A 44,750-nucleotide genomic window follows, 5' to 3' on the forward strand; every position below is an offset into this window, starting at 1 on the left:
ACGACAGGTCCGCTGCGGTAGCCTCCCCCGCCTCCCCCGCCACCCCCGCCTCCCCCGCAGTCCCGGCCGCCCGCGCGGGCGCGACCCCCACCCCCACCGCCAGCACCGCAGCCCACACCGCGAGACCTCGCATCCAGCGCATGCCACCACTCCTCGATTCCTCGATCGGAAACCGCCCGGGTACGAAGGGCCGGGTACGAAGGGGATGTATCCCACGCACGGCGTCCGGCAGGCGCCCTCCAACAGGTGACAGCATCCGGCCGTGCCAAGCTGCCGACATGCTCATCCTCCGGTCCGCCGCCCTGTTCGTCGTCGCCGCGCTCCTCGAGATCGGCGGCGCCTGGCTGGTCTGGCAGGGCGTACGCGAGCACCGGGGCCGGCTGTGGGCGGCCGGCGGTGTCCTCGCCCTCGGCGCGTACGGCTTCGTCGCCACCTTCCAGCCCGACGCCCACTTCGGTCGCGTCCTCGCCGCGTACGGCGGCGTCTTCGTGGCCGGCTCCCTGCTCTGGGGCGCGGTCGCCGACGGCTACCGCCCCGACCGCTGGGACGTGACCGGCGCCCTGGTCTGCCTCGCCGGGATGGCCGTGATCATGTGGGCCCCGAGGAACGGCGGCTGACCCCGATACCCTGGGCGCAAGCCGGTCGTATGAACGAACACCCCCCGTGCACGAGGAGCAGCCCATGGCCACCGCCGCACCGTCCGCCGCCTCCCGCATCGCCGTCGTCACCGGTGCGAGCAGCGGAATCGGCGCCGCCACCGCCCGGCAGCTCGCCGCGGCCGGCTACCGGGTCGTCCTGACCGCCCGCCGCAAGGACCGCGTCGAGGCGCTGGCCGAGGAGATCACGCGGGCGGGCGGCTCCGCGACGGCCTACCCGCTGGACGTCACGGACCGCGCGGCGGTCGACGAGTTCGCCGGCGCCTTCAAGACGATCGGCGTCCTGGTCAACAACGCGGGCGGCGCGCTCGGCGCCGACCCGGTCGCCACCGGCGACCCGGCCGACTGGCGCACGATGTACGAGACGAACGTCCTCGGCACCCTCAACGTCACCCAGGCCCTGCTCCCCAAACTGGTGGCGAGCGGCGACGGAACGGTCGTGGTGGTGTCCTCGACCGCCGGTCACGGGACGTACGAGGGCGGCGGCGGCTATGTCGCCGCCAAGCACGGCGCCCACGTCCTCGCCGAGACCCTCCGCCTGGAGATCGTCGGCCTGCCGGTCCGCGTCATCGAGATCGCCCCCGGCATGGTCAGGACCGACGAGTTCGCCCTCACCCGCTTCGGCGGCGACGCGGACCGGGCCGCCAAGGTCTACGAGGGCGTCGCCGAACCCCTCACCGCCTCCGACGTGGCCGAGACGATCACCTGGGCGGTCACCCGCCCCAGCCACGTCAACGTCGACCTGCTCGTCCTGCGCCCCCGCGCCCAGGCGTCCAACACGAAGGTCCACCGAGAGCTGTGACGGCCGAGGAGGGGACCGCGGACCAGAACCCGGACGCTCAGGAACGGCTCTCGCCGGAACAGCTCTCGCCACAGCTCTCGCCGGAGCAGCGCCGCCTCGCCCAGGAGACGAAGGACGAGCGCCACATGTGGGTCTTCCTGGCCTACTTCCTCTTCGGCATCCACATCGTGGCGTTCGTGATGATCTACGCGGTACGTCACGCGAAGTGAGCGCCGCCGCGCCATAGGGTTTCCACGTGGACAGACACATACCGTTCGAGACGCTGCACAACTTCCGTGACCTGGGCGGATATCCGACCAGCGGCGGCCGACGGGTCCGCGCGGGCCGGCTGTTCCGCGCGGACTCCCTCGGCAAGCTGCGACCGGACACCCCGGACTGGGACCGCTTCCTCGCCCTCGGCGTCCGCACGGTGATCGACCTGCGCCACCCCTGGGAGATCGAGGCGAGGGGCCGGGTACCGGAGGGCGACTCCTTCGCCTACCGCAACCTCAGCATCGAGCACCGCCCCTACGACCAGGCCGCGTTGACCCCGGACGTGGACCCGGGCCCGTACCTCTGCGCCCGCTTCATGGAGGTGGCGGAGGACGGCACGAAGGAGATCGCGGCGGCCCTGGAGCTGGTGGCCGAGGCGCGGGAGGGGCTGGTCTTCCACTGCGCTTCGGGCAAGGACCGCACCGGGCAGCTGGCGGCCCTGGTCCTGGGTCTGCTGGGCGTCCCGGACGAGGTGATCATCGAGGACTTCTCCCTGACGGAACTGGCGACCCCGGCCCTGCTCGCCGACTGGCGCGCGCGAAACGACGGCCGCTCCCCGGCCTGGCCGGCCTTCGGCCGGGCCCCCGAGTCGGTGATGCGCCTGTTCCTGGAGGCGCTGCGGGCCCGTTACGGCTCGGTGGAGGCGTATGTGACGCAGGCTCTCGGCATGGACGCGGAGACCTTGTCGGCGACTCTCCGCGCCCGCCTCCTGGAACCGGCCCCCACCACCTGGCCGGAGCTGACCCACCGCAGGGCGGAGCCCGTCGACGCCCCCCTCCTGGTCCGCCTGCGCGACACCGCGGCCCTGTGGCAACTGGCCCGGGGCATCGAGCAGTGGCAGCCCGGCGAGAAGACGGCGGCCCACTTCGTCGACCGCATGCGCGAGGGCGAGGTCTGGCTGACGTACGCGGACGGCGCGGTCGCGGGCGCCTTCGAGCTCTGGTGGGACGACCCGGCCGCCTGGGGCCCCCGCCCGCCCGAGGCCGGCTACGTCCACCGCCTGATGACGACCCCGCACACCGCGCCACCGGGTACGGGCCGCAGGATGCTGGCGCACGCCGAGTCCCGCATCACCGCGGCCGGCCGCCCCTACGCCCGCCTCGACTGCCTCTCCACCAACCCCCGCCTGCGCGCGTACTACGAGTCCGCGGGCTACACGGTCGTCGGCGAACAGCGCGCGAAGGAGGGCGGCACGGGAAGCCCGTACGCGGTGACCCTGCTGGAGAAGCGGCTCGGGTGAGAAGACGCCGGACGGGGCCCGAGCCGATACCGGCTCGGGCCCCGTCCCGGCAGGCTTCCTCCGCCGACCGGCGGTGTCAGCCCTTCACGCAGACGACCTGCTTCAGCTTCGCCACGACCTCCACCAAGTCCCGCTGCTGATCGATGACCTGCTCGATCGGCTTGTAGGCGGCCGGGATCTCGTCCACGACGCCGGAGTCCTTACGGCACTCCACGCCCCGCGTCTGCTCCTCCAGGTCCTGGGTCGAGAAGCGGCGCTTGGCCGCGTTGCGGCTCATCCGCCGACCTGCGCCGTGCGAGGCCGAGTTGAAGGCCTTCTCGTTGCCGAGACCCTTCACGATGTACGAGCCGGTGCCCATCGAGCCCGGGATGATGCCGTACTCGCCGGAACCGGCCCGGATCGCGCCCTTGCGGGTGACCAGCAGATCCATCCCGTCGTAGCGCTCCTCGGCGACGTAGTTGTGGTGCGCGCTGATCTCCTGCTCGAAGGCCGGCTTCGCCTTCTTGAACTCCTTGCGGATCACGTCCTTCAGGAGCGCCATCATGAGCGTGCGGTTGTACTTCGCGTACTCCTGGGCCCAGAACAAATCGTTGCGGTACGCCGCCATCTGCGGGGTGTCCGCGACGAAGACGGCGAGATCGCGGTCGACCAGACCCTGGTTGTGCGGGAGTTTCTGCGCCACCCCGATATGGAACTCGGCGAGTTCCTTGCCGATGTTCCGGGAACCGGAGTGCAGCATCAGCCACACCGAACCGGACGTATCAACGCAAACCTCACAAAAATGGTTGCCGCCGCCCAGCGTCCCCATCTGCTTCACGGCCCGCTCCTGACGGAACTTCACCGCCTCCGCGACCCCGTCGAACCGCGCCCAGAAGTCGTTCCACCCGCCGGTGGCCGTCGGCCCGTGGAACCGCTCCGGGTCGACCGGCGTGTCGTGCATCCCCCGGCCCACCGGGATCGCCTGCTCGATCTTCGAACGGAGCCGGGAGAGGTCGCCGGGCAGGTCGTTCGCCGTGAGCGAGGTCCGGACCGCGGACATTCCGCACCCGATGTCGACCCCCACCGCCGCGGGGCAGACGGCGCCCCGCATGGCGATGACCGAGCCGACCGTCGCACCCTTGCCGTAGTGGACGTCCGGCATGACCGCCAGTCCCTTGATCCACGGCAGGGTCGCCACGTTCCGCAGCTGCTGGAGCGCCCCGTCCTCGACCGACGCCGGGTCGGCCCACATACGGATGGGTACCTTCGCGCCCGGCAGTTCCACGTACGACATGTCGTCCTCATTCCCCCGGATTAAATACAAAAGCCTCAGATCGCAAAACTGGTGCCAAGGTCAACGAAAAGGACAGCGAACCGGCATCCACAGCTCCACGTGCGATACACATTGTCTCCAGGGGCCGCCCCCGTCCGGCAAGCGAATAACCAGCGGGGACACCGGGCCACCCACATCACCTGAACTGTCGAGAGGAGCCGACCGTGCAGCGGAAGGCATACGTACCCGGCGTCGTCGCGCTCCTCGCGGCTCTGCTGGCCGGCTGCACCGGCGGTTCGGACGAAGGCGGCTCGACGGACAACTCCAACCCGGGCGAGGCGGGGACGGCCAGCGCCGTCGCGCAGCCCGGCAAGTACGACAACCTCCCCGAGGCCTGCGGTGTGGTGAGCCGGTCCACCCTCGACTCGCTCCTCCCCGGCATCAAGCAGCTCGCCGACGAGACGCAGCGCGACACGGCCTACGCGGGTGAGGCGACCCAGACGTTCGACACCGACCGCAAGGTGGGCTGCCGTTGGAAGGTGGAGTCGACGGACGCCACCGACCATCTCCTCGTCGACTTCGAGCGGGTCGTCTCGTACGACAACGCCGTGAGCGACGACAACCAGGCCGAGGCCCTCTTCGCGCAGAAGGTGACCGCGGCCGACCTTCCCGCCCCCACCGCCTCCGCCACCGGCGCGGCGACCGGCTCCCCTTCCGCGAGTCCGAGCACCTCACCCTCGACGACGACCTCCCCCTCCGCGGGCGCCTCCGCGTCGGCCTCGCCGTCGGCCTCCTCCACGGTCGCCCCCGCCGACCTCCAGCCCCGTCTCCTGGAGGACGTGGGCGACGAGGCGTTCATCGACGACGCGCTCAGCAGCTCCGGTTCGACGGCCAAGCAGCGCACGGTGACTGTGGCGTTCCGCACGTCCAACGTGATGGTGACCATCCAGTACGAGGAGCAGCCGGCGACCGTCGGCGCGGTGCCGGACAGCGAGGAAATGCAGGACAAGGCCCGGAAACTGGCCGCGCAGCTCGCCGACTCACTGGCCGGCTGAGGGCACTTCGGCCCGGTTCGGGCCCCGCCCGCAAAGCCCTCGAAGCGGAACCGCACAGCTTCCTCACCGACTACGGTGGCCCCTCGGACCCGATCCGACCGCAGGAACCACGAGCGTCATGAGTGAAGGAACCATGCAGCGACGAGCCCAGCGAGACGGCCAGTTTGAACAGCGCGAGCAGCGTGCCGAGCGAGTGAACCGTGCCGGAGGGCTGAACCGCCTCCTGGCCGCGGCGGTCGCCGTCCCGGTGATGCTGATGGCCGCGGGCTGCTCCTCGGACTCCGGCTCGGGCGACGACGCGAAGGACGCCGCCGCCTCCACCGGTGCCGGTTCCGGTTCCGGCGCCGACTCCGCGGCGAGCGCCGCGCCGACCGTGCAGGCGGCGGCGTACAAGACGCTGCCCGAGGCGTGTGCGGTGGTGTCGAAGAAGACGCTGACGGAGCTGGTGCCGAAGGGGGCGGCCAAGGGCAAGGAGGGGACGTCCAGCGACACCGCGGCACGGGCCAGCTGTTCCTGGTCCAGCCTGGCCAACAACGGCGTGAAGGGCTCGCAGTTCCGCTGGCTGAACGTCTCGCTGCTGCGCTTCGAGTCGGACGCGACGACCGGTGACGGCGAGTCGCAGGCGAAGACGTACTACGCGAAGCAGGTCAAGGACGCCCAGGCGGTGTCGGGCGCGAAGAACGTGAAGTCGGCGCCGGTGGCGGCGACGGGTGACGAGGCGACCTCGGTGCGCTACGACCTGAAGAAGTCGGAAGGCGCCTTCAAGCAGCAGACGGTCGTGGTGCGCGTCGAGAACGTCGTGCTCACGCTGGACTACAACGGTGCCGGTCTGGCGGGCGACAAGGCGCCGAGCGCGGAGGCCCTGACGAAGTCGGCGGAGAAGGCGTCCAAGGAGGCGGTGGCCGCCGTGCGCTCGGCCAACGGCGAGGGCGGCAGCGGCGGTTCGGACACCTCGGCCACCAGCCCGTCCCCGTCCGCGTCGGCCTCCGCCGGCTCCAAGGCGACGCCCTCCAAGTCGTCGTCGGCGACCCCGAAGGCGACGGCCTCCAAGGCGGCCGCGGCGGCTCCGAAGGCGTCCGCTTCCGCGAAGAGCTGACGGACCGGCAACACGTGCGCCGCACACATGTGCCACCCTGTTGCGCGCAAGAACACGCAAGGGGAGGGGAGTACGGGTGTCCGCGCCAATACAGCTGACCCGGACGCACCGCGTTCTCATCGGCGTGGTCGTGACCGGCGCCGTGATCATCGCCGGGATCGGCTTCGCCGGTTCGTACGCGGCCGTCCGGGAACTGGCCCTCGAGAAGGGCTTCGGCAACTTCTCGTATGTGTTCCCGATCGGCATCGACGCGGGTATCTGCGTCCTGCTGGCCCTGGATCTGCTGCTGACCTGGATCCGCATCCCCTTCCCGCTGCTGCGGCAGACGGCGTGGCTGCTGACGGCGGCGACGATCGCCTTCAACGGCGCGGCGGCCTGGCCGGACCCGCTGGGCACGGGTATGCACGCGGTGATCCCGATCCTGTTCGTGGTGTCCGTCGAGGCGGCCCGGCACGCGATCGGCCGGATCGCGGACATCACGGCGGACAAGCACATGGAGGGCGTGCGCCTCACCCGCTGGCTGCTCTCCCCGCTGCCCACCTTCCTGCTCTGGCGCCGTATGAAGCTGTGGGAGCTGCGCTCCTACGAGCAGGTGATCAAGCTGGAGCAGGAACGTCTCGTCTACCAGGCGAGGCTGCGTTCGCGCTTCGGCCGTGCCTGGCGCCGCAAGGCCCCGGTGGAGTCGCTGATGCCGCTGCGGCTGGCCCGGTACGGCGTCCCGCTGGCGGAGACCGCCCCGGCGGGTCTGGCGGCGGCGGGCATCGAGCCGGCCGTGCTGCCCCCGGCGCCGGTCGCCGCGGCCGCGCCGCAGCAGGAGCTGACGGCGGCCGCCCCGGTCGACGCGGGCGTCCGTGCCGTCGAGGCCGCTCCCGCGCCCCGGCAGGCCCAGCAGTCACCGCAGGGCCGGCCGGTCGGCTACGCGCCCGTCCCCGTGCCCACGGAGGAGGAGCAGAGCCCGTGGTTCCAGGCGCCGCACGAGGTGGCGTACCAGGGGGGCTACGACCCCACGTACGACCCCTCGGAGCAGTACGCCCAGTGGTACGAGGAGCAGCAGCAGGCCGAGCAGTACCAGGACCAGTACCAGGAGGAGCCTCCGGCGCAGGAGCCCTCTCCGGAGGAGACCGGTTCGTTCCCCATCCCGGTGGGTCCGGGCCGCAGCCGCGAGCTCGGTGAGGGCGGCGGCACGCCCGCGGTCGAGCCGGACGAGGAGTCGTACTACCAGGTCTTCAAGCAGTCGATAAACGGCAGCTACCCGACTCCGAGCCAGTTCGGCGACAACGTCGAGGCGACCTACGGCGTACCCGTCGGGGACGCGGAGGCCAAGCGCATGGTCATGCGCTTCCAGAACCGTCACGCGGCGGAACTGGAGGAGGACCACATCGCCTGATGCGCGGGTGATTGCGGGCGGGGCCGCCGGGTGCTGACACCGGGCGCCCCCTCCGTCGTGGACGTGCCGCCTACTCCCCGAGCAGGGCCCGCACCCGCTCCTGGCCCACGGCCAGCAGCAGGGTGGGCAGCCTCGGGCCGGTGTCGCGCCCCACCAGCAGGTGGTAGAGCAGGGCGAAGAACGTCCGCTGGGCGGTCTTGATCTCGGGCGGGAGTTCCTTGGGGCCGGCGTCGGCGGAGAACCCGGCCTGGACCTTGGGAACGCCGTAGACGAGGTGGGTGAGCCCGTCCAGCGACCAGTGGCCGGCGAGTCCGTCGAGCAGGAGCCGCAGGGACTGCTGGGATGCCTCGTCGAGGGACTTCAGCAGCTCGGCGTCGGCTTCGGCGCGGACGATGGTGCGCTGGTCGGCGGGGACATGGGTGTTGATCCAGGCCTCGGCCTTGTCGTACCGGGGCCGGGCCTCGTCGAGGGAGCCGAGCGGGTTCTCCGGGTCGAGGTCGGAGAGGATCCGCAGGGCCTGGTCCCGGTGTCCGGCCGTGATGTCGGCGACGGAGGCCAGCGTGCGGTACGGCAGCGGCCGGACGGTGCGCGGCAGCTCACCGGCGGCCGTGCCCACGGCGCGGGAGTGCGCGGCGATGTCGGCCGGGAGCGCCGAGCCTTCGGCGACCTTGGCGTCCAGCTTGTCCCACTCGTCGTAGAGCCGCTGGATCTCCTGGTCGAAGGCGATCTTGAAGGACTGGTTGGGGCGGCGGCGGGCGTAGAGCCAGCGCAGCAGCTGCGGCTCCATGATCTTCAGCGCGTCGGCGGCGGTGGGGACACCGCCCTTCGAGGACGACATCTTCGCCATGCCACTGATGCCGACGAAGGCGTACATGGGGCCGATGGGCTGCTTGCCGCCGAAGATGCCGACGATCTGGCCGCCGACCTGGAAGCTGGACCCGGGGGACGAGTGGTCGACGCCGCTCGGCTCGAAGACGACGCCCTCGTACGCCCAGCGCATCGGCCAGTCGACCTTCCAGACCAGCTTGCCGCGGTTGAACTCGTTCAGCCGGACGGTCTCGGCGAATCCGCAGGCGGCGCAGGCGTAGGACAGCTCGGTGGTGTCGTCGACGTACGAGGTGACCGTGGTGAGGTCCTTCTCGCAGTTGCCGCAGTAGGGCTTGTACGGGAAGTAGCCGGCCGAGCCGGACGAGCCGTCGTCCTCGTTCGCCGCGCCCGACCCCTCCGCCGCCTCGAGCTCGGCCTCGTCGAGCGGCTTCTGCTGCTGCTTCTTCGCGGGGGCCTTCTTGGTGCGGTACTGGTCGAGGATCGCGTCGATGTCGCCGCGGTGCCTGATCGCGTGCAGGATCTGCTCGCGGTAGACACCGGAGGTGTACTGCGCGGTCTGGCTGATGCCGTCGAACTCCACGCCGAGCTCGGCCAGCGACTCGACCATCGCGGCCTTGAAGTGCTCGGCCCAGTTCGGGTGGGTCGAGCCCTGCGGCGCCGGGACGGAGGTCAGCGGCTTGCCGATGTGCTCGGCCCAGGAGTCGTCGATCCCGTCGATGCCCTGCGGCACCTTGCGGTAGCGGTCGTAGTCGTCCCACGAGATCAGGTGGCGGACCTGGTGGCCGCGGCGGCGGATCTCGTCGGCGACCAGGTGCGGGGTCATGACCTCGCGGAGGTTGCCCAGGTGGATGGGTCCGGAGGGGGAGAGTCCGGACGCGACGACCACGGGTTTGCCGGGGGCCCGACGCTCCGACTCCTCGATGACCTCATCCGCGAAACGGGAGACCCAGTCGGTGGTCTCGGTGCTCAGAGCCACGATCGGCACGTCCTCTTGTTCTGAAGGCTTCCGGGTTTGAAGTGCGTTCCATTGTCCCAGACGGCCCCGCGCCCGGGAAAACGGCTTTACCCCCCATGGGATACTGACTGCGTCTATCCATCCCCACGAGGAGAACGGCACCCACTCCTATGGCCCCGGTCACGTCCCTCAGTCACTCCGTCGAACAGCACCTCACGTCCGCTCTCTCGGCCACCCTGCCGGAGGCCGCCGGCGCGGACCCGCTGCTGCGACGAAGCGACCGGGCCGACTTCCAGGCCAACGGCATCCTGGCGCTGGCCAAGAAGGCGAAGGCGAACCCGCGGGAGCTGGCGACGCAGGTCGTGTCGCAGGTCGTCACGGGTGACCTGATCGAGGAGATCGAGGTCTCGGGCCCCGGCTTCCTGAACGTGACGGTCACCGACGGCGCGATCATCCGCAACCTCGCCGCGCGGTACGCGGACGCGGACCGCCTCGGCGTGCCGCACTCCGACGCGCCGGGCACGACGGTCATCGACTACGCCCAGCCGAACGTGGCGAAGGAGATGCACGTCGGTCATCTGCGGTCGGCGGTCATCGGCGACGCGACGGTGCAGATCCTGGAGTTCACCGGCGAGAGCGTGGTCCGCCGGCACCACATCGGCGACTGGGGTACCCAGTTCGGCATGCTCATCCAGTATCTGGACGAGCACCCGCACGAGCTGGACCACAAGGATTCCCAGGTGAGCGGCGAGGAGGCGATGTCGAACCTCGACCGCCTCTACAAGGCCGCGCGCAGGCTGTTCGACGCGGACGAGGAGTTCAAGACCCGGGCCCGGCGCCGGGTGGTGGACCTCCAGGCGGGCGACCCGCACACGCTCGCGACCTGGCAGAAGTTCGTCGACGAGTCGAAGATCTACTTCTTCTCGGTCTTCGAGAAGCTGGACATGGAGATCCGGGACGAGGACATCGTCGGCGAGTCGGGTTACAACGACATGCTGGCGGAGACCTGCCGTCTCCTGGAGGAGTCCGGGGTCGCGGTCCGCTCCGAGGGCGCCCTCTGTGTCTTCTTCGAGGACGTCAAGGGCCCGGACGGCAACCCGGTCCCGCTGATCGTCCAGAAGTCGGACGGCGGCTACGGCTACGCGGCGACCGACCTGTCGGCGATCCGTGACCGTGTCTTCCACATCAAGGCGAGCACGCTGCTGTACGTGGTGGACGCCCGTCAGTCGCTGCACTTCAAGATGGTGTTCGAGACGGCGCGCAGGGCGGGCTGGCTGAACGAGGACGTCAAGGCGCACCAGTTGGCGTTCGGCACGGTCCTCGGCAAGGACGGCAAGCCGTTCAAGACCCGTGAGGGCGAGACGGTCAAGCTGGTCGACCTCCTCGACGAGGCCGTCGAGCGGGCCACCACCGTGGTCCGGGAGAAGGCCGTGAAGGTCGGCCTGTCCGAGCCGGAGATCGTGGAGAACGGCCGGTACGTGGGGGTCGGCGCGGTGAAGTACGCCGACCTGTCGACGTCCGCCGTGCGGGACTACAAGTTCGACCTGGACCAGATGGTCTCGCTGAACGGCGACACGTCCGTCTACCTCCAGTACGCGTACGCGCGTATCCAGTCGATCCTGCGCAAGGCCGGCGAGGCCCGCCCGGTCGCTCACCCGGAGCTGGAACTGGCCCCGGCGGAGCGGGCGTTGGGCCTGCACCTGGACCAGTTCGGCGAGACGGTGCACGAGGTCGCGGCGGCGTACGAGCCGCACAAGCTGGCGGCGTACCTGTACCAGCTCGCCTCGCACCTGACGACGTTCTACGACCAGTGCCACGTGCTGTCCCCGGACAACTCGCCGGAGGTCGTCGAGAACCGCCTGTTCCTGGTGGACCTCACGGCCCGCACCCTCCACCTGGGCATGGCCCTGCTGGGCATCAGGACGCCGGACAAGCTCTGACGCGATCGCCGCCGGGGCCGGCGCCCCGGCCGGGGTGCCGGCCCCGGCGGCACCCGCCCGCGAGCGCCCAATGTCAGTGGCTGCCCATACAGTCACCGGCATGGCGACTCTTCCCAACCCGCTGCCCGGGCTCACGACCGACCCGAGCGGCCGCTCCCTCGGGCTGCAACTCCCGCCCGGGAGACTGATCGACGCGACCGACGACGGTCCGTGGCACGAGCCGTTGCTGTGGCACGCGGAGAAGGCGGCCTCGCCCGGCACCTGGCAGGCCATGGGCGGCCAGGCCGCCCGCGCGGGGCTGCTTCCGGTCCTCGTCGACCTGGGCGGCTCCCAGGGCGGGCCCGCGGAGTGGGAGCTGATGCCGGGCGAGATGTCGTACCCGGGGGATCACGACGCCGACGAGGTCCTCGCGGAGTACTGGGAGGACGCCGCGGAGGAGGAACTGCCCGAAGGGATCGAGCCGTTCGGCCCCGACTGGCCCGGCCTCGCGCCCGCCGCCTCCCCGACCGCGACCCCGGACACCCGCGCGGCCCAGATCGCGGACTCGCTGACGGACGGCACCCGGGCGTGGTTGAAGGAGCCGCACCTCGCCATGGTCTGCGCGCGGCGGTCCGCCGACATCCCGGCGGCGATCGGCTGGACCGGCCCGTTGAACCACGAGAACGACGTGGCACGTCTGTGCGCGGTGCTGCGCTCCTGGGAGGACCGCTTCGGGATACGGGTGGTGGCGCTCGGCTTCGACACGCTGGTCGTGTCGGTCGCGGCTCCGCCGGCCACCCTGGCCGAGGCCGAGAGGGTGGCGGCGGAGCACTTCGCGTTCTGCCCGGACACCACCGCCGAGAACGGCCCGGACACCCTGCGCTCCTACGCCGGGGAACTGGTCGACGAGCCCGTCTGGTCCTTCTGGTGGGACTGACCGCCGCACCGGGCCGGGTTCCGCTCCGCGTCAGTCCGCGGAGGCGGAGGCGCGACAGACGGGGCTGAACGGCTGGTCCGGCAGGAGTTCGCGCCAACGCCGAGGCGTCACCGGGCCGATGCGAGCGCACAGGTCGGCGGTCACCTGGACCGGATCGGTCTTCCATACCCGTACCGTCGCGTCGTTTCCGGCGGTCGCGAGCGTGTGCCCGTCGGGGCTGAAGGCCACACCCCGCGTCTGGTCGGTGTGCCCTTGGAGGACGGCCGACGGGCTGTGGCGGGCGACGTCCCACAGGCGGGCGGTGCCGTCGTCACCGGTGGTGGCCAGCGTGTGCCCGTCCGGACTGAAGGCCACACCCCAGGTCGCCCCGGTGTGCCCCTTGAGGGTGGCCACCAGACGGCGACCGGGCACGTCCCACAGGCGGGCGGCGCCGTCGTCACCGGTGGTGGCCAGCGTGTGCCCGTCCGGACTGAAGGCCACACCCCAGACGACCCCGGTGTGGCCTTTGAACGTGGCCAGCAGCCGATGGCTGGAAACGTCCCACAACCGGGCTGTCTCATCACCGCCGGAGCTGGCCAGGGTCTGCCCGTCAGGACTGAAGGCCACGGCCCAGACGGTTGCACCGCGGTTGGCGATGACCGCCGTCAGCCTGCCGCCTTTCACGTCCCAGAGCTTCACGGAGCCGTCGGCAGGGCTGGCCCCGGCGAGGGTGCGGCCGTCCGGGCTGAAGGCCACCGCGGCCATCGCCGTGCCGCCGCCGTGCAGCGTGGCCACCGTCTTGCCGGTGGCCACGTTCCAGAGCAGGACATCGCCGCTGCGTACGCTGGAGACCGCGACGAGACGGCCGTCAGGGCTGAAGGCGACACCGTGGGCACCCGCCGTCCCGCTCCGCAGGACGCGGAGGGGACGATGGATCCGGCCCCGCGCGGGCCACAGACGCAGGGCGCCGTCCGTATGAGTGCTCGCGAGGAACCGCCCGTCCGGGCTGAAGGCGACCATCTGCACCGAAGTGGCCGGATAGGTGATCAGGGCGGGCCCGTCCAGGGCCCACAGCACGGCGGTGCGATCATCGCTGGCGGTCGCGAGGGTGCGGCCGTCGGGGCTGAACGCGACGGCCCCGACGATGTTGGTGTGGCCGGTGAGGGTGACCGTGTTCAGGCCCGTCGCAGGATCCCACAGGCGGGCGGTGCGGTCGCCGGCACCGGTCGCGAGGGTCCGCCCGTCGGGGCTGAACGCCACGTCCAGCAACCCGCTGGTGTGTCCTTCGAGGACATTGGCCATCCTGCGCCTCTTCCAGTCCCACACCTGGACGTTGCCGTCCCCGCTCGCGGTGGCGAGTGTGCCGCCCTCGGGGTTGAACGCGACCGAGGTGACCGTATCGCCGTGGGAGGTGAGGGTGGTCGTGCTCCTGCCGGTCTCCGCGTCCCAGAGGCGGACGGTCCGGTCGGTGCCGCCGGTGGCCAGAGTCCCCCCGTCGGGGCTGAACGCCACCGCGTGCACGGTCCCGGAGTGCCCCGTCAGGGATACCCGGACCGTGCGGGTCCCGATGTCCCACAGCCGCGCCGTCCCGTTCTCGCCTGCCGAGGCGACGGTGTGCCCGTCCGGGCTGAAGGCGACGTCCAGGACGGCGCCGCCCCCGGGGGCGGCAAGGATCTCCCACCTCTGTTCCGGCATCTTCCAGAGCCGGACCGTCCCGTCGGCACAGCCGACGGCGAGCGTACGGCCGTCCGGAGCGAAGGCCAGGCTGCCGATTCCGCCGGTTGCGGACGCGACGACGGTCGACCTGCCGCGTGGCCCGTGAGCGTCGGACATGTCGATCCCGTCGCCGGTCCCGGCCGTGGCGACCGAACGGCCGTCAGGGCTGAAGGCCACCGCGTACAGGGGCCCCGGGTGGCCGGCGATCCTGGCCTTGAAGCGCTGGCTCTGGCTGCTCAGCAGCGCGTTGCGCCCCTCCGCCGACTCGGGCGAGGTCTCGTGGGCCGCGATCGCGCTCAGCATGGACGCCTCGGGGTGTCCCGGCGCCAGGAGCGCCGACTGGGAGGCGAGTTGGCGGGTGACCGCGATGCGGCGCTGCTCCTGCGCGTCGGCCCGCTGGTGGAACGCCACGACGGCGGCGGTCGACGCGACCAGGGCGAGCGAACACAGTGCGGCGGTCAGCGCGCGGCGAACGCGGGCGGCGCGCTTGCGTTGCTGGGTGGAGGCCTTCAGGAAGGCCGACGCGGTGACGCCGACCGAACCAGGTCCGTGAGCGTCCACCCAGGCACAGGCGCTCTCGAGGCGGATGCCCCGGTGGAGCATGGCCCTGTCCCGCCCCGCGGCCTGCCAGACGGTTGCCGCCTCCTCGAGGTCCTGCCGGACCAGTTGACCGGCCCGGTCGTCCTCGATCCAGCGCCGCAGTCGCGGCCAGGCGTACAGCAGCGCCTCGTGGGTGATCTCCACGGTGTCGCCCTGCCGGGTGAGGAGGCGGCCGCCGGTGAAGGCGTCGATCACCTGCGCGGTCGGTGACGTCTCCCCCTCCTGGCCCAGGAGTTCCGCGCACGGCAGCCGCCGACGGGTGTGCTCGCCACCGTCGCCGATCTTGGTCAGCCGCAGGAAGGCCGCCTGGGCTGCCGGCTCCTCCTCGTCGCCGAGCGTTCCGAACAGGCGCTCCGCGTCGGCGGCGACGGCATCATGGATGCCGCCCGTGACGGCGTAGCCGTCCACGGTCAGGGTGTTTCCGCAGCGCTCCAGCCAGGTGGCCCGCAATGCGTGAGCCAGCAGCGGGAGACGTCCGGCCTCGTACGCACCCGCCGCCGCGGGGTCCGGGACCGGGTCCGTGCCGGTGTACCGGCTCACACCCAGATCCCGGAGCAGCACCTCGAGCAGGCCGTCCTCGACTTCCAGTCCGGCGGCGCGGGCGGGCAGGAGGACGGCGTCCCGGAGACCGTCCTTCGACAGCGGGCCCAGCAGCACCTGACTGTGCTGCAGCACGGTCCTGAGCTGCGGGTACTGGGTGCACTGGGTGTAGAAGTCCGACCGGAGCCCCAGGACCACCAGGCCGACGGGCCCCTCGTCCGGGTCCGCTCGCGACAGACGCACGAGGAGGTCCAGGAACCTGCGCCGCTCCTCCTCCTGGGCCGTCGCGCTCCCGTGCTCGGCCCGCATGCTGAACAGTTCCTCGAGCTGGTCCACCACCACCATGAGCCGCGGCCGCTCCCCCGGCCGGACGTCGGCCTGGGAGCGAAGTGCCTCGGCGAGCAGGGTCACGCACCTGTCCGGACCGTGCTCGAGGGCCCTGGCGAGGTGGTCCGCGCCCAGTCCGGGAACGTGCCGTGCGACAGCACTGCACAGCGCCGCCACGGGAGTCGCGGTGGGAGTCAGGCAGATCCGGATCCAACGCGCCGATCCGGGCAGGGCGTTCTGCGCGATCCTCTTCAGCAGCCCGGCCTTGAGCAGCGAGGACTTACCCGCCCCGGACGGGGCGACCAGGGCCAGCGGACCGCCGGTGCGGAGCTTGTCGTCCACCCGCCTCGCCAACTCGGCGATCGCCTCGTCCCGCCCGAAGAAGTACCCGGCGTGCTCCAGGTCGAACGAGGCCAGCCCCGGATACGGGCACTCGTCCGTGAGCCCGTCGGCCTCCGTCCGGCGGATCCTGCGCGACCCGTCCTCGTAGTAGATGTACACGTTGCCCTGCTCGGTGACGCTGAGGTCGCCGCCGGCCTGGTTGACCCGGGCCTCGCCGGACGCCCAGGCCGACAGCGAGACGACCGGCTCCCCGTCGTCCGGCAGTCCCCCGTCCACGTTCATCGTTCGCCGACGTTGATGTCCCGGCCGGCCTGGTAGACCCGGGCGTGCCCGGTGGCACGGGCCTCCATCGCCGGGGAGGCCTTGGGCTCGGCGGTGCCCGCGCCGGACTCCGGCAGGAGCAGTCCACGCAACTCGTCCACCAGGGTCGGGTTCTGCGACGCGACCCTGTGGAGCAGCGCCGCCCAGTCCGTCACCACGGTGTGCTCGGCGTCGGCGTCGTGGCACTCCCGCGCGGCGAGCACCCTCGCCCGGGTGTCGGTGAGCTGCAGGGCGACGCTCTCGGCCTCACCGTCCGGGCGGCCGCGTCGCCAGAGGTCCACCGCCGCGGACCGGGCGTGCTGCCAGCCGTCGGTGACCATGGCACCCACCAAGGCTGTCGCAAGGGCCAGCGTGACCGGTTCCATTTTCCACCCCGATGTCCGAAGTCCGAGAAAGGCACTGTAGGAGGATCGGGAGGAACGTCATGACTCGACGGCGGTAACGCTCGCATTCGGTCTCCGAGGGAAAGGCTCCGGTCCCGAATGACGCGGACTACGACGGAAGGGGGCGGTGTCCGTCACCGCCTCCGGCCGGTGGCGGTGACCGTCGGGGTCACCCGTGCGCGGGCCGGGCACGGGTGGCGGTGTCCGTCACCGCCTCCGGCCGGTGGCGGTGACCGCCGGCGGTCACCCGTGCGCGGGCCGGGCACGCGGCACCTCGGCCGACACCGCCCGGACGGTCCCGAGCCCGCGCCCCAGCCTCCGCAGCCCTTCCCTGATCTCCTCCGGGGTCTGCGTCACGAAGCACAGGCGCAGGGTCGAACGGTCCGGCTCGCCGGCGTAGAAGGGGGCGCCGGGGACGTACGCCACGTCCTGGGCGACGACCTGCGGGAGAAGGGCCGTGGTGTCGTACGACTCGGGGAGGCGGGCCCAGAGGAACATGCCGCCCTCCGGACGGGTCCACACCGAGCCCTGCGGCAGCGCGTCCCCGAGCCCGGCCAGCATGGCGTCCCGGCGCTCCCGGTACACGGCGGCCACCCGGGCCACATGCGCGTCGAGGTCGAAGGCGGTCAGATACCGGGCGGCGGCGAGCTGGTTGACGGTCGGGGTGTGCAGGTCGGCGGCCTGCTTGGCGACGGCACAGGCCCGGCGCAGCTCGGCCGGCGCACGCAGCCAGCCCAGCCGGACACCGGGGGCCATGACCTTGGAGAAGGAGCCGAGCAGGACCGTACGGTCGCGGGCGTCGGGGTGGGCGGCGATCCAGTCGACCCGCTCACCGTCGTAGCGAAGCTCGCCGTAGGGGTCGTCCTCGACGATCCACAGACCGTGCCGGGCGGCGACGGCGGCGACCGCGGCCCGGCGCTCGGCGGGGACGGTGCGGCCGGTGGGGTTCTGGAAGGTGGGGACGGTGTAGAGCAGCTTCGGCCGTTCCCGCAGGACCAGCTCGGCGAGTGCCTCGGGCTCCGGGCCGTCCGCGTCGCAGGGCACGGCGACGATCCTCGCTCCCGCCAGGCCGAAGACCTGAAGGGCGGCCAGGTAGCAGGGAGCCTCGACGAGGACGGTGTCGCCGGGGTCGAGAAGCGCCGCGGCCAGCAGGGACAGTGCCTGCTGGGAACCCGTGGTGACGAGGAGGTCGTCGGCGGTCGTGGGAAGTCCCCGTGCCGTGGTCCGCGCCGCCAGCCGCTCGCGCAGGACCGGCTCGCCCTCGGTGGTGGCGTACTGGAGGGCCTGGGCCGGGGCCTCCTCCAGCGCGTACCGGAACGCGGCGGCCACGCCCTCGCGGTCGAACAGCTCGGGCGCGGGCAGCCCGCCCGCGAAGTTGATCACCTCGGGGCGGGCGGTGACGGCGAGGATGTCCCGCACGGGCGAACCCCCGATGGCCCGGACCCGGGCGGCCAACGCGGGCACGACGGCGCGCACGGAATCGGGGCCGGAGGCGGGAACAGGAACGGAAGCGGGGGCGGGGGCGGGGGCGGAGGCACTCGGCGACTCGGCTGCGACAGTCATGACCGCACTCTAGGGAGATACATGCCGCCTACACGCGGGTTTCTGTCATGTGGACAGCGGCCCGAGCCGGTTCAGGTCTCCGGCGGGCCGTCCAGGCCGCGGCCGAGTCGGGGAACCTGCCCGGCGTCACCCGCCTCGGCGCTCTCCGCTGGCGGTCGGTCGTCCCACACCCCGTCCCATCCGGACACCGTTCCCGCAGGTCAGACACCGTGAGACCGAGAGGGCGTCCCGACTTGCGCGGCAGCTCTGGAAGCCGGGCGGCGGTACGGCCCAGGCTGACCCCATGCCCACACCCCCCATGCCCACACCCCCCATGCCCACACCCCCCATGCCCACATCCCCCACGCGCCCTGCTCCCGCTGCTCCCCTCACGGGTCTCACCCGCCCCACCCGCTTCCGCTTCCGTCTGCTCTCCGCCGCGCTGACCGCCGTGGCGGCGCTCGCCCTCACCGCGTGCCACGACGGTCAGGGCCTGCGCGACGAGGGCCCGTCGGGCTCCAGCACCTTGGAGGGGTCCGGCCCCTAAGGCGTGGGAGAGGCTCCCGCCCGCTCCCACGCGGAGCCGCCGAGCGGGAACTCGTAGGCGGGCCGCCCGTTGTTCCCGCTGGTACGGAACGCCTTGCCGTCGTCGTCGACGGTCAGCGTGCCGTGCCGGGACCCGCTGGACCAGGACAGCTCCAACTGCCAGCGCACGTCGTACGCGGAGGCGTCGGCCAGCACGTAGTAGACCTCCGGGTCGGACGCGCTCACCTTGAACGGGAAGCCGGCGTGCCCCGCCTCGGGGACCAGCGCCGGCCGCGCCGCGTCGAGGGCGACGGTGAAGAAGCGGGTCGGCACGCCACCACCGCAGCCGACGCCCGGGTACCCCATCGCGTAGTCGTTCCAGGCGAGCGGCGAACTCTTCTCCACCGTACGGACCTTCACGTCGTCCACGACCACGGTCTCCTGGCCGGTCCCCTGCACGGTGAGCTCCAGGAACTGCGCCCCCGACGACACCGCGCCGTGCGCTGCTACCCACGCGGGCGCGTCCTGCTCGACGGGTGGCGGCGCGACCTGCCCCGGCTCCCGTTCGATCAGGTAGTGCTGGTCGCAGGGGCTCTCCCAGGCGTACGGGCGCGCCCTGACGGTCAGCGGGACGGTGTCGTCGCTCCGCGCGCCCACGGCCGGCGCGCCGCCGCCCTTCGCCGAGGCAGAGGCAGAGGCCGACAGGGACGGCGTGACCGACGGGGACGCCGGTCCCGAGGGCGACGCGGAAGGGGACGGCGAGACCCTGGCAGACCCCTTCCCCTGGACGGACGCGGCGTCGGCGGCAGCACCGTCCCCGTCCTGCCCGGACCCGCCGGACGGCAGGCTCAGGGAGAGCGCGAGGGCGACCGACCCGAGGGCCGCCACGACACCGACGCCCGCGAGGAGCACGGGCCGCCGGGCCCACCGGGACGCGCCGCCCCGTCCCTCATCGCCACCACGGACCGTGACGACCGTCTCGTCCGCGACAGCGGCCTCCCCGACCCCCTCATCCACGACGGCGGCACCGGCCTCGGTGCCGACGGCCTCCACGACGGCACCCTCCACGACGGGTCCCTTCGTGACGGCGGCCTCCGCGACGCCCGGCCTCCTCCCCCGCACCGCATCCGCCAGCACCCACCGCCGGTGCAGCTCGACGAGCTCCTGAGGTGACGCCTTGCAGAGCCGCGCCAGCCGCTCCACGGGCGCGTAGTCCGCGGGGACGGCGTCCCCGTTGCAGTAGCGGTGGAGCGTCGACGTACTCATGTGGAGCCGTTTCGCGAGCATCCCGTAGCTCAGCCCGGACCGCTCCTTCAACTCCCGCAGCAGCTCGGCGAACTCGTTCGCAGACACCGTTCCTCCGCTCCCCTCGTCCCATCCCCGCGTTCCAGGGACGGTCCGTTCTCCCAGGTCAGACCCATTGCCGGCGTTCCAGCGTCCCTGATCGCCCGCCGGATGTGGCGGCCGGGACGGATCCCCCCACAAGCTTTGGCCATCCAAGCACGCCGCTTCAACACGGCATTCCGGAAGAGGACTTCACGATGCGTATCCGCCGCACCCGCCACCTGCTCGCCCTCACCGCCCTGGCCGCCCTCGCGCTCACGGCGTGCGAGGACGGGACGGGCGTGAAGGACGAGGGCGCCTCGCACCCGGCGTCGTCGACGGCCAGGGCGGCACAGCCCACGCCCGACAAGGACAAGGGCACCGGCACCGGCACGGCCCCTGCGAAGGACACGACCGGCTCGGCCGGCTCATCCGGCAAGGGCGGCACGACGGACGGCAAGCCGGGCGGCAACAGCGGCGCCGGCACGGGGACCGCCACGGGCGGCGGCACCGGCGACGAGGCCGCCGACAGCCGCGTCCTGTGCAACGGCTCGAACACCAGGGTCACCGCACAGACGGTCGCCCGCCCGCTCAACCACATGCTGCTCACGGTGACCAACACCGGCAGCAAGACCTGCGACCTGACCTACAACCCGGTCCTGCGCTTCGACGAGATGCAGTGGGTACCGCAGGCCGCCAAGGAGACGCAGCCGCAGGCGGTGACGACCCTCGCTCCCGGCGAGTCCGGCTACGCGGGCGTACTGCTGTCCGCCGCCGACGGCAGCGGCGACGGCGGCCAGACGGCTGAGAAGCTGACGGTCGCCTTCCAGGGCTACACCCCGAACAGCGACGGCGGCGCCTCCGCGACGCCGCCCCTGCCCGCCAAGGGCGTCTACTACGACAGCTCCCTGGCGGTGACGTACTGGCAGCAGGACATGGACGACGCCCTGTCCTGGTGAAAGGGCGGAAAGGCGGAAAGGCGGAAAGGCAGCGAACTACCGCAGCTTCTGGGCCACTTCGGTGGCCCAGTAGGTGAGGATGTTCCGCGCCCCGGCCCGCTTGATGCCGGTCAGCGTCTCGAGGATCGCCCGGTCGCGGTCGATCCAGCCCTTCTCGGCGGCGGCCTCGACCATCGAGTACTCGCCGGAGATCTGGTAGGCGGCGACCGGCACGTCCACGGCGTCGGCGACCCGGGCCAGGACGTCCAGGTAGGGTCCGGCCGGCTTCACCATGACCATGTCGGCGCCCTCCTCCAGGTCCAGCGCCAGCTCACGCAGCGACTCACGGAGGTTGGCGGGGTCCTGCTGGTAGGTCTTGCGGTCACCCTGCAGCGAAGACCCGACGGCCTCCCGGAAGGGCCCGTAGAACGCGGACGAGTACTTGGCGGTGTAGGCGAGGATCGAGACGTCCTCCCGCCCGATCTGGTCGAGGGCGTCGCGGACGACCCCGATCTGACCGTCCATCATCCCGCTGGGCCCGACGACGTGGGCGCCCGCATCGGCCTGGACCTGCGCCATCTCGGCGTACCGCTCCAGGGTGGCGTCGTTGTCGACCCGCCCTTCCTCGTCCAGTACCCCGCAGTGCCCGTGATCGGTCGTCTCGTCCAGGCACAGGTCGGACATGACGAGCAGGTCGTCCCCGACCTCGGCCCGTACGTCCCGGATGGCGACCTGGAGGATCCCGTCCGGATCCGTCCCGGGCGTCCCGAGCCCGTCCTTCTTCGACTCCTCCGGCACGCCGAAGAGCATGATCCCGGAGATCCCGGCCTGCACGGCCTCGAGCGCCGCCTTCTTCAGGCTGTCGCGCGTGTGCTGCACGACGCCGGGCATGGCCTGGATCGGCACCGGCTCGCTCACGCCCTCCCGCACGAACGCGGGCAGGATGAAGTCGGCCGGGTGCAGCCGGGTCTCCGCGACCATGCGCCGCATGACAGGGGTGGTACGCAGCCGCCGGGGACGCGAACCGGGAAAGGATCCGTACTTCGTCATGCGCCCTACGCTACGCCCGGCACACGACCCCTTTTGCCGACGCCCAGTCGGCCTCCTCGCCCCTCACCGGTGAGTGATCCCCGTCATCGAGATCCGGACCGGTGTGACGTTTCCCGGCATGTGAGCGCTTGCTTTACATGGGCCGCCTGATTGTCAGGTGGCCCATGTCCGTTGTCGATGACTTACAGGGTTGGGGATTCCGTCGTGAGCAGACGTCGCCGCAGGAGTGGGACGCGCGCGTACAGACCGCTGAGCATGCGAAGAAGGGCCTGGCTGACGCTCGGTGCGGTGGTCCTGGGCAGCGGCGGCGTGGTGACCTACGCCATGGCCGGGCAGCCCGCCGGTCAGGAGGCCCGGCCCAAGCGGCCGGTGAAGGTCTACGACCTCACGCTGACAGGGACCTCGTCCGGCCGCCGGGAACTGCCGCGCACGGACACCGAGCAGTTCTCGCTGCTCGGCGTCACCTGGACCGGCGGCGCCAGGCGGCTCGCCGGCACCGCGCAGGTGCGGACCCGCAGCGTCGCGACCGGCGAGTGGAGCGCCTGGCACGACCTGGAGCTGGACGTCGACCCGCTGGACAAGCCCGGCCCGAAGGTGCGCGGCGCGTCCGAGCCGGTCTGGGTCGGCCCGTCCGACGGCGTCCAGGTACAGGTCGCCCACAAGGACGGCACCACCGCCGCACTGCCCAAGGGGCTGGAGGTCAACCTGGTCGACCCGGGCGTGGTGACCGCCGCCGAGACGAGGACCGGCGCCGAGCCCGCCGGGTTCGTCCTGGACCCGAGCCCCGGTGCGACGGACTCCGGGTCCGCCGAGCCTTCCGACCCGGCCGGTGAGCCCACCGACACGGCCTCGGCGTCGCCGGCCGACACGGTCACCGCCGAGCCGACCGACACCGTCTCCGCCTCGCCGACGGACACCACGCCCGCGGCCACCGAGACGGCCTCGACGAGCCCCGCGTCCCCGACGACGAGCCCGACGCCGACCGCCGCTCCGACGCCGCCCGCGCCGCCGTCCACCGCGCCCGAGCCGCCGATCCGGTCGCGCGCCGACTGGGGCGCCGACGAGTCGATCAGCCCCGAGGCGCCGGAGTACAACAACGACGTCAAGGCGGTCTTCGTCCACCACACGGACGGCACCAACGACTACACCTGCGATCAGACGCCGTCGATCATCCGCAGCATCTACGCGTACCACGTGCAGGTCAGCGGTTGGAAGGACCTCGGCTACAACTTCCTCGTCGACAAGTGCGGAACCCTCTACGAGGGCCGCAAGGGCGGCGTCGGCCTGCCGGTGTTCGGCGCCCACACCTACGGCTGGAACCGCGAGTCCGCGGCCGTCGCCGTGATCGGCGACCACACCCGGACGACCGCGACCACCGCCGCGCTCACCTCGATCGCCCGTCTCGCGGCCTGGAAGCTCGGCCAGTACGGCGCGGACCCGGCGGGGACCGTCCAGCTCACCGCGGGCGCCACCCAGAAGAACCTCTTCGGCAAGAGCTTCACCGCGGGCAGCCTCTACACCTTCGACCGGATCTCCGGCCACCGCGACGGCTTCAACACGGAATGCCCCGGCGGGCTCCTCTACGACCAGCTGCCGACCGTGCGCACCCTGGCGGCCGGCCCGGTGCAGGGCCTGAAGGTCACCTCGGTCGCCGGCGGCGCGAGCCTGTCGGGCTCGACCTACTACACCCGAAGCGCTGTCACGGTGAACTGGACGGCGACCACCCCCGGTTCGCTGATCTCGAGGTTCGAGCTGCTGGCCGACGGCAAGGTGGCCGCGACCGCGTCCGGCACGGCCACCTCGGCGAGCGCCACCCTGGCCGCGGGCAGCCACACCGTCGCCGTACGGGCGGTGCACCAGTCCGGCAGGACGGCGACGACCGCCGCGCTGACCGTCGTGGCGGACGCGACGCTCCCGGCCTTCGCCACCGCCCCGAAGCTCTCCCTGCGCAGCGGCTCCGTCAGCACCACCGCCGTCCCGGTCACCCTCGGCTGGCAGGCCACCGACGACAAGGCGCTGCGTTCCGTTCAGCTGCTGTCGCCCACCACCGCGACCTTCGGCCCGACGGTGACCACCTCCAGCCGTACGGCCAAGCCGGGCGCCGCGACCACCTGGTCGATGCGGGCCTCCGACTACGCGGGCAACGCGCGCACGGTCTCGTCCTCCTTCACCCCGGTGATCCTGCAGGAGACCTCCGCCGTCAGGTCCGGCAGCTGGACCGCCCGCTCCTCCACGAGCTACCTCGGCGGCAAGTCCTACTCCAGCGGGTCCAAGGGCGCGAGCCTGACCTGGACCTTCACGGGCCGTTCCGCCTCCTGGGTGGTCTCCCGCGCCTCCACCTCCGGTCAGGCGTACGTCTACGTCGACGGCACGAAGGCCGCGACCGTCGATCTGAAGTCCGCCGGCACGCTGTACCGGCAGGCGATCTGGAACAAGACCTGGTCCGCCGCCGCCAAGCACACGATCAAGATCGTCGTCGTGGGCACCAGCGGCCGCCCGACCGTCACCACCGACGCTCTGGTCTACCTCAAGTAGCCTGCGAGCCCGGCTCCGCGAGATCAGCGACGGCCTTCACGATCCACCATGATCGCGAAGGCCGTCGCCTTCCCGATCTGTCCCGCACGCCGATCGGCCACCCTCAGCGGTGACGATTCGCAGCGCGGGCTCCGGCGCGAACTCACCCACCTCGAACGCGGCGTCACGCCAGTTGACGCACAGGTCGAGCAGCCGGTCCGTGTCCTGGGACCAGGGCGGCGTCTGGCAGGGCACGGTGGGGAACAGCACGGCCGAGGCGAGCCTGACCGCCGCCAGGGCGGCACCGGCATGGGGTTCCACGCCGACCTCGGCACCCTCCTTCTTCAAGGGTCTCGAGGTCGTCGGCCGCTTCGAGCAGGACTCTGTACACGCGTGCGTAGGCGGGGTGGGTCGTGTCGTCGGGCATGGGCTGCTCCCTCGGGAGTGGTAGGCGTCGGCGGGGGTCTGTGGCTGTGTGCGGGCTCAGACAGTGCGAACCGGCAACTCCGGTAAAGCTGCCGCTCTGCGCGCACGGCAGTCCCGGCAGCACTTGTCAGGCGCCGACTTCCTGAAGACACGCGTACAGCCGCCCTCGCAGTCCGTCCAGGGATCCGACCAGGGGTTCGGCGGGATCGACACGGCGTCGGTCGGCGGGGCAGCGTAAAGATCCGCGTACGCCGGAAGTGCCGGCAGAGGCGGCGGGAGACCTTCCCGGAGCCGGTGGGCGAGGAACCCGGCGGGAGACTTCACAAGGGCGGGAACGTCGGCGGTCATGGCGTGGATCACGGCGGCCCGGGAGGCGCCGTTGTCGAACCAGCCGACGACGGCGGGTGTAAGGCTCTCCACGTCTTTCCGGGAGAGCGTGAAGCGGTCGTCGGTGCGGCGCAGGCCCGCGAGCAGGGCGAAGGCCTCTTGGCGGTGCTCACCGCTGGAGGGTCCTCGTTCGCAGAGTTCGGAGAATTCGGACGGCAGCGACGAAGCCTCTTCGGGTACGAGGTCGCCTGCCGCCTCGCCCTCCACGGCTTCCACGGCCTCGACCGGCACGGCAGGGACCACGGACACGACCGGGGTGATGGAGGCGACGGCTGCGACGGGAACGACCGTCTCGTCCCGTGCCTCGGGCGTCTCCGCCCGCCTCCGGGTGAGCGCCGGGGCGTTGTGCGCGTACGTCCGCGTGACGAAACGGCCCCCGTCCGTGCGCTCGCGCACCCGCTCCAGATAGCCGTGCGCCTCCAGCTCCCGCAGCCCGAACGCGATGCGGTCCCGCCCTTCGGGGAAGCGGTCGGCGAGGCTGCGGATGTCGACGGGGGCACCCTGCGGCAGCGACAGGATGTGGACGGCCAGTCCGATCGCGGTCAGGGACAGCGCCCGGTGCTGGGCGAGGTGGTTGCCGATGATCGTGTAGCGGCTCGACTGGTACGCACGTACGTGGGTGACACCGGAGTGGGTGGCACTCCGCCGAACGCCCTGTGTCGGGCGCGGGGCAGCGATAGGCTTCGTCACAGCCATGGGGAAGTGTTGCCTTCCTCGATGGTCAGGCCCTCGCACTGGGATTGCAGTCCCGGCGGGGGCCGATGCATGTGTGGGGTCGTTCGTGCCGAGCGTGCACGGCGGGACGACGCACACGCCAGCCATAACGGCCCGTTTCACCCACCCGAGTGACAAACACGGGGTTTGGTTTGGTTGGAAGGGTTTTTTCCCCGGTTTCTTGAGTCTTTTACGGCCCGCAGCACCGGCCTTCACCCCACCGGATCCCGTGTTTCCGGGCTCCGGTCCGGAGTTCACCGGCATGGGTCGAAATCCAGTTCCGCCCACACGGTCCTGCACGGCACCGGCCCGCACCGCACACCCCACCGGTCGGCCGACTCCAGCGCCTCCGTCAGCGTCTGCCGGTGGGCGCTCGGACCGCCCGCGTCGCGGATCTCGCGCCAGGGGCAGCCGTGAAGCAGCTCGTCGATGCGCTGGTGGTTCTCGCTGACGAGCTGAACGGCTTGACGGAGATCCGCACCGAGCATGGGCTTCTCCTGGTCCCGCTCGGAGTGCTCGGCCAGGGCCTCCTCGATCTTCCGGATCACTCCCTGGAAGTCGACGACCAGCCCGGACGGCTTGCCCGGCCAGGTGCGGTCGACACGGGCGACGGCCTGCATCAGGGCCGCGCCGCGCATCCGCTTTCATGAGGACGCCCCGCCGTCTCCGGCGGAGACGGCGGGGCGCACAAGGGGTTCTTGCTGGTGGCGCGGGTCCGGCACGGACCCGGCCGGGGGTCAGGTCGCCCGCCTCCGCCGCGCCCCCGGGCGCCGCTCGCTCGGCCGGCTGACCGGGTCCCCGGCCTCCTGGGCCGCGGCCCGCCGGCGCAGCCCGAAGTCGGCCAGTGCCTCGGCCAGCTTGAGCGCGGACGGCTCGGGCGCCATGACGTCCACCCGGAGCCCGTGCTCCTCGGCCGTCTTGGCCGTGGCCGGGCCGATGCAGGCGATGACCGTCACGTTGTGCGGCTTGCCGGCGATGCCCACCAGGTTCCGCACGGTGGACGACGACGTGAAGAGCACGGCGTCGAACCCGCCGCCCTTGATGGCCTCCCGCGTCTCCGCCGGCGGCGGCGAGGCCCGCACGGTCCGGTAGGCGGTGACGTCGTCGACCTCCCAGCCCAGCTCGATGAGTCCGGCGACCAGGGTCTCGGTGGCGATGTCGGCGCGCGGCAGGAACACCCGGTCGATCGGGTCGAAGACCGGGTCGTAGGGCGGCCAGTCCTCGAGGAGCCCGGCGGCCGACTGCTCGCCGCTCGGCACGAGGTCGGGCTTCACACCGAACGCGACCAGCGCCTTCGCCGTCTGCTCGCCCACCGCCGCGACCTTGATGCCCGCGAAGGCACGCGCGTCGAGCCCGTACTCCTCGAACTTCTCGCGCACCGCCTTGACGGCGTTCACCGAGGTGAAGGCGATCCACTCGTAGCGGCCCGTCACCAGGCCCTTGACCGCCCGCTCCATCTGCTGGGGGGTGCGCGGCGGCTCGACGGCGATCGTCGGCACCTCGTGCGGCACGGCCCCGTACGACCGCAGCTGGTCGGAGAGCGACACCGCCTGCTCCTTCGTCCGCGGCACGAGCACCTTCCAGCCGAACAGCGGCTTGGACTCGAACCACGACAACTGGTCGCGCTGGGCGGGGGCGGAACGCTCACCGACCACGACTATCACCGGCCGGCCGCCCTCGGGCGAGGGCAGCACCTTCGCCTGCTTCAGCGTCTGCGCGATCGTGCCCAGGGTCGCCGTCCACGTCCGCTGCCGCGTCGTCGTACCGGCCACCGTGACCGTCATCGGCGTGTCGGGCTTGCGCCCCGCCGACACCAGCTCGCCGGCCGCCGAGGCCACCGCGTCGAGGGTCGTCGACACGACGACCGTGCCGTCGGAGGCCCCGACCTCGGTCCAGCAGCGGTCCGAGGCCGTGCGCGCGTCGACGAACCGGACGTCGGCGCCCTGCGCGTCCCGCAGCGGCACACCGGCGTACGCGGGCACGCCGACGGCGGCCGCGACACCGGGTACGACCTCGAAGGGAACACCGGCCGCCGCGCAGGCGAGCATTTCCGCCGCCGCGTACGTATCAAGTCCCGGGTCCCCGGTCACCGCACGGACGACCCGCCTGCCGCCCCGCGCGGCCTCCATGACAAGATGTGCGGCATCGCGCACAGCGGGTACCTCAGCGGTTGTTGACGTGCCGTCAACGATCGTCGGGAGTGGCGCGCCCGTGCCCGGAAGAGGGTCCGACGGACCCGCTTCCGCGTTCACGACGGCGACGCCCGGCCTCGCGTGCGTCCGTACGACGTCGAGCACCTCGTGCTCGGCGACGAGGACGTCCGCGTGCGCAAGCGCCTCCACGGCGCGCAGAGTCAGTAGTCCCGGATCCCCGGGTCCGGCACCCAGGAAGGTGACGTGCCCGTGTTCAGGACCAGCGGCTGGAAGGGCGGTGGGGCTCACAGTGCTCGCTCCCCCATCAGACCGGCCGCGCCCTGGGCGAGCATCTCGGCTGCGAGTACGCGACCGAGCGCCATTGCCCCGTCGTGCGTCTCGGGCACGGGACCGGTGGTGGACAGCTGCACCATGCGCGTGCCGTCGGTGGTGCCGACGACGCCACGCAGGCGCATTTCGTTGACAATCTGCCCGTCGGCCAGCAGGTCGGCAAGCGCGCCCACAGGGGCGGAGCAGCCGGCCTCCAGGGCGGCGAGCAGGGACCGTTCGGCGGTCACGGCGATCCGGGTGAACGGGTCGTCGAGTTCACCGAGCGCGGCGATCAGTGACGCGTTGTCCGCGGCACACTCGATCGCCAGTGCTCCCTGGCCGGGAGCGGGCAGAACCGTGTCTATCGACAGGAAGTCGGTGACCTCGTCGATGCGGCCGATGCGGCTGAGGCCGGCCGCCGCCAGCACCACCGCGTCCAGCTCGCCGTCGTGCACGTACCGGATCCGCGTGTCGACGTTCCCGCGGATCGGCACGGTCTCGATGTCCAGCCCGTGGCTGCGCGCGTACGCGTTCAGCTGCGCCATCCGGCGCGGCGAACCCGTACCGATGCGCGCTCCGCGCGGCAGGTCGGTGAACTTCAGCGCGTCCCTGGCGACGATCACGTCGCGGGGGTCCTCGCGCACCGGTATGGCGGCCAGGACCAGGTCCTCGGGCTGCGTGGTCGGCAGGTCCTTGAGCGAGTGAACCGCGAAGTCGACCTCGCCCTTGGCCAGCGCCTCCCGCAGCGCGGTCACGAAGACGCCCGTGCCGCCGATCTGCGCGAGGTGCTCGCGGGAGACATCACCGTAGGTGGTGATCTCGACGAGTTCCACGGGCCGTCCGGTCACCTGGCTCACGGCGTCCGCGACCTGCCCGGACTGGGCCATGGCGAGTCTGCTCCGCCTCGTCCCCAGTCTCAGTGCCTTCGTACTCATGCCGCTCATGCCGGCCCTCGGCTCTCTGCGTTCTTCTCGGTGCTTTCCTCGGCCCGGGACACGGCGGCCACCGACTCCGGGTCGAGGTCGAACAGGGTCCGCAGCGCGTCCGCGTACCCGGCGCCGCCGGGCTCGGCCGCGAGCTGCTTGACCCGCACGGTCGGTGCGTGCAGCAGCTTGTCGACGACCCGCTTCACGGTCTGGGTGATCTCGGCGCGGTGCTTGTCGTCCAGGCCGGGCAGCCGCCCGTCGAGCCGGGCGATCTCCGTGGCCACGACCTCGGCGGCCATGGTGCGCAGGGCGACCACGGTCGGCGTGATGTGCGCGGCCCGCTGTGCGGCGCCGAAGGCGGCGACCTCGTCGCCGACGATCCGCCGCACCTGGTCGACGTCGGCGGCCATCGGCGCGTCGGCCGAGGCCTCCGCCAGCGACTCGATGTCCACCAGCCGCACGCCGGCCAGCCGGTGCGCGGCCGGGTCGACGTCCCGCGGCATCGCCAGGTCGAGCAGGAAGAGCACCGGCTCCGGCCGGACGAGCGTGGCGACCGGCTCGGGTACGCGGCGCTCGGGGATCCGGCCGAGGGTGGCGGCGGTCGCGGCGAGCGCGGTGATCAGCTCGGCGTCGGCCTCGGGGGTGCGGCGGGCGGTCGGCCTGCGGTCCACGGTCGCGTTGTCGACCCAGGCGGCGTGCTGCTCCAGCGTCGCCGCGTCCATGCCGGCGACGGCGGCCTCGCCCAGCACGGAGAACCCGGACTGCTGCACGGGGGCCTGCTGGACGGCGGCCAGGTCGAGGGGGCAGTTCTCGTCGGTGCCGACCGAGGTGGGCGGCAGCGGCCGTACGTCCGTCGCCGCGGCCTCGTCGTCGAAGGCGACGGGTGCCCCGGTGCGGCCCTCGACGGCCTCGGCGACCGCGTCCGCCGTCAGGACCAGGCCCGTCGCCCCGGTACAGGAGACGGCCACGTCGGCACGTGTCAGCTCGGCCGGCACCGACTCCATCGGTACCGCGCGGGCCGACACGTCCGTGTCGCCGCCCTCGGTCAGTATCTGGGCGAGCCGCTCGGCCCGGTCGGGCGTGCGGTTGGCGACGACGATCTCGGCGACCCCGGCGCGCGCGAGCGTGGCGGCGGCCAGCGAGGACATCGAACCGGCGCCGATGACCAGCGCCTTCTTGCCCCGGGCCCACGCGCTCACGTCGCCGCCCGCGGCCAGCTGCTCCAGGCCGAAGGTGACCAGGGACTGCCCGGCGCGGTCGATGCCGGTCTCGGAGTGGGCGCGCTTGCCGACCCGCAGGGCCTGCTGGAACAGGTCGTTCAGCAGCCGTCCGGCGGTGTGCAGCTCCTGCGCCCGGGCCAGGGCGTCCTTGATCTGTCCGAGGATCTGCCCCTCGCCGACGACCATGGAGTCCAGCCCGCAGGCCACCGAGAAGAAGTGGTGGACGGCGCGGTCCTCGTAGTGCACGTACAGGTAGGGGGTGAGCTCCTCGAGTCCGACCCCGCTGTGCTGGGCGAGCAACGTGGACAGCTCGGCGACACCGGCGTGGAACTTGTCCACGTCGGCGTACAGCTCGATCCGGTTGCAGGTGGCGAGGACCGCGGCCTCGGCGGCCGGTTCGGCGGCGACCGTGTCCTGGAGCAGCTTGAACTGGGCGTCCGTGGACAGCGAGGCCCGCTCCAGCACGCTGACCGGAGCGCTGCGGTGACTCAGCCCGACGACGAGGAGACTCATGCCGGCATCACGGCGGGTACGTCCCCGTCGGGTCCCTGGTCGGTGGAGCCGGCGCGGCCGGCCGGGGCCGGTACGGCGCTCTCGTTCGCCGCGGCCTCCTCGCCGGCCTTGCGCTGCTCGTGGAAGGCGAGGATCTGGAGCTCGATGGAGAGGTCGACCTTACGCACGTCGACGCCGTCCGGGACGGTCAGCACGGTCGGCGCGAAGTTCAGGATGGACGTGACGCCGGCGGCCACGAGCCGGTCACAGACCGCCTGGGCGACGCCCGGCGGGGTGGTGATGACGCCGATCGAGACGCCGTTGTCGGAGATGATCTTCTCCAGGCCGTCGCTGTGCTGGACGGAGATCCCGGCCACCTGCTTCCCGGCCATCGCGGGGTCGGCGTCGATGAGCGCCGCGACCCGGAAGCCGCGCGAGGCGAAGCCGCCGTAGTTGGCGAGGGCCGCGCCGAGGTTGCCGATACCGACGATCACGACGGGCCAGTCCTGGGTGAGCCCGAGCTCGCGGGAGATCTGGTAGACGAGGTACTCGACGTCGTAGCCGACCCCCCGGGTCCCGTAGGAACCCAGGTAGGAGAAGTCCTTGCGCAGCTTGGCGGAGTTGACCCCGGCCGCGGCCGCGAGCTCCTCGGAGGAGACCGTGGGCACCGAGCGCTCCGACAGTGCGGTCAGCGCGCGGAGGTACAGCGGAAGCCGGGCGACGGTGGCCTCGGGAATCCCTCGGCTACGGGTCGCCGGTCGGTGAGTTCGGCCAGTTGCCACGGTGCTCCTGCGGGTAGAGCGGGGCTGTAGGCGGTCACACGTACCCAGACCGCCCCGTCGACAGCAGGCTATGTCTTTGTGAACGCGTGCACAAAGATGGTGTCCGATTTGCCCGGCCAACGTGACCGGGGTCACGCGCAACATTCCAGGGGGCAAAACCGCCACTCTCCTCGTGAATCCCGCCCCCGAGACAAAACCGCCATCGATCCTAAGCGACGTTCGGTACAGCCTTGTACTGCTCGGTCAGTTCCTCACCCGGCCAGTTCTTTGCGCAGGCGACTCTCGTCCACCCGCCAGAAGGTGTGCTGCCTGCCGTCGACCAGCACCACCGGGATCTGCTCCCAGTACTGGTCGTACAGCTCACGGTCGTCGGCGATGTCCTTCTGCTCCCAGGACACACCGAGTTCCCCGCAGACCTTCTCGATCACGCGCTCGGCGTCGTCGCACAGATGACAACCGGACTTACGAATGAGGGTGACCGACCGCTCGCCCGTGGCGGCCTTACGTCGAAAGAGGGGAGTCATACCGCCATTCTCGCGCTTCTTTAACGACGCGGTCGCGGAGAGTTCACACCCTTCGAACCTCTCGGCTCCGGAACCACCGAACGGACTGGCTATGCTCACGCCATGGCCGCTCTAGGATGGCTCACCCCCCGTAGGCGCTCCGCCACGGCGCGGAGCGTGTTGGCAGGCGAGGCCTCGGCGGAGGCAGCCCGCAAGTCCACCCAGGAAGCCCTGGACTCCCAGGAGACCCTTGCACCCCTGGACACCTCCGACCGGGAACCGCAGTTCCCGGTGCACGGCGACGCGATGGCCGCCGCCTTCTTCGACCTCGACAACACCGTGATGCAGGGCGCCGCGCTCTTCCACTTCGGCCGTGGCCTGTACAAACGCAAGTTCTTCGAGACCCGCGACCTGGCCCGCTTCGCCTGGCAGCAGGCGTGGTTCCGGCTGGCCGGCGTCGAGGACCCCGAACACATGCAGGAGGCCCGCGACTCGGCGCTCTCCATCGTGCAGGGCCACCGGGTCTCCGAGCTGATGTCGATCGGCGAGGAGATCTACGACGAGTACATGGCCGAGCGCATCTGGCCGGGCACCCGGGCCCTCGCGCAGGCGCACCTGGACGCGGGCCAGAAGGTGTGGCTGGTCACGGCGGCCCCGGTGGAGATCGCCCAGGTGATCGCCCGCCGCCTCGGCCTGACCGGCGCGCTGGGCACGGTCGCGGAGTCCGTCGACGGCGTCTACACGGGCAAGCTGGTCGGCGAGCCGCTGCACGGCCCCGCGAAGGCGGAGGCGGTGCGCGCGCTGGCGGCGGCGGAGAACCTGGACCTCTCCCGCTGCGCCGCCTACAGCGACTCCCACAACGACATCCCGATGCTCTCCCTCGTCGGACACCCCTACGCCATCAACCCCGACGCCAAGCTCCGCAAGCACGCGCACAACCTCGACTGGCGACTGCGCGACTACCGCACCGGCCGCAAGGCCGCGAAGGTGGGCATCCCGGCCGCGGCGGGCGTGGGTGCGGTGGCGGGCGGCACGGCGGCGGCGATCGCGCTGCACCGGCGACGGCGATAACGACGGCGCCGACGAAGGCGACGACGAGGGCAACAAACGGCGACGGCCGCGACGACCGCGCGGCCGTCCCTACCGAGCGGCCGAGGCGCAACAGCCCGGCCGCTCTTTCGCGTTACCGGACAACACCTCACACCGGGCACCGAACCCGGCCAATCCGACGGTCTTACCCGCGTGACCCCCCGTCCAGTCCTGTTGTCCGCGCACAGCCACAACACGCCCTGGACCGACCCGAAACTCGAACTATTTCGATCAACAATCGCTCACCCTAGGCAACTTGATCGAGCGTCAATAGGCCACAGAAGCGACGTAATCGATGATTTGAGCAACTCGGTGTAGCAGGGCCTGCACGAAGCGTTATTCTCCTCAGACGCAATCCGGTACCCCTTCCGTCGCTACGACGGGTGAATGGTTCCGTACTGCACGTGATGCAAGCTCTGCCTCTGGGAGTCCCGTGTACCCACACGTCGGGGTTGACACCTCGGGCCTGGCTACGCTGCGCGCAACGGTCGCTACGGTCCATGACCTCTTGCGCGGCGTCGTCCCCACCGCGTACGCCGTCCCCGCCTTCGCCACCACCGCTCCGCTCGGCCCGTGCTACGCACTGGCCGACGGCAGCGCCGCGGTGGGCAGACGAGGACGCTCGGCCGGCGCGGCCACCGCCCGTCGGCCGGCCGCCGACAGTGACAGCGCCCGCATGATGGACCTCGTCGAACGCGCCCAGGCCGGCGAGGCCGATGCGTTCGGGCGCCTGTACGACCAGTACAGCGACACGGTCTACCGCTACATCTACTACCGGGTGGGCGGCAAGGCGACCGCCGAGGACCTGACCAGCGAGACGTTCCTGCGCGCCCTGCGCCGCATCGGGACGTTCACCTGGCAGGGCCGCGACTTCGGCGCCTGGCTCGTCACCATCGCCCGCAACCTCGTCGCCGACCACTTCAAGTCGAGCCGTTTCCGGCTCGAGGTGACGACCGGCGAGATGCTCGACGCCAACGAGGTCGCGCGCTCGCCCGAGGACTCCGTGCTGGAGTCCCTCTCCAACGCGGCGCTACTGGACGCCGTGCGCCGACTCAATCCCCAGCAGCAGGAGTGCGTGACGCTCCGGTTCCTGCAGGGGCTCTCCGTCGCCGAGACCGCCCGCGTCATGGGCAAGAACGAGGGCGCCATCAAGACGCTCCAGTACCGGGCCGTCCGGACCCTCGCCCGCCTGCTGCCGGAAGACGCCCGCTGAACCCGTCCCCCGCCCACGACCGACGCGACACACTCCGTGACGCCAACTCACCTTCAGTGAAAGTCCGTTGTCTTCCCGATCCGATCATCCGCAGTCCGTAACCCAAGTGCCGCGCCAGTCGTTGTGCGGGATACAGGCTCCCTGTGGTCACGTCCTGGCCGACCCCGATCACTCGATCGTGTGGATCCGGTCCAGGGCGTGCAACCGTCAGGACCCCAGGGGAGTCGACCGTCATGACGAGAGGAGGTGCCGCCAGTGATCGCGAACGTATCGGCGCACCGGCGGGCGAGCGCCTTCGCCCAGGTCTTGGAGGAGCAGTCCGACTGTTCCGCCCAGGGCACGGCGGCCGAGCAGACCGAAGGACCACCGCCGGCGCCGGCCGCTGCGGACCAGACCGGGCAGGGCCGTCTTCTGGCCCTCGCCACGAGTCTCGCCGAGCTGCCCAAACCGGAGTTCGATCCCGAGGTCAAGGTCGTCCAGCGGGCCCAGTTGGTCGCCGCAATGGAGGCCATGCTGCAAGCGGGCACCGCGGGCGAAACGGCGGACCCCCCGGTACCGGAGCAACGCTCCCACCGGGCCAGGGGCACTCATCGGGCCAGTCCCCTGGGCAAGTTCCGACCGCGTTCCCGCCTCGCCAAGGGCCTCACCGCGGGCGGCCTCAGCGTCGGCGTCGCGGCGGGCGCCTTCGGTGGAGTCGCGGCCGCGAGCTCCGACGCCCTCCCCGGCGACGGGCTCTACGGGCTGAAGCGCGGCATCGAGGACTTCAAGCTCAACTATCTGGCCGACGGCGACGACGAGCGCGGTCGGACCTATCTCGACCAGGCCTCCACCCGGCTCAGCGAGGCCCGTCGACTCATGGAACGGGGCCGCAGCGGCGACCTCGACCACGAGTCCCTCGGCGAGATCCGACGCGCCCTGAACGGCATGCAGCACGACGCGTCGGAAGGCCACCGGCTCCTTCACGAGGCGTACGAACGCGACCCGAACTCCCTGGGCCCCATCCAGGCCCTCGACGCGTTCTCCCGCTCGCACCGCGAGGTCTGGGGCGCCCTGCGCGACCGCCTGCCGGTCCAGCTCGGCGACGTCAGTCAACAGGTCTCGTCGGTCTTCGAGGCCATAGACGAGGAGGTGGCCCCGCTCCAGTCCCTCCTCCCGCGGCCCCCGGCCCCGGGCGGCGGCACCCGCGAGGGCACCGGACCGGCGTCCACCGGCACCTCGGACACCGGCCGCCACGCGACCACCCCGGGCGCCGGCCACGCCCCGACGGACGGCACCGGCGCCGACACCGGAAGCCCCAGCAAGTCGTCCACCTCCGGCACCACCGACGACGGCCTGCTCGGCGGCAACACCGGCGGCCTCCTGGACCCCCCGAAGGACACCGGCAGCACCGCCCCGACCCCCCTCGTCCCCAGCACCCAGCCGGACGTCACCCTCCCGCCCCTCCTCCCCGGCCTGCTCCCAGGCCTGGGCATCGACAGCGAGGACGCCGAGTAACCCGAGCAACCCCAACCCGCGCGGCTGTGGGGGCGCCCCTCTCAAAAGAGGAGCGCCCCCACAGCCGTACCCGAAAAGCCTGCCCGGAAAGAACACCTGCCCAAGGAAGAACACCGACCGCGGCCGCACCAGCAGCTCGGCCCCTCCTGTCCGCCGGCCTCACACCGCTCCACGGGCATCACCCGGCCGCGCCGGGCCAATACCCACCGCCGGCCTCACACCGCTCCGCGGGCTTCACCCGGCCGTGCCGGGCCAATACACACCGCCGGCCTCACACCGCTCCGCGGGCTTCACCCGGCCGCGCCGGACTCCGTCCGCCGACTCACCCAACGCCCGCCACCCGGCCACCCGGCCACCCGTCAGAAGAACACCGACCGCCGCTGCACCAACAGCTTGTACAGCGTGTGCTGGATCTGTTCCCGTACCTGGTCCGTCAGGTTGAACATCAGCATCGGGTCCTCCGCCGCCTCCGGCGGGTAGCCGTCCGTCGGGATGGGCTCGCCGAACTGGATCGTCCACTTCGTCGGGAGGGGGATGCCGCCCAGCGGTCCCAGCCACGGGAAGGTCGGCGTCAGCGGGAAGTACGGGAAACCGAGCACCCGTGCCAACGTCTTCGCGTTGCCGATCATCGGGTAGATCTCCTCGGCCCCGACGATCGAGCAGGGGATGATCGGAGCTCCCTGGCGCAGTGCCGTGGAGACGAAGCCGCCCCGGCCGAACCGCTGGAGCTTGTAGCGCTCGCTGAAGGGCTTCCCGATGCCCTTGAAGCCCTCCGGCATCACCCCGACCAGCTCGCCCTGGCCGAGCAGCCGTTCGGCGTCCTCCGAGCAGGCGAGGGTGTGCCCGAGCTTGCGCGCCAGCTCGTTGACGACCGGCAGCACGAAGACGAGGTCGGCGGCCAGCAGGCGCAGGTGCCGGCCCGCCGGGTGGTGGTCGTGGACGGCGACCTGCATCATCAGGCCGTCCAACGGCAGCGTCCCGGAGTGGTTGGCGACGATCAGCGCGCCCCCCTCCGCCGGGATGTTCTCGACGCCCTTCACCTCGACCCGGAAGTACTTCTCGTACAGCGGCCGCAGCAGGGACATCAGGACCTGGTCGGTCAGTTCCTCGTCGTAGCCGAAGTCGTCGACCTCGTAGTCGCCCGTGAGGCGCCGGCGCAGGAAGGACAGCCCGCCCGCGATCCGCCGCTCCAGGCCGCCCGCGTCCTTGTCCAGCCGTTCCTCACCCGTCACAGGAACATCATCCTGCCCAGCCGCCCTGGTGGGCAGGGGCTGGACCCCACCGACCTCACCGGCCTCGCCGATCTCCCGGACCGGCGCGGGCTCGCCGTTCCTGCGCCGGCTCACCGCGCCCCGGCGCCGGGGCGGCCGCGCTACGGCGTTCCCCCGGGACCGGTCGTCGTCGAACGGAATGACCTTGGCATCCGCCATCGTTGATGCGCTCCTCAGTTGGCGCTCTGCGTCGGGAGGTGGACCGGGGGGTGGGCGCCGCCCGGCAGGGACAGCGCGGCGATCCGGTCGACGGCCCCGGCAACGGCCTCGGGCGGCAGGAGTCCGGGTCCGTGACTGCGCGCGAAGTCCGCGAAGGTCTCCGCCGTGGTGTACCGCGGCGTGAACCCCAGCGTCTCGCGCATCTGGACCGTGGACACGACCCGGCCGTGGGTGAGCAACCGGATCTGCTCGGGCGAGAAGTCCGTCATGCCCAGCGTACGCACCAGCGACCCCGCCCAGGTGACGGCAGGCAGCAGCAGGGGCACGGTGGGCCGACCGAGCCGCCGCGAACACTGCGACAGCAACAGCGCCCCGTCCCCGGCGATGTTGAAGGTGCCGCTGTTGAGGGTGCCCCGCCGCGGTTCGTGCGAGGCGATCCGCAGCACCTCGATCACGTCGTCCTCGTGCACGAACTGGAGCCGCGGGTCGTAGCCGAGCACGGTGGGCAGCACGGGCAGCGAGAAGTACGAGGCGAGCGGCGTCTCGGCGGTCGGCCCCAGGATGTTGGCGAACCGCAGCACGCACACGGCGACATCGGGCCGCCGCCGGGCGAACCCGCGCACATACCCCTCGACCTCGACGGCGTCCTTGGCGAAGCCGCCGCTGGGCAGCGACTTGGGCGGGGTCGTCTCGGTGAACACGGCGGGATCACGCGGCGCGGACCCGTAGACGTTGGTGGAGGACTTGACCACCAGCCGCTTCACGTTCGGCGATTTCTGACAGGCGCCGAGCAGCTGCATGGTCCCGATGACGTTGGTCTCCTTGACCGTGGTCCGGCTGCCCCTGCCCAGCGCGGTCGCCGTGACGTCCAGGTGGACGACGGTGTCGGCACCGGTCTCGGCGAGCACCCGCGCGATGGTGGGCTGCCGGATGTCGGCCTCGATGAAGTCGGCGCCCCCGAGATGGTGCTCGGGCCGCACCGCGTCCACGGCGACCACCCGGTCGACCTGAGGATCACGCTGGATCCGTCGTACGAACCGGCCCCCCAGCTGACGGGCCACTCCGGTAACGAGCACGACCTTTCCCAAGATCAGCGCCTTCCTTCCGTCCTGGAACCGCCGGCCGCCCTGCCGAGTTCCCGTCTGCGGCCAACCTAGCGGGTCGATGTTGCGCTGTGATGACCGCCCGATGCACGAAGTGACGAGATCTCTTCGGTCATACGACCAGATCAGCCATGGTGCACGTCCAGGCATACGCACGGCGTTCAGCCGACCGTACGAGCACCCGGATATGCGTGTGGCCCCCCACCGATAACACGGTGGGGGGCCACACCACGCCTACGCGGCTCGCGTCGCGCGAAGTAAGTGCTTGCGCTTACTTCTGCTCGCGCTTACTTCTTGTTGCGACGCTGAACGCGCGTGCGCTTGAGCAGCTTGCGGTGCTTCTTCTTGGCCATCCGCTTGCGCCGCTTCTTGATAACAGAGCCCACGACTACCCTCGCTCACTTCTCATCACTCGGTGCTGGGCGCCATGGGCCCATACGACCTACGAGGGGCTAGCCTACCCGCCTGAGCGCTGAGGTCGTAATCGAGGGGCGGGAGGGGCCCGAGACGGCCCTGAGGCCGGGCCCCAACCCGGGGCCTGCCCTGCCGGACAGGCCCCGGCCGTCAGGCGGTTTCCACCCCCACGTAGCTCTCGCGGAGGTACTCGTGCACCGCTTGCTCGGGGACGCGGAAGGACCGCCCCACCCTGATCGCGGGCAGATGACCGCTGTGCACCAGTCGGTACACGGTCATCTTCGACACTCGCATCACCGAGGCGACTTCCGCCACGGTAAGGAACTGAACCTCGTTCAGAGGCCTCTCGCCAGCTGCACCCATGACACACCTGAACCTTCCGCACTCGACTCGACGGCCACCGGCTTCCCCTTCCGGTGACTCTTCGTCGCTGCGTGCTCACTCCCCAATGTAGGGGCGGGTGATGCGAGTGGGGAAGAGGTGCACCCATCAGCGGCCTACCGTGACAGACACGCTCGATTGAGTACGTAGCGGGTCAGCGGCCTGTAGTAAGCGGACCGCACGGCGTCATCAAGTGGAACGACGACGGAGACGACTCCCTCGGCCTCCCCCACGAACAACGCGGGGTCGTCCGTGTCCGCCAGCCCGATGGCCTCGAACCCCAGCTGACCTGCCCCGCAGACCCATCCGTGGTCCCCGATGACCAGCTCGGGCAGGGGCCCACCGCCCTCGGCCGCCGCCGCCAGCGCGACCCGAACCGGGAGCGGCGAATGGCTGTGCGCACCGGTCGCACAACCGGCGCGTTCGACACCCACCTCCCGGACGACCGCGACTCCCCGTACGTAGTCGAGGTTGTGCGTACGTAGACCGAACCGGGTCGTTATGTCGACACAGTGACCCTGCGCGGGGGTGAGAACATCACATCCCGCCGCCGACAAAGCGTCCGCAACGGCGGCGTAGAACCCCAGCAGCCGATGCGGATGCCCGGTGCCCAGCAGCACGGGGGCGCCACGCTGGGCGACGGAGGCGAGCCGCTTCGCGAAAGCGTCCAGCGCGGCCAGCGTGCGCTCTGGATCGATCACATCATGCCCGGAAACGCAGCCGGGATCGGCCGAAACCCCACACTTGTCGGCCATCAGCGCGATCAGCTCCCGCTGCCCCCAACTCCACTCGGGATCAAGCCCGATCAGCACCCGGGGATCACGAGCCGCGAAGAGCCGATAGCTCCGCAGGCTCTCCTCCCGGGAGGTGGCCACCGCCCCGGCCAGCCGCGCGGCAAGCAGATGCGCCCGAAGCGCCCCGGCACTCAACACGGAAGCGATGCTGCCGCACGAAGCCCCGCCCCGCGGCAGAACCCCACCGACACCGCACAGTTGGCGTAAGCCCCTCCGGCCCTGGCCGGGAAGTTCGAACACCGGCCTGTGTCCTTCAGCCCGTCTGGGGGGTACCCCCTGTGGGGGAGATCGAGGACGAGGCCGTCCGGTCCGATCCAGGGGCCGCAGGGGGCAAAGCCCTCTGACGAGGACGGGAACGGGTAAGGGCGGCATGGGCGAACCCCACGACGCCCACCCGCCACACCCCCTACGGCAACAACCCCCGCAACGGAAACACCGCCCGCCGCGTGGCCAACACCGCCTGGTCCAACCGATCGGCGGGGTCGTACCCCGACTCCCACCCGGCCCACTCCACCGGCCACCGCCCGTCGGTCATCCGCACCGGCCCCAACTGCCGAGTACGAGCGAAGACCTCCTGCCGCCACCCCTCCGGAATCACGGTCTCCGGCGCCACCGGCACCCCCGCCGCCACCCCCACCAGATGCGTCCACGACCGCGGCACCACGTCCACCACCGCGTACCCGCCCCCACCGAGCGCGACCCACCTACCGCCGGCGTGCTCGTGCGCCAACTCGTGACACGCCACCTGCACAGCCCGTTGGGCGTCGAGGGACACCGCGAGATGAGCCAACGGGTCCTCGAAGTGCGTGTCGGCCCCGTGCTGGGTCACCAGCACATCCGGCCGGAAGTCGGCGACCAGCTCCGGCACCACCGAGTGGAACGCCCGCAGCCATCCCGCGTCCCCGGTCCCGGCCGGCAGCGCGACGTTCACCGCCGACCCCTCCGCCCGCTCCCCACCGGTCTCCTCCGGCCACCCGGTCTGCGGGAACAAGGTACGAGGGTGCTCGTGCAGGGAGATCGTCAGCACCCGCGGGTCGTCCCAGAACGCCGCCTGCACCCCGTCCCCGTGATGGACGTCCACGTCCACGTACGCGACCCGCTCGGCCCCCAGCTCCAGCAACCGGGCGATCGCCAGCGAAGCGTCGTTGTAGATACAGAACCCCGACGCCCCGCCCGGCATCGCATGGTGCAACCCACCCGCGAAGTTCACCGCGTGCAGCGCCTCCCCCCGCCAGACCGCCTCCGCGGCCCCGACGGACAGCCCGGCGATGAGGGCGGACACCTCGTGCATCCCCGCGAAGGCCGGATCGTCCATCGTCCCCAGCCCGTACGACTGGTCCGCCGACCCCGGCTCCACCGACGCGGCCTTGACGGCCTGGACGTAGTCCTCCCGGTGCACGAGCCGCAGCGTGGACTCCCCGGCGGGCTTCGCCGCGACGACGTCGACCTCCCGGTCGAGCCCCAGGGCACCGACCAGCCTCCGGGTCAGATCCAGCCGAACCGGATCCATCGGATGCTCGGGCCCGAAGTCATAGCCCGTTACTGCCTCGTCCCACATCAGCTGTGCGCGGCCGCTCATGCCCGCCACCGTATCGGTCCGGTTGAGCGGCGAACGACCGGGCGTACACCAACGTCACCAGCACCAACACCATCGGCACCACCATCGCTCCCCGATAGGTCCAGGCGTCCCCCAACGCCCCCACCAACGGCGAACCGATCAGGAACCCGACGTAATTGAAGATGTTGAGACGGGCGATCGCCGCGTCCGAAGCCCCCGGGAACAACCGTCCCGCCGCCGCGAACGTCTGCGGCACCAGCACACACAGACCCAGCCCCACGAGCGTGAACCCGAACATCCCGACCCACGCCCCGGGCGCGACGGCCACCACCGCGAACCCCGCCGCCGCCACCAGCGCCCCCAGCCGCACCACCGCCGCGGCCCCGAACCGCCGCACCCCGAAATCCCCGATGGCCCGCCCGACCAGCGTGGTCACCATGTAGACGTTGTACGGAACGGTGGCCAGCTGCTCGCTGCTGCCCAGTACGTCCTGGAGATACTTCGCGCTCCAGTTGGAGACCGTCGAGTCCCCGATATAGGCGAAGGTCATCACCAGGCACAGCGGCAGCAACACCTTGAAGACGACACCCGTACCGCCGCCTCCCGACTCGGCGTCCCCGGCCTTGCCGTCCTCCGTCCTGCCCTCCTCCGCGCCCCTGTCCACATACCAGCGGCTCCCCACCAGAACGGCAGGCAACAGCAGCGCCACCACCGGCAGATACGACACCCACAGCGCGAGATGCCAGTGCGCCCCCACCCACGCGAGCGAGGCCCCCACGATCCCGCCCAGGCTGTACACGGCGTGGAAGCTGAGCATGATGCTGCGCCCGTACGTCCGCTGAAGACTCACCCCGAGCATGTTCATCGAGGCGTCCAGCGCCCCCACCGCAAGGCCGAAGACGGCCAGGGCGACACCCAGCTCGGCCATCCCCCGCCCCGCTCCGACCCCGAGCAGCGCCAGCAGCACCACCGGCTGGGACCACCGCAGCACCCGGCTGGGCGGTATCCGCTTCACCAACTGCTCGGTCGACACGCTTCCGACCCCGGCCAGGACGGGTACGGCGGCCAGGAAGACGGGCAGCAGCGCGTCCGAGACCTCGTACCTGTTCTGGATGGCCGGGATCCGGGTCACCAGCAGAGCGAAGGCCGCGCCCTGCGCGAAAAAGCTGAACGCCAAAGAGGCCCTACCGCGCCGCAGCACTTCTGTCATGGCGGCGAGCGTAGGGCCCCTGCGTACTCGTGGGTAGATCCAGCCAAAGATGAATTCTCCTCAGCTTTGCCGGACTTCACCGGGCGAGGACGACCTCGGGCACCTCGACCTCGGTCTCCAGGGCCTCCCCGGCCCTCGCCTCGAAGGCGACCATCGCCGCCATCGGCCCGGCACCGAGCGCCCCGCCGACCACGAAACCGATCCCCATCGCCACCACCATGACCACGGAACCGAGCCACACCATGGTGTCCACCGGCACCGTGTACGCCCCCACGACCCGCACGACGCACTCGACGAGCAGCACCACACCCCAGACGACCGAGAAGGCCCGCTCCCGCTTGCGGAAGTCCGCCGACGCGACCGACGCGCCACTCTCCAGCCGCGTCCAGGCCGCCTCCCTGACCGCGTCTCCCTTCACCAGGAACGGCTTGACCACGGCGGTCATCATCGGCCTCCCCAGCGCCACGGAGACCAGGATCCCGATCCCGATCGTGCTGCTGACCCCGCTGTCCTTGGCCAGCATCAGCCGCGGATCACCGGAGACCAGGCTCAGCACCAGTCCGACGACGTTGACGACGAGGATGAGCCCGGCGAGCCCGTTGACCGTCCGCCGGCTGACCGCGCTCCACAGGGTCCGCCCGGCCGGAACCAGGCTGCTCCAGGCGAGAGCGGCGAAGGTGCTCATCCCGAACGCGCCCTTGAAGAGGTAGTACGACCCGAGCGGCACCGCCACGTCCACGAGGAGCGGGGCGAAGGCGTTCTGCTTCTTGTGCTGGTTCGTCGTCATGCCCATAGCTTCGCCGCCGGGAGGGGTCCCCCAGTAGAAACGATCGTCCGGAGCTACGCATGACAAATGTCAGCCCGACACCGGAACGTCCGTCAGATCAGCAGGTCAGGCAACTGCCCCAGATCGGAGAAGAGTTGAGTGGCGCCCGCGAGCTTCGCGGCCGGCGTCATCGCGGTGAACCCGTACACGTCCATCCCTGCCGCCACCGCCGCCCGCACCCCCGGCGGACTGTCCTCGACGACCACACACCGCTCCGGCGCCACCCCCATCCGCCGGGCCGCGTGCAGGAAGAGATCCGGGGCCGGCTTCCCCTTCCCCACATCCTGCGAGCTGAAGATCCGCGCGTCCTCGAACCACCGCTCCAGCCCGGTCTTCCGATGCCCCACCCGAATCCGCTCGTGGCTCCCGGACGACGCCACGCAGTACGGCACCCCGTCCGCGGTCAACTTCGCCAGGACGTCGACGGCGCCCGCCACCGGCTCCAGCTCCCGCTCGAAGGCCGCGAACACCCGGCGATGAAACGTGTCGTCGAAGTCCGCCGGCAACAACTGCCCGGTGCGCTCCTGGACCAGGTCGTGGATGCGATGCATCGCGGACCCCATGTAGTCGCGGATGGATTCCTCGTACGAGGTGGGATGCCCGATCTCGGTCAGATAGGCGGCGAGCAGCCGATTGGAGATCGGCTCACTGTCCACCAGGACACCGTCGTTGTCGAAAATCACCAGGTCGTAGCGCATGACCAAACCCTAAACGAGCCCAAACGCAGAAAACCCCCGCACCGTGAGGTGCGGGGGTTTCCCGTAATATTTGTTCGGCGGTGTCCTACTCTCCCACAGGGTCCCCCCTGCAGTACCATCGGCGCTGTAAGGCTTAGCTTCCGGGTTCG

General features: G+C 71.3%; 39 protein-coding genes and 1 rRNA gene. 15 read left to right on the top strand and 25 right to left on the bottom strand.

Annotated elements, in window-relative coordinates:
- Window positions 1–278: 278 nt before the first annotated feature.
- From QQM72_RS38540 to QQM72_RS38555, 4 genes are all read left to right on the top strand, one after another.
- Window positions 279–617, top strand: coding sequence for a YnfA family protein (locus QQM72_RS38540; protein ID WP_314225475.1), 339 nt, complete (start codon window positions 279–281; stop codon window positions 615–617).
- Window positions 618–681: 64 nt separating this feature from the next.
- On the top strand, window positions 682–1,458 hold the full coding sequence (locus QQM72_RS38545) for an SDR family NAD(P)-dependent oxidoreductase (protein ID WP_314225476.1): 777 nt from the start codon (window positions 682–684) through the stop codon (window positions 1,456–1,458).
- Window positions 1,455–1,667, top strand: a complete 213-nt coding sequence (locus QQM72_RS38550) for a hypothetical protein (RefSeq protein WP_314225477.1) — start codon at window positions 1,455–1,457, stop codon at window positions 1,665–1,667. The genes QQM72_RS38545 and QQM72_RS38550 overlap by 4 nt, the downstream gene beginning before the upstream one ends.
- Before the next feature lie 26 nt (window positions 1,668–1,693).
- Window positions 1,694–2,950 (top strand): GNAT family N-acetyltransferase, encoded by a 1,257-nt coding sequence (locus QQM72_RS38555; protein ID WP_314225478.1) that lies wholly within the window; start codon window positions 1,694–1,696, stop codon window positions 2,948–2,950.
- 76 nt (window positions 2,951–3,026) lie between these two features.
- On the opposite strand, the gene QQM72_RS38560 is transcribed toward QQM72_RS38555, so the two are convergent.
- Window positions 3,027–4,223, bottom strand: a complete 1,197-nt coding sequence (locus tag QQM72_RS38560) for an RtcB family protein (RefSeq protein ID WP_314225479.1) — start codon at window positions 4,221–4,223, stop codon at window positions 3,027–3,029.
- A 203-nt stretch (window positions 4,224–4,426) separates the two neighbouring features.
- Here QQM72_RS38560 and QQM72_RS38565 point away from each other — a divergent pair, with 203 nt between their 5' ends.
- The 3 genes from QQM72_RS38565 to QQM72_RS38575 all read left to right on the top strand — a co-directional run bounded on the left by QQM72_RS38565 (window position 4,427) and on the right by QQM72_RS38575 (window position 7,740).
- The gene (locus QQM72_RS38565; RefSeq protein WP_314225480.1) at window positions 4,427–5,257 is read left to right on the top strand and encodes a DUF3558 domain-containing protein; all 831 of its coding nucleotides are present in this window, start codon (window positions 4,427–4,429) and stop codon (window positions 5,255–5,257) included.
- Between the two features lie 118 nt (window positions 5,258–5,375).
- A complete protein-coding gene (locus tag QQM72_RS38570; RefSeq protein ID WP_314225481.1) occupies window positions 5,376–6,353 on the top strand; it encodes a DUF3558 domain-containing protein in 978 nt (325 codons plus the stop codon).
- A gap of 76 nt (window positions 6,354–6,429) precedes the next feature.
- Window positions 6,430–7,740, top strand: a complete 1,311-nt coding sequence (locus tag QQM72_RS38575) for a DUF2637 domain-containing protein (protein ID WP_314225482.1) — start codon at window positions 6,430–6,432, stop codon at window positions 7,738–7,740.
- Between the two features lie 70 nt (window positions 7,741–7,810).
- Here the strand turns inward: QQM72_RS38575 and lysS are convergent, their stop codons facing one another.
- The gene (gene lysS, locus QQM72_RS38580) at window positions 7,811–9,553 is read right to left on the bottom strand and encodes a lysine--tRNA ligase (protein WP_314225483.1); all 1,743 of its coding nucleotides are present in this window, start codon (window positions 9,551–9,553) and stop codon (window positions 7,811–7,813) included.
- A gap of 140 nt (window positions 9,554–9,693) precedes the next feature.
- Between lysS and argS the strand changes: the two genes are divergently transcribed.
- Both argS and QQM72_RS38590 read left to right on the top strand, forming a co-directional pair.
- Window positions 9,694–11,463 (top strand): arginine--tRNA ligase, encoded by a 1,770-nt coding sequence (gene argS, locus QQM72_RS38585; RefSeq protein ID WP_314225484.1) that lies wholly within the window; start codon window positions 9,694–9,696, stop codon window positions 11,461–11,463.
- A gap of 100 nt (window positions 11,464–11,563) precedes the next feature.
- Window positions 11,564–12,379: a DUF4253 domain-containing protein gene (locus tag QQM72_RS38590; protein ID WP_314225485.1), complete on the top strand. Its 816-nt coding sequence runs from the start codon at window positions 11,564–11,566 to the stop codon at window positions 12,377–12,379.
- Between the two features lie 30 nt (window positions 12,380–12,409).
- Here the strand turns inward: QQM72_RS38590 and QQM72_RS38595 are convergent, their stop codons facing one another.
- From QQM72_RS38595 to QQM72_RS38605, 3 genes are all read right to left on the bottom strand, one after another.
- Window positions 12,410–16,165 carry an NACHT and WD repeat domain-containing protein gene (locus QQM72_RS38595; RefSeq protein ID WP_314225486.1) on the bottom strand — a complete coding sequence of 1,252 codons (3,756 nt, stop codon included), beginning with the start codon at window positions 16,163–16,165 and terminating at the stop codon, window positions 12,410–12,412.
- Window positions 16,162–16,569, bottom strand: coding sequence for a hypothetical protein (locus QQM72_RS38600; protein ID WP_314225487.1), 408 nt, complete (start codon window positions 16,567–16,569; stop codon window positions 16,162–16,164). The genes QQM72_RS38595 and QQM72_RS38600 overlap by 4 nt, the downstream gene beginning before the upstream one ends.
- A 261-nt stretch (window positions 16,570–16,830) precedes the next feature.
- Window positions 16,831–18,150: an aminotransferase-like domain-containing protein gene (locus QQM72_RS38605; RefSeq protein WP_314225488.1), complete on the bottom strand. Its 1,320-nt coding sequence runs from the start codon at window positions 18,148–18,150 to the stop codon at window positions 16,831–16,833.
- A gap of 328 nt (window positions 18,151–18,478) precedes the next feature.
- On the opposite strand from QQM72_RS38605, the gene QQM72_RS38610 reads away from it, so the two are divergent.
- Window positions 18,479–18,676: a hypothetical protein gene (locus tag QQM72_RS38610; protein WP_314225489.1), complete on the top strand. Its 198-nt coding sequence runs from the start codon at window positions 18,479–18,481 to the stop codon at window positions 18,674–18,676.
- On the opposite strand, the gene QQM72_RS38615 is transcribed toward QQM72_RS38610, so the two are convergent.
- On the bottom strand, window positions 18,673–20,007 hold the full coding sequence (locus tag QQM72_RS38615; protein ID WP_314225490.1) for a helix-turn-helix domain-containing protein: 1,335 nt from the start codon (window positions 20,005–20,007) through the stop codon (window positions 18,673–18,675). The two genes, QQM72_RS38610 and QQM72_RS38615, sit on opposite strands and share 4 nt — an antisense overlap.
- A 188-nt stretch (window positions 20,008–20,195) precedes the next feature.
- Here QQM72_RS38615 and QQM72_RS38620 point away from each other — a divergent pair, with 188 nt between their 5' ends.
- Window positions 20,196–20,936: a DUF4232 domain-containing protein gene (locus QQM72_RS38620; protein ID WP_314225491.1), complete on the top strand. Its 741-nt coding sequence runs from the start codon at window positions 20,196–20,198 to the stop codon at window positions 20,934–20,936.
- A gap of 36 nt (window positions 20,937–20,972) precedes the next feature.
- Here the strand turns inward: QQM72_RS38620 and hemB are convergent, their stop codons facing one another.
- Window positions 20,973–21,965: a porphobilinogen synthase gene (hemB, locus tag QQM72_RS38625; RefSeq protein WP_314225492.1), complete on the bottom strand. Its 993-nt coding sequence runs from the start codon at window positions 21,963–21,965 to the stop codon at window positions 20,973–20,975.
- A 255-nt stretch (window positions 21,966–22,220) separates the two neighbouring features.
- On the opposite strand from hemB, the gene QQM72_RS38630 reads away from it, so the two are divergent.
- A complete protein-coding gene (locus QQM72_RS38630) occupies window positions 22,221–24,500 on the top strand; it encodes a peptidoglycan recognition protein family protein (RefSeq protein WP_314225493.1) in 2,280 nt (759 codons plus the stop codon).
- 36 nt (window positions 24,501–24,536) lie between these two features.
- On the opposite strand, the gene QQM72_RS38635 is transcribed toward QQM72_RS38630, so the two are convergent.
- The 8 genes from QQM72_RS38635 to QQM72_RS38670 form a co-directional block, all read right to left on the bottom strand.
- Window positions 24,537–24,827, bottom strand: a complete 291-nt coding sequence (locus QQM72_RS38635; RefSeq protein WP_314225494.1) for a hypothetical protein — start codon at window positions 24,825–24,827, stop codon at window positions 24,537–24,539.
- 135 nt (window positions 24,828–24,962) lie between these two features.
- Window positions 24,963–25,988 carry a helix-turn-helix domain-containing protein gene (locus QQM72_RS38640; RefSeq protein ID WP_314225495.1) on the bottom strand — a complete coding sequence of 342 codons (1,026 nt, stop codon included), beginning with the start codon at window positions 25,986–25,988 and terminating at the stop codon, window positions 24,963–24,965.
- A gap of 272 nt (window positions 25,989–26,260) precedes the next feature.
- Window positions 26,261–26,644 carry a hypothetical protein gene (locus QQM72_RS38645; RefSeq protein WP_314225496.1) on the bottom strand — a complete coding sequence of 128 codons (384 nt, stop codon included), beginning with the start codon at window positions 26,642–26,644 and terminating at the stop codon, window positions 26,261–26,263.
- 99 nt (window positions 26,645–26,743) lie between these two features.
- On the bottom strand, window positions 26,744–28,447 hold the full coding sequence (locus tag QQM72_RS38650; protein WP_054238621.1) for a bifunctional uroporphyrinogen-III C-methyltransferase/uroporphyrinogen-III synthase: 1,704 nt from the start codon (window positions 28,445–28,447) through the stop codon (window positions 26,744–26,746).
- Window positions 28,444–29,403, bottom strand: coding sequence for a hydroxymethylbilane synthase (hemC, locus tag QQM72_RS38655; RefSeq protein ID WP_314225497.1), 960 nt, complete (start codon window positions 29,401–29,403; stop codon window positions 28,444–28,446). The genes QQM72_RS38650 and hemC overlap by 4 nt, the downstream gene beginning before the upstream one ends.
- 5 nt (window positions 29,404–29,408) lie before the next feature.
- Window positions 29,409–31,127 (bottom strand): glutamyl-tRNA reductase, encoded by a 1,719-nt coding sequence (locus QQM72_RS38660; RefSeq protein ID WP_314225498.1) that lies wholly within the window; start codon window positions 31,125–31,127, stop codon window positions 29,409–29,411.
- Window positions 31,124–31,888, bottom strand: a complete 765-nt coding sequence (locus QQM72_RS38665; RefSeq protein ID WP_314225499.1) for a redox-sensing transcriptional repressor Rex — start codon at window positions 31,886–31,888, stop codon at window positions 31,124–31,126. Before QQM72_RS38665 ends, QQM72_RS38660 begins: the two co-directional genes overlap by 4 nt.
- A gap of 251 nt (window positions 31,889–32,139) precedes the next feature.
- The gene (locus QQM72_RS38670; protein WP_314225500.1) at window positions 32,140–32,412 is read right to left on the bottom strand and encodes a glutaredoxin family protein; all 273 of its coding nucleotides are present in this window, start codon (window positions 32,410–32,412) and stop codon (window positions 32,140–32,142) included.
- 102 nt (window positions 32,413–32,514) lie between these two features.
- Here QQM72_RS38670 and QQM72_RS38675 point away from each other — a divergent pair, with 102 nt between their 5' ends.
- From QQM72_RS38675 to QQM72_RS38685, 3 genes are all read left to right on the top strand, one after another.
- On the top strand, window positions 32,515–33,462 hold the full coding sequence (locus QQM72_RS38675) for an HAD family hydrolase (RefSeq protein WP_314225501.1): 948 nt from the start codon (window positions 32,515–32,517) through the stop codon (window positions 33,460–33,462).
- A gap of 451 nt (window positions 33,463–33,913) precedes the next feature.
- Entirely contained in the window at window positions 33,914–34,693 is a 780-nt protein-coding gene (locus tag QQM72_RS38680; RefSeq protein WP_314225502.1) for an ECF subfamily RNA polymerase sigma factor, BldN family, read from the top strand.
- 255 nt (window positions 34,694–34,948) lie between these two features.
- Window positions 34,949–36,187: a DUF5667 domain-containing protein gene (locus QQM72_RS38685; RefSeq protein ID WP_314225503.1), complete on the top strand. Its 1,239-nt coding sequence runs from the start codon at window positions 34,949–34,951 to the stop codon at window positions 36,185–36,187.
- A gap of 359 nt (window positions 36,188–36,546) precedes the next feature.
- Here the strand turns inward: QQM72_RS38685 and QQM72_RS38690 are convergent, their stop codons facing one another.
- From QQM72_RS38690 to rrf, 10 genes are all read right to left on the bottom strand, one after another.
- Window positions 36,547–37,617 carry a lysophospholipid acyltransferase family protein gene (locus QQM72_RS38690; protein WP_314225504.1) on the bottom strand — a complete coding sequence of 357 codons (1,071 nt, stop codon included), beginning with the start codon at window positions 37,615–37,617 and terminating at the stop codon, window positions 36,547–36,549.
- Window positions 37,618–37,631: 14 nt separating this feature from the next.
- Window positions 37,632–38,705 carry an NAD-dependent epimerase/dehydratase family protein gene (locus tag QQM72_RS38695; RefSeq protein WP_314225505.1) on the bottom strand — a complete coding sequence of 358 codons (1,074 nt, stop codon included), beginning with the start codon at window positions 38,703–38,705 and terminating at the stop codon, window positions 37,632–37,634.
- Between the two features lie 302 nt (window positions 38,706–39,007).
- Window positions 39,008–39,106, bottom strand: a complete 99-nt coding sequence (locus tag QQM72_RS38700) for a 30S ribosomal protein bS22 (RefSeq protein WP_003948845.1) — start codon at window positions 39,104–39,106, stop codon at window positions 39,008–39,010.
- A gap of 178 nt (window positions 39,107–39,284) precedes the next feature.
- Window positions 39,285–39,497 (bottom strand): helix-turn-helix domain-containing protein, encoded by a 213-nt coding sequence (locus tag QQM72_RS38705; protein ID WP_015658719.1) that lies wholly within the window; start codon window positions 39,495–39,497, stop codon window positions 39,285–39,287.
- A 134-nt stretch (window positions 39,498–39,631) separates the two neighbouring features.
- Entirely contained in the window at window positions 39,632–40,447 is an 816-nt protein-coding gene (locus QQM72_RS38710; RefSeq protein WP_314225510.1) for a phosphatase, read from the bottom strand.
- A gap of 268 nt (window positions 40,448–40,715) precedes the next feature.
- Window positions 40,716–41,888 (bottom strand): acetoin utilization protein AcuC, encoded by a 1,173-nt coding sequence (locus QQM72_RS38715; RefSeq protein WP_314225506.1) that lies wholly within the window; start codon window positions 41,886–41,888, stop codon window positions 40,716–40,718.
- The gene (locus QQM72_RS38720; protein ID WP_314225507.1) at window positions 41,839–43,077 is read right to left on the bottom strand and encodes an MFS transporter; all 1,239 of its coding nucleotides are present in this window, start codon (window positions 43,075–43,077) and stop codon (window positions 41,839–41,841) included. The genes QQM72_RS38715 and QQM72_RS38720 overlap by 50 nt, the downstream gene beginning before the upstream one ends.
- Window positions 43,078–43,153: 76 nt before the next feature.
- Window positions 43,154–43,864, bottom strand: a complete 711-nt coding sequence (locus QQM72_RS38725) for a VC0807 family protein (protein WP_399080228.1) — start codon at window positions 43,862–43,864, stop codon at window positions 43,154–43,156.
- Between the two features lie 92 nt (window positions 43,865–43,956).
- Window positions 43,957–44,601 carry an HAD family hydrolase gene (locus QQM72_RS38730; protein WP_314225509.1) on the bottom strand — a complete coding sequence of 215 codons (645 nt, stop codon included), beginning with the start codon at window positions 44,599–44,601 and terminating at the stop codon, window positions 43,957–43,959.
- 72 nt (window positions 44,602–44,673) lie between these two features.
- Window positions 44,674–44,750, bottom strand: a 5S ribosomal RNA gene (gene rrf, locus QQM72_RS38735); the annotation flags it as partial.

Source organism: Streptomyces zaehneri, assembly GCF_032248645.1.
In the GTDB taxonomy this organism is placed as follows: Bacteria; Actinomycetota; Actinomycetes; order Streptomycetales; family Streptomycetaceae; genus Streptomyces; species Streptomyces coriariae.

Excerpts from the sequence above, each read along its gene's own strand:
- QQM72_RS38645 (WP_314225496.1), bottom strand. The coding sequence starts at position 26,644 with ATGCGCGGCGCGGCCCTGATGCAGGCCGTCGCCCGTGTCGACCGCACC.
- QQM72_RS38545 (WP_314225476.1), top strand. The coding sequence starts at position 682 with ATGGCCACCGCCGCACCGTCCGCCGCCTCCCGCATCGCCGTCGTCACC.
- QQM72_RS38600 (WP_314225487.1), bottom strand. The coding sequence starts at position 16,569 with ATGGAACCGGTCACGCTGGCCCTTGCGACAGCCTTGGTGGGTGCCATG.
- QQM72_RS38730 (WP_314225509.1), bottom strand. The coding sequence starts at position 44,601 with ATGCGCTACGACCTGGTGATTTTCGACAACGACGGTGTCCTGGTGGAC.
- QQM72_RS38630 (WP_314225493.1), top strand. The coding sequence starts at position 22,221 with ATGCGAAGAAGGGCCTGGCTGACGCTCGGTGCGGTGGTCCTGGGCAGC.
- QQM72_RS38540 (WP_314225475.1), top strand. The coding sequence starts at position 279 with ATGCTCATCCTCCGGTCCGCCGCCCTGTTCGTCGTCGCCGCGCTCCTC.
- QQM72_RS38570 (WP_314225481.1), top strand. The coding sequence starts at position 5,376 with ATGAGTGAAGGAACCATGCAGCGACGAGCCCAGCGAGACGGCCAGTTT.
- QQM72_RS38670 (WP_314225500.1), bottom strand. The coding sequence starts at position 32,412 with ATGACTCCCCTCTTTCGACGTAAGGCCGCCACGGGCGAGCGGTCGGTC.
- QQM72_RS38595 (WP_314225486.1), bottom strand. The coding sequence starts at position 16,165 with ATGAACGTGGACGGGGGACTGCCGGACGACGGGGAGCCGGTCGTCTCG.
- QQM72_RS38720 (WP_314225507.1), bottom strand. The coding sequence starts at position 43,077 with ATGACAGAAGTGCTGCGGCGCGGTAGGGCCTCTTTGGCGTTCAGCTTT.
- QQM72_RS38675 (WP_314225501.1), top strand. The coding sequence starts at position 32,515 with ATGGCCGCTCTAGGATGGCTCACCCCCCGTAGGCGCTCCGCCACGGCG.
- QQM72_RS38690 (WP_314225504.1), bottom strand. The coding sequence starts at position 37,617 with ATGGCGGATGCCAAGGTCATTCCGTTCGACGACGACCGGTCCCGGGGG.
- QQM72_RS38715 (WP_314225506.1), bottom strand. The coding sequence starts at position 41,888 with ATGAGCGGCCGCGCACAGCTGATGTGGGACGAGGCAGTAACGGGCTAT.
- QQM72_RS38705 (WP_015658719.1), bottom strand. The coding sequence starts at position 39,497 with ATGGGTGCAGCTGGCGAGAGGCCTCTGAACGAGGTTCAGTTCCTTACC.
- argS (WP_314225484.1), top strand. The coding sequence starts at position 9,694 with ATGGCCCCGGTCACGTCCCTCAGTCACTCCGTCGAACAGCACCTCACG.
- QQM72_RS38560 (WP_314225479.1), bottom strand. The coding sequence starts at position 4,223 with ATGTCGTACGTGGAACTGCCGGGCGCGAAGGTACCCATCCGTATGTGG.
- QQM72_RS38590 (WP_314225485.1), top strand. The coding sequence starts at position 11,564 with ATGGCGACTCTTCCCAACCCGCTGCCCGGGCTCACGACCGACCCGAGC.
- QQM72_RS38605 (WP_314225488.1), bottom strand. The coding sequence starts at position 18,150 with ATGACTGTCGCAGCCGAGTCGCCGAGTGCCTCCGCCCCCGCCCCCGCC.
- QQM72_RS38620 (WP_314225491.1), top strand. The coding sequence starts at position 20,196 with ATGCGTATCCGCCGCACCCGCCACCTGCTCGCCCTCACCGCCCTGGCC.
- hemB (WP_314225492.1), bottom strand. The coding sequence starts at position 21,965 with ATGACGAAGTACGGATCCTTTCCCGGTTCGCGTCCCCGGCGGCTGCGT.
- hemC (WP_314225497.1), bottom strand. The coding sequence starts at position 29,403 with ATGAGTACGAAGGCACTGAGACTGGGGACGAGGCGGAGCAGACTCGCC.
- QQM72_RS38640 (WP_314225495.1), bottom strand. The coding sequence starts at position 25,988 with ATGGCTGTGACGAAGCCTATCGCTGCCCCGCGCCCGACACAGGGCGTT.
- QQM72_RS38610 (WP_314225489.1), top strand. The coding sequence starts at position 18,479 with ATGCCCACATCCCCCACGCGCCCTGCTCCCGCTGCTCCCCTCACGGGT.
- QQM72_RS38725 (WP_399080228.1), bottom strand. The coding sequence starts at position 43,864 with ATGACGACGAACCAGCACAAGAAGCAGAACGCCTTCGCCCCGCTCCTC.
- QQM72_RS38660 (WP_314225498.1), bottom strand. The coding sequence starts at position 31,127 with ATGAGTCTCCTCGTCGTCGGGCTGAGTCACCGCAGCGCTCCGGTCAGC.